This is a genomic window from Streptococcus henryi DSM 19005 (genome assembly GCF_000376985.1).
Lineage (GTDB): Bacteria > Bacillota > Bacilli > Lactobacillales > Streptococcaceae > Streptococcus > Streptococcus henryi.
The window spans coordinates 1-57,671 of sequence record NZ_AQYA01000034.1 but is presented as its reverse complement, the minus strand read 5'-3'; the positions used below and the strand labels follow the sequence as shown (position 1 = coordinate 57,671).

The 57,671-nt window shown below is 37.3% G+C and carries 49 protein-coding genes and 1 other annotated feature (1 of these 50 running past the window's edge); of the genes, 40 read left to right on the top strand and 9 right to left on the bottom strand.

The genetic code is table 11. From position 1 onward, the window contains the following. A protein-coding gene (locus F601_RS0107370) for an alpha-galactosidase (protein WP_018165028.1) crosses the window boundary here: on the top strand, positions 1–469 show its end. Its footprint begins 1,853 nt before the window's first position; the window shows 469 of its 2,322 coding nt (coding positions 1,854–2,322); the start codon falls outside the window, past its left edge; the stop codon is at positions 467–469. A gap of 18 nt (positions 470–487) precedes the next feature. Here F601_RS0107370 and F601_RS0107365 read toward each other — a convergent pair whose 3' ends face one another. Continuing rightward, positions 488–1,570 carry a DEAD/DEAH box helicase gene (locus F601_RS0107365; RefSeq protein ID WP_018165027.1) on the bottom strand — a complete coding sequence of 361 codons (1,083 nt, stop codon included), beginning with the start codon at positions 1,568–1,570 and terminating at the stop codon, positions 488–490. 136 nt (positions 1,571–1,706) lie between these two features. Here F601_RS0107365 and udk point away from each other — a divergent pair, with 136 nt between their 5' ends. The 12 genes from udk (at position 1,707) to leuD (ending at position 15,493) form a co-directional block, all read left to right on the top strand. After that, positions 1,707–2,330, top strand: coding sequence for a uridine kinase (gene udk, locus F601_RS0107360; protein WP_018165026.1), 624 nt, complete (start codon positions 1,707–1,709; stop codon positions 2,328–2,330). 153 nt (positions 2,331–2,483) lie between these two features. Further along, positions 2,484–3,473: a LacI family DNA-binding transcriptional regulator gene (locus F601_RS0107355; RefSeq protein ID WP_018165025.1), complete on the top strand. Its 990-nt coding sequence runs from the start codon at positions 2,484–2,486 to the stop codon at positions 3,471–3,473. A gap of 189 nt (positions 3,474–3,662) precedes the next feature. Next, on the top strand, positions 3,663–4,580 hold the full coding sequence (locus F601_RS0107350; RefSeq protein ID WP_018165024.1) for an ABC transporter permease: 918 nt from the start codon (positions 3,663–3,665) through the stop codon (positions 4,578–4,580). Between the two features lie 9 nt (positions 4,581–4,589). Continuing rightward, on the top strand, positions 4,590–5,477 hold the full coding sequence (locus F601_RS0107345) for a carbohydrate ABC transporter permease (RefSeq protein WP_018165023.1): 888 nt from the start codon (positions 4,590–4,592) through the stop codon (positions 5,475–5,477). 66 nt (positions 5,478–5,543) lie between these two features. Further along, on the top strand, positions 5,544–7,160 hold the full coding sequence (locus tag F601_RS0107340; protein WP_018165022.1) for an ABC transporter substrate-binding protein: 1,617 nt from the start codon (positions 5,544–5,546) through the stop codon (positions 7,158–7,160). 9 nt (positions 7,161–7,169) lie between these two features. Then, complete coding sequence (locus tag F601_RS0107335; protein WP_018165021.1) at positions 7,170–8,540, top strand: glycoside hydrolase family 32 protein; 1,371 nt, start codon at positions 7,170–7,172, stop codon at positions 8,538–8,540. Between the two features lie 54 nt (positions 8,541–8,594). Beyond that, positions 8,595–10,034 (top strand): sucrose-specific PTS transporter subunit IIBC, encoded by a 1,440-nt coding sequence (locus F601_RS0107330; protein ID WP_018165020.1) that lies wholly within the window; start codon positions 8,595–8,597, stop codon positions 10,032–10,034. A 587-nt stretch (positions 10,035–10,621) separates the two neighbouring features. After that, complete coding sequence (locus F601_RS0107320) at positions 10,622–12,184, top strand: 2-isopropylmalate synthase (protein ID WP_018165018.1); 1,563 nt, start codon at positions 10,622–10,624, stop codon at positions 12,182–12,184. A 12-nt stretch (positions 12,185–12,196) separates the two neighbouring features. Then, positions 12,197–13,231 (top strand): 3-isopropylmalate dehydrogenase, encoded by a 1,035-nt coding sequence (leuB, locus tag F601_RS0107315; protein ID WP_018165017.1) that lies wholly within the window; start codon positions 12,197–12,199, stop codon positions 13,229–13,231. Continuing rightward, positions 13,228–13,500, top strand: coding sequence for a DUF1294 domain-containing protein (locus F601_RS0107310; RefSeq protein WP_018165016.1), 273 nt, complete (start codon positions 13,228–13,230; stop codon positions 13,498–13,500). The genes leuB and F601_RS0107310 overlap by 4 nt, the downstream gene beginning before the upstream one ends. Position 13,501: 1 nt before the next feature. Then, complete coding sequence (gene leuC / locus F601_RS0107305) at positions 13,502–14,890, top strand: 3-isopropylmalate dehydratase large subunit (RefSeq protein ID WP_018165015.1); 1,389 nt, start codon at positions 13,502–13,504, stop codon at positions 14,888–14,890. Positions 14,891–14,902: 12 nt separating this feature from the next. After that, the gene (gene leuD / locus F601_RS0107300; RefSeq protein ID WP_018165014.1) at positions 14,903–15,493 is read left to right on the top strand and encodes a 3-isopropylmalate dehydratase small subunit; all 591 of its coding nucleotides are present in this window, start codon (positions 14,903–14,905) and stop codon (positions 15,491–15,493) included. A 104-nt stretch (positions 15,494–15,597) separates the two neighbouring features. Here the strand turns inward: leuD and F601_RS0107295 are convergent, their stop codons facing one another. After that, a complete protein-coding gene (locus F601_RS0107295; protein WP_018165013.1) occupies positions 15,598–17,358 on the bottom strand; it encodes a glycerophosphodiester phosphodiesterase in 1,761 nt (586 codons plus the stop codon). A gap of 124 nt (positions 17,359–17,482) precedes the next feature. On the opposite strand from F601_RS0107295, the gene F601_RS0107290 reads away from it, so the two are divergent. From F601_RS0107290 to F601_RS0107280, 3 genes are read left to right on the top strand one after another with little or no spacing between them, the layout of a single operon-like run. Next, the gene (locus F601_RS0107290) at positions 17,483–17,980 is read left to right on the top strand and encodes a GAF domain-containing protein (protein ID WP_018165012.1); all 498 of its coding nucleotides are present in this window, start codon (positions 17,483–17,485) and stop codon (positions 17,978–17,980) included. Then, positions 17,980–19,656, top strand: a complete 1,677-nt coding sequence (gene dnaX, locus F601_RS0107285; RefSeq protein ID WP_018165011.1) for a DNA polymerase III subunit gamma/tau — start codon at positions 17,980–17,982, stop codon at positions 19,654–19,656. Before F601_RS0107290 ends, dnaX begins: the two co-directional genes overlap by 1 nt. A 39-nt stretch (positions 19,657–19,695) precedes the next feature. Then, a complete protein-coding gene (locus F601_RS0107280; RefSeq protein ID WP_018165010.1) occupies positions 19,696–20,079 on the top strand; it encodes a hypothetical protein in 384 nt (127 codons plus the stop codon). A 102-nt stretch (positions 20,080–20,181) separates the two neighbouring features. Here the strand turns inward: F601_RS0107280 and F601_RS0107275 are convergent, their stop codons facing one another. After that, positions 20,182–21,171, bottom strand: coding sequence for an L-lactate dehydrogenase (locus tag F601_RS0107275; RefSeq protein ID WP_018165009.1), 990 nt, complete (start codon positions 21,169–21,171; stop codon positions 20,182–20,184). A gap of 182 nt (positions 21,172–21,353) precedes the next feature. Here F601_RS0107275 and gyrA point away from each other — a divergent pair, with 182 nt between their 5' ends. The 6 genes from gyrA to F601_RS0107245 all read left to right on the top strand — a co-directional run bounded on the left by gyrA (position 21,354) and on the right by F601_RS0107245 (position 28,028). Then, positions 21,354–23,819 carry a DNA gyrase subunit A gene (gene gyrA, locus F601_RS0107270; protein ID WP_018165008.1) on the top strand — a complete coding sequence of 822 codons (2,466 nt, stop codon included), beginning with the start codon at positions 21,354–21,356 and terminating at the stop codon, positions 23,817–23,819. Positions 23,820–23,832: 13 nt separating this feature from the next. Beyond that, positions 23,833–24,576 (top strand): class A sortase, encoded by a 744-nt coding sequence (locus tag F601_RS0107265; RefSeq protein ID WP_018165007.1) that lies wholly within the window; start codon positions 23,833–23,835, stop codon positions 24,574–24,576. Positions 24,577–24,652: 76 nt separating this feature from the next. Beyond that, complete coding sequence (gene gloA2, locus F601_RS0107260; RefSeq protein WP_018165006.1) at positions 24,653–25,066, top strand: SMU1112c/YaeR family gloxylase I-like metalloprotein; 414 nt, start codon at positions 24,653–24,655, stop codon at positions 25,064–25,066. Positions 25,067–25,081: 15 nt separating this feature from the next. Continuing rightward, on the top strand, positions 25,082–25,429 hold the full coding sequence (locus tag F601_RS0107255; protein WP_018165005.1) for a bacteriocin immunity protein: 348 nt from the start codon (positions 25,082–25,084) through the stop codon (positions 25,427–25,429). 74 nt (positions 25,430–25,503) lie between these two features. Continuing rightward, complete coding sequence (locus F601_RS0107250) at positions 25,504–26,472, top strand: DUF1002 domain-containing protein (RefSeq protein WP_018165004.1); 969 nt, start codon at positions 25,504–25,506, stop codon at positions 26,470–26,472. A gap of 296 nt (positions 26,473–26,768) precedes the next feature. Continuing rightward, positions 26,769–28,028: an NRAMP family divalent metal transporter gene (locus tag F601_RS0107245; RefSeq protein ID WP_018165003.1), complete on the top strand. Its 1,260-nt coding sequence runs from the start codon at positions 26,769–26,771 to the stop codon at positions 28,026–28,028. Positions 28,029–28,090: 62 nt separating this feature from the next. Here F601_RS0107245 and F601_RS0107240 read toward each other — a convergent pair whose 3' ends face one another. The 4 genes from F601_RS0107240 to nrdH all read right to left on the bottom strand — a co-directional run bounded on the left by F601_RS0107240 (position 28,091) and on the right by nrdH (position 32,990). Further along, positions 28,091–28,804, bottom strand: coding sequence for a DUF554 domain-containing protein (locus F601_RS0107240; protein ID WP_018165002.1), 714 nt, complete (start codon positions 28,802–28,804; stop codon positions 28,091–28,093). Positions 28,805–29,034: 230 nt separating this feature from the next. Then, complete coding sequence (gene nrdF / locus F601_RS0107235) at positions 29,035–29,997, bottom strand: class 1b ribonucleoside-diphosphate reductase subunit beta (RefSeq protein ID WP_026183149.1); 963 nt, start codon at positions 29,995–29,997, stop codon at positions 29,035–29,037. Between the two features lie 503 nt (positions 29,998–30,500). Next, on the bottom strand, positions 30,501–32,660 hold the full coding sequence (gene nrdE / locus F601_RS12450) for a class 1b ribonucleoside-diphosphate reductase subunit alpha (RefSeq protein ID WP_018165000.1): 2,160 nt from the start codon (positions 32,658–32,660) through the stop codon (positions 30,501–30,503). Between the two features lie 105 nt (positions 32,661–32,765). Further along, a complete protein-coding gene (gene nrdH, locus F601_RS0107220; RefSeq protein ID WP_018164999.1) occupies positions 32,766–32,990 on the bottom strand; it encodes a glutaredoxin-like protein NrdH in 225 nt (74 codons plus the stop codon). A 266-nt stretch (positions 32,991–33,256) separates the two neighbouring features. Here nrdH and acnA point away from each other — a divergent pair, with 266 nt between their 5' ends. The 5 genes from acnA to mmuM all read left to right on the top strand — a co-directional run bounded on the left by acnA (position 33,257) and on the right by mmuM (position 40,854). Beyond that, positions 33,257–35,911 (top strand): aconitate hydratase AcnA, encoded by a 2,655-nt coding sequence (gene acnA / locus F601_RS0107215; protein WP_018164998.1) that lies wholly within the window; start codon positions 33,257–33,259, stop codon positions 35,909–35,911. A gap of 123 nt (positions 35,912–36,034) precedes the next feature. Continuing rightward, on the top strand, positions 36,035–37,153 hold the full coding sequence (locus F601_RS0107210; RefSeq protein WP_018164997.1) for a citrate synthase: 1,119 nt from the start codon (positions 36,035–36,037) through the stop codon (positions 37,151–37,153). Positions 37,154–37,164: 11 nt separating this feature from the next. Continuing rightward, positions 37,165–38,340, top strand: a complete 1,176-nt coding sequence (gene icd / locus F601_RS0107205; protein ID WP_018164996.1) for an NADP-dependent isocitrate dehydrogenase — start codon at positions 37,165–37,167, stop codon at positions 38,338–38,340. Between the two features lie 177 nt (positions 38,341–38,517). Continuing rightward, positions 38,518–39,894, top strand: a complete 1,377-nt coding sequence (locus tag F601_RS0107200; protein WP_018164995.1) for an amino acid permease — start codon at positions 38,518–38,520, stop codon at positions 39,892–39,894. Positions 39,895–39,903: 9 nt separating this feature from the next. After that, the gene (gene mmuM, locus F601_RS0107195) at positions 39,904–40,854 is read left to right on the top strand and encodes a homocysteine S-methyltransferase (protein WP_018164994.1); all 951 of its coding nucleotides are present in this window, start codon (positions 39,904–39,906) and stop codon (positions 40,852–40,854) included. 243 nt (positions 40,855–41,097) lie between these two features. Here mmuM and F601_RS0107190 read toward each other — a convergent pair whose 3' ends face one another. Both F601_RS0107190 and F601_RS0107185 read right to left on the bottom strand, forming a co-directional pair. After that, positions 41,098–41,742, bottom strand: coding sequence for an endonuclease III domain-containing protein (locus tag F601_RS0107190; RefSeq protein WP_018164993.1), 645 nt, complete (start codon positions 41,740–41,742; stop codon positions 41,098–41,100). A gap of 66 nt (positions 41,743–41,808) precedes the next feature. Continuing rightward, positions 41,809–43,914 (bottom strand): AAA family ATPase, encoded by a 2,106-nt coding sequence (locus F601_RS0107185; protein ID WP_018164992.1) that lies wholly within the window; start codon positions 43,912–43,914, stop codon positions 41,809–41,811. A 345-nt stretch (positions 43,915–44,259) separates the two neighbouring features. Further along, positions 44,260–44,392: a sequence feature (ribosomal protein L10 leader region), on the top strand. 28 nt (positions 44,393–44,420) lie between these two features. On the opposite strand from F601_RS0107185, the gene rplJ reads away from it, so the two are divergent. The 13 genes from rplJ to F601_RS0107120 all read left to right on the top strand — a co-directional run. Beyond that, positions 44,421–44,921 (top strand): 50S ribosomal protein L10, encoded by a 501-nt coding sequence (gene rplJ / locus F601_RS0107180; protein WP_014334843.1) that lies wholly within the window; start codon positions 44,421–44,423, stop codon positions 44,919–44,921. Between the two features lie 69 nt (positions 44,922–44,990). Next, positions 44,991–45,359 carry a 50S ribosomal protein L7/L12 gene (gene rplL / locus F601_RS0107175; RefSeq protein WP_006531284.1) on the top strand — a complete coding sequence of 123 codons (369 nt, stop codon included), beginning with the start codon at positions 44,991–44,993 and terminating at the stop codon, positions 45,357–45,359. 355 nt (positions 45,360–45,714) lie between these two features. Beyond that, complete coding sequence (locus F601_RS0107170; protein ID WP_026183148.1) at positions 45,715–46,002, top strand: phasin family protein; 288 nt, start codon at positions 45,715–45,717, stop codon at positions 46,000–46,002. A gap of 12 nt (positions 46,003–46,014) precedes the next feature. Continuing rightward, positions 46,015–47,589: an ABC1 kinase family protein gene (locus F601_RS0107165; RefSeq protein WP_018164990.1), complete on the top strand. Its 1,575-nt coding sequence runs from the start codon at positions 46,015–46,017 to the stop codon at positions 47,587–47,589. Positions 47,590–48,038: 449 nt separating this feature from the next. Next, complete coding sequence (locus tag F601_RS0107160; protein WP_018164989.1) at positions 48,039–48,371, top strand: hypothetical protein; 333 nt, start codon at positions 48,039–48,041, stop codon at positions 48,369–48,371. Between the two features lie 378 nt (positions 48,372–48,749). After that, positions 48,750–50,189, top strand: coding sequence for a glycoside hydrolase family 1 protein (locus F601_RS0107155; RefSeq protein ID WP_018164988.1), 1,440 nt, complete (start codon positions 48,750–48,752; stop codon positions 50,187–50,189). 331 nt (positions 50,190–50,520) lie between these two features. Beyond that, on the top strand, positions 50,521–50,838 hold the full coding sequence (locus F601_RS0107150) for a PTS cellobiose transporter subunit IIB (protein ID WP_018164987.1): 318 nt from the start codon (positions 50,521–50,523) through the stop codon (positions 50,836–50,838). Between the two features lie 41 nt (positions 50,839–50,879). Continuing rightward, complete coding sequence (locus F601_RS0107145; RefSeq protein ID WP_018164986.1) at positions 50,880–52,865, top strand: BglG family transcription antiterminator; 1,986 nt, start codon at positions 50,880–50,882, stop codon at positions 52,863–52,865. 8 nt (positions 52,866–52,873) lie between these two features. Next, positions 52,874–53,188, top strand: a complete 315-nt coding sequence (locus tag F601_RS0107140; protein ID WP_018164985.1) for a PTS cellobiose transporter subunit IIA — start codon at positions 52,874–52,876, stop codon at positions 53,186–53,188. A 14-nt stretch (positions 53,189–53,202) separates the two neighbouring features. Next, positions 53,203–53,694 carry a hypothetical protein gene (locus F601_RS0107135; protein ID WP_018164984.1) on the top strand — a complete coding sequence of 164 codons (492 nt, stop codon included), beginning with the start codon at positions 53,203–53,205 and terminating at the stop codon, positions 53,692–53,694. Positions 53,695–53,729: 35 nt separating this feature from the next. After that, the gene (gene celB / locus F601_RS0107130) at positions 53,730–55,079 is read left to right on the top strand and encodes a PTS cellobiose transporter subunit IIC (RefSeq protein WP_018164983.1); all 1,350 of its coding nucleotides are present in this window, start codon (positions 53,730–53,732) and stop codon (positions 55,077–55,079) included. 85 nt (positions 55,080–55,164) lie between these two features. After that, on the top strand, positions 55,165–56,190 hold the full coding sequence (locus F601_RS0107125; protein WP_018164982.1) for a Gfo/Idh/MocA family oxidoreductase: 1,026 nt from the start codon (positions 55,165–55,167) through the stop codon (positions 56,188–56,190). Between the two features lie 129 nt (positions 56,191–56,319). Further along, positions 56,320–57,671: 6-phospho-beta-glucosidase (locus F601_RS0107120; protein WP_018163837.1), on the top strand; the 1,352-nt coding region annotated here is incomplete at its 3' end.

The following is a 57,671-nucleotide window of genomic DNA, read 5'->3' as shown; positions in this document are numbered from 1 at the left end:
CAGAAAACTCCTCCAATTTGGATCTTTCTATCGTCTCATTTCTCCTTTAAAAATGGCAGAGCAGACGAGGTGGCTTGTGGTGGCAGAAGATAAAAGTCAGGCTGTGCTCATGGATGCCATAGGGCGCAGTCAGCCAAATCAAGAAAGTTTGCCGGTACGCTTGCCCTATTTGGAAGCAGACTATCTTTATGACATTTGCAATCGCCAAGAACAGTTGGATATTCGCCAATTTGGCTCGCTAATGAATGCTGCGCTTCCGGTCAAGGTCAATCATCAGGGGTTGGCAGTGCACGTCATAGCAGATCATTACAGAATGACACTCGAAAAAGAGAACTACCAAGCTTATGGAGACCTCTTAGCTCATGCAGGAATTAAACTCAATCAAGCCTTCACGGCAACTGGTTTCAGCGACAAGACAAGACTGATGCCTGATTACGGAGCTAGATTATATCATATTGCAAAAAAATAAGCGTTGGATATCCAGCGCTTATTTGATATGTAATTTCTGATTTTTGAGGTAAATCTCAGAGACTTTGGCAAATTTTTTCAATTTCTTTAAGTCTTCTGGATGCGTGACAAAAGTGATAACAGCTCCAGTTTTTCCCATACGGCCAGTACGACCTGCACGGTGAGTATAGGTTTCACGGTCTCGAGCAACTTCAAAGTTGATGACATATTCAAGGTTTTCAATATCAATGCCACGGGCCACTAGGTCTGTAGCCAATAGCAGAGCGATGTCATGATTTTTGAATTTTTCTAAAATGACCTTACGGAATTTGACATTGACATCAGAAGCCAAGGAAACGGCTGACGCTTGGTTAAACTGCAAACGTTCCTCGCTAGCTCCTAAATCTGATAAAGAGTTGAAGAAAACCAACCCACGAAAATCTGGAATATTAGAAAACTTACGAAGAAGTTCAACACGTTCACGCTTGTCAACTGAGATATAATAGTGTGAGATTGTATCCAACTTTTGATCTGATAAATCAATGGTAATGGTATTTTCAGCCAAAACGGATTGATCAACTTTATTGGTTGCACTCATGTAAATCATCTGATGATCACGAGGAACGTGATTAGTGATTTTGCTGACAAAATGGTATTGAGAATCACCCAAAAGTTCATCAAATTCATCTAAGATGATCGTGTCCACATTCATCATCTTGATTTTTTTCAGTTTGATGAGTTCAAAAACACGACCTGGTGTACCAATCAAAGTTTCTGGACCTTTCTTCAAACGTTCAATCTGACGTTTTTGGCTGGAACCAGAAAGGAAAAGCTGAGCAGTTAAACCAAGAGGCTCTGCCCATTCTTTAGTAACTTCAAAAATTTGTCCAGCTAATTCTGTATTAGGTGAAAGAATGAGCAGTTGTTGTGATTTTTTAGGTTTAAGTTTAAGAAGTGCAGGTAGAAGATAAGCTAAGGTCTTACCAGTCCCTGTTGGACTAATACCAAGTACATTATCACCTTGTGAAATAGGTTCAAAAACTTTTTCCTGAATATCAGTGAGTTCTGTAAAGTTTAGCTGAGCTAATTTATCCTGCCAAGCTGTAGGAAATTGTGAAATCATAGTGTCTCTTTTCTTATCTTTAGCTATAGAGTAAGCATAATTTTGTGATTACGCATACAATAGATAGTCTTGTCTTTTATTATAGCATGATTTTTGGTAAAATAGGTAGAAAGTCTTTTTGAAAGTGGAGTAATAAATGCGTAAAAAACCAATTATTATCGGTGTTACTGGTGGATCTGGTGGAGGAAAAACCAGTGTTTCTCGTGCCATCTTGTCAAATTTCCAAGATGAAAAAATTGCTATGATTGAGCATGATTCATACTATAAGGACCAATCTCATTTAACTTTTGAAGAACGTGTCACAACTAACTATGATCATCCTTTAGCTTTTGACACAGACCTTATGATTGAACACATTAATGAACTAATCGCAGGTCGTCCAGTCGATATTCCAATTTATGACTACACTCAACATACACGTAGTGAAAAAACTTATCGCCAAGAACCACAAGATGTCTTCATCGTAGAAGGAATTTTGGTTCTAGAGGATAAACGCTTGCGTGACTTGATGGATATCAAATTATTTGTGGATACAGATGATGATATCCGTATCATTCGTCGTATTAAACGCGATATGGAAGAACGCGGTAGAAGCCTTGATAGCATTATCGAACAATACACTTCAGTCGTTAAACCAATGTATCACCAATTCATTGAACCAACAAAACGCTATGCAGACATCGTTATCCCAGAAGGTGTAAGCAATGTAGTAGCCATCGACCTAATCAACACCAAAGTCGCAAGCATTTTGGGGGAATAAGAGTCCTACAATCTTTGATGAGACTGAGAATTATTTTTGGTCTCATTTTTAATTAATTTGAAATTATATATGATAATTTTCATTTACTTACACAAAAAACTAGAAAACGATTTCAATAAATGCTAGAATAAAAACAACGAAGGAGGTGAAACTATGGGTGAAACGAAAAAATCTGTAACTATGAAAGATGTAGCAAGTTTAGCTGGAGTTAGTGTTGGTACTGTTTCACGTGTTATTAATAATGAAAAAGGTATCAAGGAAATAACACTTCAAAAAGTAACTCAAGCCATAGAAGAATTAAACTATATACCAGACGCTTATGCACGAGGTATGAAAAAGAGTAAGACTGAAACCGTCGCCTTAATTTTACCAAGTATATGGCATCCTTTCTTTTCGGAATTTGCATATTTTGTAGAAAAAGAACTGAGCAATTTAAATTATAAATTACTTTTATGTAACATTAGTAGTGGCAAGAGAGAAATAGATTACATCAAAATGTTGCAAGAAAATAAAGTTGATGGAATTATTGCAATTACTTACAGTGATATTGAAGATTATTTAGCAACAAACATTCCTTTTGTAAGTATTGACAGAACATATGCTAATAAAGAGATACCATGTGTAACTTCAGATAATAAAGCTGGTGGAAAGTTAGCAGCTCAAAAATTAATTGAAAAAGGGTGTCAAGAGTTCGCCTTTATCGGAGGGCACAATAGTACAACAAATACAACTAAGGATCGAAGGCAATATTTTGAAACATATTTGAAAGAGCAAAATAAAATATACCATATTCTTGACTTAGAAGAACCAATTCATGATTTAGAAGAAAATATCAAGCAATTGTTCACCTCACATCCTAATATTGACGGAATCTTTACGGTAAATGATTTTACAGCTCTAGATGTTATTAGAACACTAGAAAAAATGGGACGGAGTGTACCAGATGAAGTCCAAGTCATTGGATATGATGGTATTCGCTTAGCTTCAGGAAGAGACTATCCTGTAACAACAATGAAGCAACCTGTTGACGCTATGGCAAATGAGGCAGTTAGAATTCTAATGGGCATCATCAATCATACCCCTCATCAATTGCAAGTAACTCTACCAATTAGATACATAGAAGGGCCGACGACAAAAAAATAAAAATTTTCAAAAAAACGTTGACAGAAAACGCTATCAATGTTAAAATTTACTTGTAAATAAGTCGTCAGCTTTTTTATTATTAAAAATATGAAACGTTTCAATTTTGATTAAGACACTTTAAAATTATTATGGATTGAAGTGTCTATAAATTACGAAACAAAATGAAACGTTTCAAAAAAAGGAGTAGACATGAAAAAAACTGCAAATGGTTCAAGTTTATGGTCTAGGATTAATCAGCAAAAACTTCTTTTGTTAATGTTGGTTCCAGGATTATTGTTAACATTTATTTTTAAGTATATGCCTATGTATGGAGTCTTGATTGCATTTAAGGACTATAATCCACTACAAGGTATTCTAGCCAGTCCTTGGGTTGGTTTTGAAGAGTTTAGACAATTTTTGTCATCACCTAACTTTGGGATGCTTTTAGGAAACACACTGAAACTTAGTGTCTATGGTCTCTTACTAGGTTTCTTTCCGCCTATTATTTTAGCTATTATGCTTAATCAATTGATGAGTGATAAAGTCAAAAAAAGACTTCAACTCATTCTATATGCACCAAACTTTATTTCTGTAATTGTAATCGTTGGTATGATTTTCCTTTTTTTCTCAGCTGAGGGACCGGTCAACAGCATCCTTTCATTTTTTGGAATTAAGGCCAGTTTCATGACTGATCCGAATTACTTTAGACCTCTCTACATTATGAGTGGTATTTGGCAAGGTATGGGATGGGCATCAACACTATATACAGCAACACTTGTAAATGTTGATACATCTCTTGTTGAAGCAGCACAATTAGATGGAGCTAATATTTTCCAACGGATTAGACATATTGATTTACCAGCTCTAAAACCAATTATGGTTATTCAATTTATTTTAGCAGCTGGTAATATTATGAACGTTGGTTATGAAAAGGCATTCTTGATGCAGACATCGTTGAACTTAACTGCATCTGAAATTATCTCAACCTATGTTTATAAAGTAGGTTTGGTATCTGGCGATTACTCATACTCTACTGCAGTAGGTTTGTTTAACTCTATTATTAATATGATTCTATTGATTTCAGTTAATAAAATTGTTGAACGAATGAACGATGGACAAGGTCTTTAGGAGGCAAGCATGAACACAAAAATGTATACAGATTTTGATAGACGGGTTTTAATTGTCAATCGTATTCTAATAGGATTCCTTGTTCTTATCACTGTTGTTCCAATGGGTTATATTCTGATTGCATCTTTTATGGATCCTCAGGTATTGGCGACAAGAGGAATCAGTTTAAATCCAAGTGATTGGACAGTACAAGGATATCAAAGAGTTTTTAGTGACGATTCTATCCTTCGAGGTTTTATTAATTCACTTTTTTACTCAACGGCCTATGCAATATTGACGGTAGCCATCTCTGTTATGACAGCATATCCTCTTTCTAAAAAGGATTTAGTAGGGCGTAAATGGGTTAACTATTTCTTAATTATTACCATGTTCTTTGGTGGTGGTTTGGTTCCGACTTATCTTTTGATTAAGCAGTTAGGGATGTTAAACACAGTTTGGGCTATTATTGTTCCTGGAGCAGTTAATGTTTGGAATATTATTTTAGCAAGGACTTATTTCCAAGGTATTCCAGAGGAGTTAGTTGAAGCAGCAGTAATTGATGGAGCTAATGACTTCCAAATATTTCTAAAAATTATGCTTCCTCTTGCTAAACCAATTATGTTTGTCCTCTTCCTCTATGCATTTGTAGGTCAGTGGAATTCTTACTTCGATGCAATGATTTATATTAAAGATCCTGACTTAGCACCCCTACAGTTGGTTCTCCGTAATATCCTTATCCAAAATGAAGTTAGCTCAAATATGATTGGTGCACAAGCAGCAATGAATGAAATGAAAAAACTTGCTGAGATGATTAAATATGCAACTATTATTATTTCAAGTTTACCTCTGATTGTTATGTACCCATTCTTCCAAAAATATTTTGACAAGGGAATTATGGCTGGTTCACTCAAAGGCTAAAGGTTCTTTATAGCAGAATCCAATAATAATGTTAAAGATTAAATAATAAACAAAAAGGAGTTTATCATGAAAAAAAGTTCAATTACAAAAAGTATGCTAGTTTTAGCAAGTGCATTAATACTGACAGCTTGTGGATCTAAATCAAATGGAGCTGCGAGTCCTGATTATGAATTAAAAAATATAAGTTTTCCACTAGAAGAAAAAATCACATTGAAATTTATGACGGGAAGTTCTACATTAGCGCCAAAAGATCCGAATAATAAGTTGATTTTACAGCGTCTTGAGGAGCAAACTGGCGTACATATTGATTGGACAAACTATCAAAATGACTTTGCTGAAAAACGAAATCTTGATATTTCAAGTGGTGATTTACCTGATGCAATCCACAATGATGGTGCCTCAGACGTTGAATTGATGAACTGGGCTAAACAGGGAGTTATTGTACCAGTTGAAGATTTGATTGATGACTATATGCCTAATCTTAAGAAAATTTTAGATGAAAACCCAGAATATCGTTCACTAATTACAGCACCTGATGGTCATATTTACTCATTCCCTTGGATTGAAGAATTAGGTGAAGGTAAGGAGTCTATCCATAGTGTGAATGATATGGCATGGATAAATACAGAATGGCTTGATAAACTCGGTCTCACTATGCCTGAAACAACAGACGATCTTATTAAAGTGTTAGAAGCTTTTAAAACTCAAGATCCGAATGGTAATGGCAAAGCTGATGAAATTCCAATTTCATTTATTAATGATGGTGGAAATGAAGACTTTAAGGTACTTTTTGGATCATTCGGCGAAGGTGATAACGATGATCACATTGTTGTAAGTAATGATGGAATAGTTGATTTTACTGCTGACAATGAGTCATATAAAGAAGCAGTGAAATTTATGCGTAGCCTTTATGAAAAGGGATTAATCGATACCGAAGCCTTTGAACAAGATTGGAATTCATACGTCTCAAAAGGAGGAGATCAAGTGTTTGGTCTATACTTCACTTGGGATAAAAATAACGTAACTGGAGATAATGAAAATTATGACATTCTTCCAGTACTTGCTGGTCCTGATGGACAAAAAAATGTAACACGTACAAATAATATCGGTTTTTCTCGTGACCGAATGGTTATTACAAGTGCAAACCAAAATCTTGAGTTAACAGCAAAATGGATTGACGCTCAATATAACCCTCTTCAATCTGTTCAGAATAACTGGGGTACTTATGGAGATAGTGAACAACAAAATATTTTTGAATTCGATGAAGCTAATCAAATGTTGAAACACTTACCACTTGAGGGAACAGCTCCAACAGAAATTCGTCAAAAGACAGAGGTTGGAGGACCACTTGCTATTTTGGATTCTTATTATGGCTCAGTAACAACAATGCCAGATGATGCAAAATGGCGTTTAGATATTCTTAAAGAAAACTATGTTCCATATATGAACAATGACAATATTTATCCTAAAGTTTTCATGGAAGAAAAAGATTTGGATAGATTAGCTCAAATTGAAGCTGACATGAAAGACTATGTCACTCGTAAACGTTCTGAATGGATTACTAAAGGTGGAATTGATACTGAGTGGGATTCTTATAAAGCTGAACTTGAGAAATATGGACTAAGCGAATATCTATCCATTAAACAAACGTATTATGATGATTATTTAAAATCACAAAAATAGGGAGAGATTATGACAGAGGAAAAAATTACTGTTGATAGAGCCAATAAGTACATTGCTGAGAATGCTCAGCATGTGAACAATCAATTTAAACCTGAAAAGCATTTCTCTGCCCCTATTGGCTGGATTAATGACCCCAATGGTTTTGTTTACTTCCGTGGTGAATACCATCTCTTCTATCAATATTATCCTTATGGAAGTTTTTGGGGACCTATGCATTGGGGACATGCAAAAACAAGAGACTTTGTAAACTGGGAACATCTCCCAGTTGCATTGGCTCCAGATATGCCTTATGATAAAGATGGATGTTTTTCCGGAAGTGCAATAGTTAAAGATGATGTTTTATGGCTAATGTATACTGGGAATATTAACAATGAAGATGGTTCTGTTAGTCAAATTCAAAATATGGCTTATTCAAGAGATGGTATACATTTTGAAAAAATAAAACAAAATCCAGTAGCAGTAGGGTCTATCTTACCAGATGATTTTATCAACGCTGATTTTAGAGACCCAAAACTTTTTGAAAAAGATGGTCATTATTATGCAGTAGTAGCATCTAAACATAAGGAAAACGTTGGTACTGTAGTTCTATTGGGCTCAGAAGATTTGATTGACTGGAAATTTGAGTCAGTCTTCTTAAAAGGTACAAAAGAGCAAGGAGTCATGTGGGAATGTCCAGATTACTTTGAGATTGATGGGAAATCATATTTGATTTTTTCTCCAATGCGTTATCCAAAAGACGGAAATGATTTTCAGAATATAAACTCTTCCATTATTTTGAATGGTGCTGTAGACTGGGTGAATAAAGAATTTAAACCTGAAACAATAAAAGAAATTGATCATGGTCAAGACTTTTATGCACCACAGTCGACACAAGGACCAGATGGCAGACGAATCATTATTGCTTGGATGCACACATGGGGTCGTACTGTCATCCCACATGAGCTGGACCATAAATGGGCTTGTAATATGACATTACCTAGACTTCTTGTTCAAGGTAAGAATCAGAATCTTCTTCAAAAATTACCTGACGAGATGGTATCTCTTCTTCCAGTAATCTCCTTGGGAGAAGAGATTGTCTCTGGAAGGTTTGAAGTAGAAGTCGAAGGAAATCTTATCTATCAATTAGGATCAGAAAAAGATTATATACTCTTTGGATTTGACGCAACTAGCAAAGAAGTTTTTATTGATAGAAGTCACCAATTGTTAAAAATTATTGGCGAAGAAGATTGGTCAACTGAGAGATGTGCAGTATCTATTGAAGCTGAAAAGATTCAAGTTGTAATAGATAGAAATACCATAGAGATATTTGTCAATGATGGCCAAGAAGTACTGTCTTCAGTCTTTTACTTGCAGGAAAAGCATTTTTTGAATAAGTTATAAAAGTCAAAATATTGGATTGGAAATGAAATCACAAAACATTAAAGGGGAAGAGCTATGACCAAGTCTAAATACAAAGAAACTGCTTCAGCCATTATTACAGCAGTTGGAGGTGAGGACAATATTGTGTCAGCAGTCCACTGCGCAACTCGCTTAAGATTAGTAATAAAAGACGAGTCAAAAATTGATATTGTAAAAATTGAATCCTTGGAGTTAGTTAAGGGACATTTTAACAACGGAGGTCAGTTTCAAATAATTTTGGGAACCGGTATTGTTAATAATGTTTATCAAGAATTTACTAACTTGACTAACTTAGTAGAGGTTAGTAAAGAAGAATTTAAAGAAGTAGCAGCATCAAAGCTTAATCCTCTGCAAAAAATTCTTAAGACTTTAGCAGATGTTTTTGTTCCAATCCTGCCTGCTCTCGTTGCATCTGGTCTTTTATTGGGAATCAACAACGTTTTGACCGCCAAAGGCTTGTTTGTTGCTAGTAAGACCTTGGTGGATTTATATCCAGAATTTACTGATATAGCAAATATGATAAATTTATTTGCAAATGCAGCTTTTGTATTCTTACCCATACTTATTGGTTTTTCTGCAGCTAATATATTTGGTGCTACTCCAGTTCTAGGAGCAGTAATTGGTGCAATTATGATTCACCCAGATTTACTCAGTGGTTATAGCTATGGTGAAGCATTGGTAAATAATAGCATCCCGCATTGGAACTTATTTGGATTTAAAGTGGCTCAGGTAGGTTATCAAGGAACTGTCCTTCCAGTTATTGCAGCTTCCTATGTTCTTTCAATTATTGAAAAAACATGTCGCAAGTTTGTCCCAGTAATCTTAGATATGATAATAACACCTCTTATTTCAGTATTCTTTACTGCTCTGCTTATTTTTATAGTGATTGGACCAGTAATGCGTTTTGTTGGTGATAGTCTAACAAACATGGTACTTTGGTTGTTTTATGATTTGGGAGCTATCGGTGGAGCGATTTATGGTGTTCTGTACCCTATACTGGTTATTACTGGCATGCATCATAGTCTTGTCACTGCGGAAATGCAGATTCTTTCAAATATTGAAACCTTAGGGGGTTCTCCAACATTTGCAGTTGTTTCTGCTTCAAATGTAGCACAGGGAGCAGCAGCGCTAGCAGTTTTTTTCCAAATGAAAAACGATATAAAGTTAAAAAGCATTGCACCTGCAGCAGGGACATCAGCATTGTTGGGAATTACAGAGCCAGCTTTGTTCGGAATTAACTTGAAACTACGTTATCCCTTCCTTGCAGCCTTGATTGGGTCAGCAGTAGGATCAGGTTATGCAACAATGATGAAAGTCTTGTCAGTCTCACAAGGACCTGCAGGAATTCCTGGAGTAATTGTGATGCGACCACAGTCAATGGGACAGTTTCTAATAGCAATTACTATCTCTTTTGTAATATCATTCCTAATGACATTCATTCTTCAAAAACTATTTTCTAAGAAAGTTGATGAATAATTCGTTGAAATGGATACAGTTACAGTAGAATCATTTCTGAATTTTCTACAAATCAAATAAGTCTAGTTTTCTAGGCTTATTTGATTTTAAAGTTAGTTTTATTTTCTTATATTATCAAAATCAATTTTAATAAGCTAATTGATATTTTAGACTTTCTTATAAAAAATATATTCATTTTTCAGTAAATGCCTAAAAGGAATCCATTTTCGAATCAACGGTATTTTGAAAAGAATTTTAATAATATTTCCTCTATTAATAAGTAATTCATAATATGCTTTTATAGAATCCAATTGTAAATGATATTTTTGAAAAAAAATATTAAAGGTTGCTATTTTCAGAAAATTCATCATTTTCCGAGCTTTTTCTATTGACAAAATTATCAGAAAATTATATTATGTTTACAAGTAACATCGAAAGGAAGAAGTCAAATGACATTCGCAACTATGACAGTTTTACTATTGCGTAATGAGGGCTAGTGCAGCAGCATTAGTCCTGTTTGGCTTACCAAGCGGGAGAAAAACATCTCGCTTGGTGGTGAGATGTTTTTATTTTAATCTTTTTGATTTCAATCTTAGAAAGAGGTCCCTATGCGTAAAGTTGAATTTCTTGATACCACTCTTCGTGATGGCGAACAAACACCAGGTGTAAACTTTTCAATTAAAGAAAAAGTTGCCATTGCTAAACAATTGGAAAAATGGGGAATTTCCTCAATTGAAGCTGGATTCCCAGCTGCAAGTCCAGACTCTTTTGAAGCTGTAAAACAAATTGCAGCTGTTATGAAAACAACAGCAGTTTCCGGTTTGGCTCGTTCTGTTAAATCCGACATTGATGCCTGCTACGAGGCAATCAAGGATGCAAAATTTCCACAATGTCATGTTTTTATTGCAACAAGTCCTATTCACCGTGAATACAAATTGAAGAAATCTAAGGAAGAAATCCTAGACATCATTACTGAGCATGTTACTTATGCTCGTACAAAGTTCGATGTTGTTGAATTCTCACCTGAAGATGCAACTCGTACGGAACTAGATTATCTTCTCCAAGTTGTGCAAACAGCAGTTGATGCAGGTGCAACTTACATTAACATTCCAGATACAGTTGGTTTTACAACACCTGAAGAGTATGGATATATTTTCAAATATTTGATTGAAAACACAAAATCTGATCGTGAAATCATCTTCAGCCCTCACTGTCACAACGACCTTGGAATGGCTACAGCTAACACGCTAGCTGCTATTAAAAATGGAGCTGGTCGTGTTGAAGGAACTCTTAATGGCATCGGTGAGCGCGCTGGTAATGCTGCGCTTGAAGAGGTAGCGGTAGCACTTAACATTCGTGAAGACTACTATCAAGCCAGTTCAGATATCGTTCTTAATGAAACTGTAAACACTTCAGAAATGGTTTCTCGATTCTCAGGTATTCCAATTCCAAAAAATAAAGCAGTTGTTGGTGGAAATGCCTTCTCTCATGAATCAGGTATTCACCAAGATGGCGTTCTTAAAAATCCACTTACTTATGAAATCATTACACCAGAATTGGTTGGGGTTAAGAAAAACTCATTGCCTCTCGGTAAATTGTCAGGTCGTCATGCCTTCGTAGAAAAACTCAAGGAACTTGAGCTTGCCTTTGAAGAATCTGAAATCGCTCTGCTATTTAGCAAATTTAAAAAATTGGCAGATAAGAAACATGATATTACTGACGCCGATGTTCGCGCGCTTGTTGCTGGAAATGATATTGAAAATCCAGAAGGATTCCACTTTAAAGACTTGAAACTTACTTCAAACGCTGATGAAACAGTAACAGCTGAAGTCTTCATGATTAATAATGACGGTGAAGAAGTAAATATTATTGCAAATGGTAAGGGGTCTGTTGAGGCTGCCTACAATGCGATTGACAAATTCTTTAATCAAACGGTTAAATTGCTCAGCTACACTATGGATGCTGTAACGGATGGTATTGATGCCCAGGCGCGTGTTGCTGTTTCAGTTGAAAATGTTGATACAGGAACAATCTTTAATGCTGCCGGTATTGAATTTGATGTTATGAAGGCTAGTGCCATTGCATATGTCAACGCCAACGCTCTAGTACAAAAAGAAAATGCTGGAGAGATTGGTAAAGCAGTCTCATTCCGCGATATGCCTAATGCTTAGAAAGTAAATAAGATGAAAAAAATTGTAACTCTAGCTGGAGATGGAATCGGTCCAGAAATCATGTCTGCTGGTCTTCAAGTTCTCGAAGCTGTAGCTCCAAAAATTAACTTTGAATATGAACTAGATGCAAAGCCATTTGGTGGAGCTGGTATTGATGCTGAAGGTCATCCACTACCACAAGCTACACTTGAAGCAGCAAAGGAAGCAGATGCTATCTTACTCGCAGCAATTGGCGGTCCCAAATACGATAAGGCTTCAGTTCGTCCGGAACAAGGTTTGCTTGCTATCCGCAAGGAATTAAATCTTTTTGCCAATATCCGACCTGTTCGTATCTTTGATGCCCTTAAACATTTATCACCACTTAAGGCAGAAAGAATTGAAGGCGTTGATTTTGTTGTTGTTCGTGAATTAACAGGTGGTATCTACTTTGGTGAGCATATTCTCAACGAAGATTCAGCTCGAGATATTAATGACTATTCTGCTGAGGAAATCCGTCGTATCATGCGTCGTGCCTTCATTATTGCACAAGGACGAGGAAAAAAAGTCACAAGTATTGACAAACAAAATGTCCTTGCAACTTCAAAATTGTGGCGTAAAGTGGCAGATGAAGTGGCTACAGAATTCCCAGATGTCACTTTAGAACATCAATTGGTTGACAGCGCAGCTATGATTATGATTACTAATCCAGCTCGTTTTGACGTCGTAGTGACAGAAAACCTTTTCGGAGACATCTTATCTGATGAATCATCAGTTTTGCCTGGTACTCTTGGGGTTATGCCATCGGCTAGTCACTCGGAAGGTGGACCAAGCCTTTACGAACCAATTCATGGCTCTGCTCCAGATATTGCTGGTCAAGGCATTGCTAACCCAATTAGCATGATTTTATCAGTTGCTATGATGCTTCGTGAAAGCTTTGGTGAAAATGCTGGCGCTGAAATGATTGAGAATGCTGTTGATAAAACTCTTAATCAAGGTATCTTAACACGTGATTTGGGCGGTCAAGCTAGCACTGCTGAGATGACAGCAAGTATTATTGCAAATCTATGAGTTTAAAAAATAGCATTTTTCTAGTTCTAGCAGTCTGGAATTTTATTGTATTCTTTATCTACGGTTTAGATAAAAATAAGGCTGAGCGCGGTGCTTGGCGTATTCCAGAAAAAGCATTATTGCTAGAAAGTATTTGTTTGGGCGGACTTGGAGCATTTTGTGGTGGTAAAGTTTTTCACCATAAAACCAGAAAGTGGTATTTCCAAGTTTGCTGGTATCTAGGTATTATTATAGATGCCGTCTTTGTTTATTTAGTTTGGAGAATGTAGTATGAGCGGAAAATCAATTTTTGATAAACTTTGGGAACGCCACGTCGTGACAGGTAAAGAGGGTGAGCCACAATTGATGTATGTGGACCAACACCTTATCCATGAAGTAACAAGTCCTCAAGCCTTCCAAGGTCTTAGAGATGCTGGTCGTAAAGTCCGCAGACCTGATTTGACTTTTGGAACAACTGACCATAATGTGCCAACGGTTGATATTTTCAATATCCGTGATTTAATTTCAAAAAATCAAATTGATACTCTGGCTCGTAATGTTGAAGAGTTTGGTATTGATGCTGCAACCCACGGAACAGAACGTCAAGGGATTGTACACATGGTCGGTCCAGAAACTGGCCGCAGTCAGCCTGGTAAATTTGTTGTTTGTGGCGATAGCCACACTGCGACTCACGGTGCTTTTGGAGCTATTGCCTTTGGTATTGGGACATCTGAGGTTGAGCATGTCTTTGCAACTCAATGTCTCTGGCAAGTAAAACCTAAGAAGATGAAGGTTGAATTTGTTGGAACACCACAAAAAGGAGTTTATTCAAAAGACTTTATCCTTGCACTCATCGCTCGTTATGGGGTTGATGCTGGTGTTGGCTATGCCGTTGAATATTGTGGTGAGGCCATCGATGCTCTTTCCATGGATGAACGCATGACTATTGCTAATATGTCTATTGAGTTTGGTGCTAAAATGGGCTTGATGAACCCTGACCAAAAAACCTATGACTATGTTGAGGGCCGTGCATGCGCTCCTAAAGGTGAAAAATTCGCAGAAGCAGTTGCTGATTGGAAAACTTTGGTTTCTGATCCAGATGCAGAATACGACAAGGTTATCACGATCGATGTTTCTGAATTAGCACCTATGGTCACTTGGGGAACTAACCCAGAAATGGGTGTTGAGTTTGACCAACCATTCCCAGAAATTAAAGATATGAATGATGAGCGTGCTTATCAATACATGGATGTTAAACCTGGTGATAAGGCAGAAGATATTGATCTTGGTTATGTCTTTATCGGTTCATGTACTAATGCCCGTCTTTCTGACCTTGAGTTAGCAGCAAAATTTGTTAAGGGCAAACACATTGCACCAACTTTGACAGCCATTGTTGTCCCAGGTTCTCGTCCGGTTAAGAAAGAAGCAGAGCGTCTCGGTCTTGATAAGATTTTCATGGATGCTGGTTTTGAATGGCGTGATCCAGGATGTTCAATGTGTCTTGGTATGAACCCAGACCATGTTCCCGAAGGTGTACACTGTGCCTCAACAAGTAACCGTAACTTTGAAGGTCGTCAAGGTTACGGAGCTCGTACTCACCTCTGCAGCCCAGCCATGGCGGCAGCGGCAGCTATTGCCGGCAAATTCGTTGACGTTCGTCAGATGCCAGAAGTTCAGTAAAGGAGAGAGACAATGGAAAAATTTACCGTTTATACAGGGAAGTCTGTCCCTTTGATGAATGACAATATTGACACTGACCAGCTTATTCCTAAGCAGTTCTTGAAAGCTGTTGATAAAAAAGGCTTTGGTAAGAACTTGCTCTTTGAATGGCGCTATCTTAATGATAATTACGATGAAAATCCGGATTTCGTCTTCAACAAACCTGAATATCGCGATGCTACCATCTTGATTTCAGGAGACAACTTTGGCTCTGGTTCATCTCGTGAGCATGCGGCTTGGGCACTTGAAGATTATGGTTTCCGTTGTGTTATCGCTGGTTCTTTCTCAGATATTCATTACAATAATGAATTGAAAAATGGTATGTTGCCAATCGTTCAACCGCTTGAGGTTCGTCAAAAATTGGCTGCGCTACCTGCAGGTGAAGAAATTACGATTGACCTTCCAAATCAAGTCATCAAATCATCAGCAGGTGATTTTAACTTTGATATTGATGCTGAATGGAAACGTAAATTGGTAGAAGGTCTGGATGACATCGGCATCACCCTACAATATGAAGACTTGATTGCAGCCTATGAAAAACAACGTCCATCTTATTGGCAATAATTACTTTGCTTTTCTCTTAATCAGAATAATAAGAAATTAAAAAAGAACAGACTTTTTGTGAATGTTGAAAGTCTGTTCTTTTTGTAATTTCTAACATAGTCGAATTAGAAAATATCAAGTTGCTGTTGTACATAGAGGGATAGGATGTAAGAGTAATCCAAATTTTCTTTGACATCAGTCAGAAGGGAATTGAGTTCTGTTAAATTATCAGTAATCATGCCATCAACATTTAAGAGCATCATTTTCATCATGCTATCTTTATCATTGGTTGTCCAGGCATAAACTGATTTTTGATTAAACCAAGAACGAACGAGAAAGTTTTGGTCTAAAGATGAGTACTCCATAGTGTAGCCATCAGCCATAGTTGTCGGATAGATGGAATTGAAGGGGAGAATGAAGAAGGACACTAATTGTTTATCATATTGTTTGACTTCAACGATTGTCTTGTAATCAAGGGATTGGATTTGATGACCTTTTGCTAATAAGCGTTTGCCATATCTTTGCAGGAAGTTATGTGTTAAGCTTGCAGAGTCTTGCTCAGTCACTTTAATTTCCACAAGGAGTTTTTGGCCAAGTTCATCGGCCTTATCTAGATAATCTGAAAAGGAAACTACAGGGGCTGACATGCCATTTTCAGAAGCCGTCATTTGAGTTAATTCCTTTAGGTTATAATCATGGGTACCGCCTGGATTTCCTGTCAGATTAGCAATTTCAGTGTCATGCATGACTACAAAGTTACCGTCTTTAGTTTCTTGAATATCCATTTCGACATAATCTGGTTTCAGTTTTGCTGTTTCCTGCAGAGCCTCTAGGCTGTTTTGCACCCCGTTCTCATTATTCACACCCCGGTGGGAAATGGTCACAGGAACTGTTGTAAAGGGGCTGTAGAGATATAAGATGCCTTGAGTCATGAATACCAGCGCAGAAAGTGTCATAATGGTTAAGCGCAAGCCATGATGCAGACGCTGACGGTGATAACTTGGTAAGTGTTCACCCGTCAATAGACCGACAAACTTAATCATAAAAACAGCGATAGCAGAATAATAGGCTAATTGAATGAAAGTGAAGTTGATGATAGCTATTGGCAGAGCAAATACTTGCGGTAAATTATCAGCTAAAATTTGCAGGCCTAAGAAAAAACCAGATAAGACAGCATAGGTTAAAAAGGATTGTAGGAGCACCCACAAGAGCTGGAAAAAGTACTTCCATTGCTTTGCACCTTTGGTCTTTTCTAGGGAAAATCGCAGAGCTTGAGCGACCGATTTTTGTTCAAAAAAGATTTGCGGTAAAGCATACATGAGTCTTGAAGCTATCCAGAAAAAAATGATGACTGAAGAGGATATCAAAATTGCTAAAAGCATGGAATTTTGTGATAGATAGTCAAGAATAAACTGAGGAATTAGTAACTTATTGTAGTAATAGATATTTAAAATTCTCTTCAAGAAAGGGAAAAGGACAACTGAAAAGAAGAGTACAAAGACAATTTTACTTAGATTTGTCGATTTCATTACGACCGTCATACCTTCTTTAATATCAATAAGGTAATCCCTAAAACGCTTGACCTTCTTATCTAGGAGTTGCCTAATACTTACAAAAATGAGTGCCATCTGCAAATATGCGATTAGAATATTTGCAAGGAAAAGTAGGAGAAAAAGTACCGTCACCCACCACTTTTCCATAAAGACTTGTATGATATTGCTTGACGATAGATAAACATGGCCACTTAAAGCTAGGATTTCCTCAGATGCCCAAGAGTTAAATGGAATCCAGAGTATTTCCATAAAGATGAAAAGGCTGAAAAAAAGCGTTAAAATTTTATCTAGATTAAAGTATATTTTTTGAAACTCTTTATATAAATATTTCATAAATTAAGTGTGCCACAATTGCTTTATAAATGCAATTTCTTGCTGGGATTAACCAAACTAATCCACTGAATTAATTAATGTTATAAATTCCCTCAATATGTGTTTTTTTGATATAATAGGTAGTATGGAAAAACAAGAAAAAATCTCAAATTATGAATTAATGTTAGCGCAGGCAAATGCATTATTTGCTAATGAATCAAATGCACTAGCTAATTTATCTAATGCTAGCGCACTTTTGAAGACAACCTTGCCAAACTCTGTTTTTACAGGTTTCTATTTATTTGACGGGCAGGAATTGATTTTAGGGCCTTTCCAAGGTGGTGTGTCTTGTGTACATATTGCTTTGGGTAAAGGGGTTTGTGGTGAAGTTGCTGAAAAACGCGCAACTATGATTGTTGATGATGTGACAAAACACGCCAATTATATTGCCTGTGACTCAGCTGCCATGTCTGAAATTGTTGTACCCATGGTTAAAAACGGTAAGCTAGTGGGCGTCTTGGATTTAGATTCTCACTTGGTTGCAGATTACGATGCTATTGATCAAGAATACTTAGAACAATTTGTAGCTTTGCTATTAGATAAAACGTATTGGAATTTTGACAGGTTTGGAGTAGAAATTTAATGTATCAAGCTTTATATCGAAAATATCGTAGTCAGACCTTTGATGAGATGGTTGGACAGAATGTTATTTCTACGACCCTAAAACAAGCTGTAAGCTCAGGAAAGATTAGTCACGCCTATCTTTTTTCTGGTCCTCGAGGGACTGGTAAAACTAGTGCAGCTAAAATCTTTGCAAAAGCAATGAACTGCCCAAATCAGGTCAATGGCGAGCCGTGTAATCAATGTGATATCTGTCGTGATATTACAAATGGCAGTCTAGAAGATGTTATCGAAATTGATGCGGCCTCAAATAATGGTGTTGATGAAATCCGTGACATTCGTGATAAGTCAACCTATGCGCCTAGTCGTGCCAAATACAAGGTTTATATCATTGACGAAGTGCACATGCTGTCGACTGGTGCCTTTAATGCCCTCCTTAAAACTTTGGAAGAGCCCACTGAAAATGTTGTATTCATTTTGGCAACAACTGAATTACATAAAATTCCTGCGACGATTCTTTCGCGTGTTCAACGTTTTGAATTTAAATCCATTAAATTACTGGCTATTCAACAGCATTTAGTTTCCGTTCTTGAAAGTGAAGGCATTTCTTATGAAAGTGATGCGCTTGCTCTGATTGCTAGACGAGCAGAAGGTGGGATGCGTGATGCTCTGTCAATTTTGGACCAAGCACTAAGTTTGACAACTGATAATCAAGTTTCATTGGCAGTTGCTGAAGAAATCACAGGTTCTATTTCACTTTCTGCACTGGATGATTATGTGTCCAATGTTCGCAATCAGCAGACTAGTAATGCCTTGGCAAATCTGGATACAATCTACGAGAGTGGAAAGAGTATGGGACGATTTGCTACTGATTTGCTTACCTACTTGCGAGACATTTTAATTGTTCAAACTGGGGGTGAAAATACCCATAGCAGTCCAATTTTTGAAGAGAATTTAATTATTAGCCAAGAACTGATATTTAGAATGATTGATCAGGTAACAGAAAGTTTACCTGAGATTAAAAATGGTATTCAACCTAAAATCTATGCTGAAATGATGACTATTCAGTTATCAACACTGCAAGACTCACAGGCAAGCACCCAAGAAATACCAGAAGGGCTAGCAACTGAATTGGAAAGTCTCAAAAATGAAGTTAAGGCTCTTAAGACGCAATTGGCAAATATTGATAGCCTTCCAGCGACAAAAACTACAGTTGCACCCAAAAACAATGCTGGCTTTAAATTCAAAGTTGATCGAGTCAAAATTTTGAATATCATGGAAGAAACTGTAGTTGACAGTCAACGTTCAAGAGAATACCTTGATGCACTTAAAGCAGCCTGGAATGAAATATTAGACAGCATTTCTGCACAAGACAGGGCTCTCTTACTTGGTTCGGAGCCAGTGCTGGCAAATAGTGAGAATGCTATTTTAGCTTTTGATGCCGCCTTTAATGCCGAACAAGCTATGAAACGTGCTGATTTGAATGATATGTTTGGTAATATCATGAGCAAAGCAGCAGGTTTTTCTCCAAATATATTGGCTGTCCCAAGAAAAGATTTCAATGACATTCGTTCAGAGTTTGCTCAAAAAATAAGGAAGCAAAAGCAAGAAGTCGAGCCTGAGGAAGAGACCGCAGAGGTTGCGATTCCTGATGAGTTTGATTTTCTAGCAGAGAGAATCAAAGTACTTGAAGATTGATTGAGATGAATTTGAGAGAATACCAGAAAGAAAGGACAAATGATGAAAACACTTGGAAAAATCATTAAAAAGTATCCTGAACAAGCCTTATTATTTCTCTTTAATACGGGAGTGTTTGCTTGGTTGCAAACGACAGGTAGCTTTATAGCTGCTAAGTTGGGTTTTAAATCAATACAAACAGAGGTTTTATTAAGTTACATTCCGGCATGGTTGAGAGTATTAGCAGGCGATTCTTTGGAAAAATTGCAGAGCTTCTTTGGTAGTTATGCATTAGCTTGGTTGGCTATCTCAATGATTCTGGCTATTGTCATAAGATTTATAAAAGGAGTTGTTAAATTTGTTATCTTTGTTGCCATAATTCTAATTGGCGCACTGCTTATTTGGCAAAATCAATCGATATTGAAAAATTTGATGCAATTTTAGTAAAATAAAAACCTTCCAATTTCAGTAAGAGTTGGAAGGTATTTTTATAGGTTCAATGACAAGAAAAAATCCAATCATTTTGATTGGATTTTTCAGTAGCTATTATTGTTTAGAAGCTGCTTGGAAATCTGGATTTTTCCATGCTTCGTCGATGATAGCTTTCAATTCTTTAGCAGAAGCTTGCATTTTTTGAGTTTCAGCGTCGTTCAATGGGATATTGATTGGACGTACAATACCATGTGCACCGATAACAGCTGGTTGACCGATGAAGACATCGTTAACACCTTCGTATTGACCATCTTGGAATACAGAAAGTGGAAGTACTGCATTTTCGTCATCAAGGATTGCTTTAGTAATACGAGCAAGCGCAACTGCGATACCATAGTATGTAGCACCTTTTTTGTTGATGATTGTGTAAGCAGCATCACGTACACCTTCAAACAAGTCAATCAATTCTTCAGCGTTAAAGTTTTTAACATCTTTCAAGAAGTTTTCAAGGTTAACACCTGCAACGTTAGCGTGTGACCATACAGCAAATTCTGAGTCACCGTGTTCACCCATGATGTATGCGTGAACTGAACGAGCATCAAGATCAAGTTTTTCAGCAAGAGCTTGACGGAAACGAGCAGTATCAAGAGAAGTACCTGAACCGATAACGCGCTCTTTAGGGAAACCTGAGAATTTCCAAGTTGAGTAAGTCAAAACGTCAACTGGGTTAGCAGCAACCAAGAAGATACCTTTGAATCCTGATTCAACTACTTGAGTAACGATTGATTTGTTGATTGCAAGGTTTTTACCAACAAGATCAAGGCGAGTTTCACCTGGTTTTTGTGGAGCACCAGCAGTGATAACTACGACATCAGCGTCAGCACAGTCAGAATATTGTGCAGCGTAGATTTTTTTAGGTGAAGTGAAGGCAAGAGCGTGGCTAAGGTCAAGCGCATCACCTACAGCTTTTTCATGAAGTTGTGGAATTTCGATAATACCAAGTTCTTGAGCGATTCCTTGGTTAACCAATGCAAATGCATAAGAAGAACCTACGGCACCGTCACCAACAAGGATAACTTTTTTGTGTTGTTTAGTTGCAGTCATTTCTAAACATCTCCCTTTATTTTTTTGGGTTCGCACCCATACAACTTTATTTTAACACGATATGTTAAATATGTCACGAAATAAATTTGAAAATTTATGAAAACGGTGATGTTATTGAGAAAAAATTACTTATTTATGGTATAATATAATAGAGTTTTAGACTAGAAAAGGAGCATTGCTTCATGCAAGATAAGAATTTAGTAGACGTTAATCTGACTAGCGAAATGAAAACAAGTTTCATTGATTATGCTATGTCAGTTATCGTTGCTCGCGCTCTTCCAGATGTGCGAGATGGATTGAAGCCTGTTCACCGACGTATTTTGTACGGGATGAATGAGCTAGGTGTTACTCCAGACAAGCCCCATAAGAAATCAGCCCGTATTACCGGGGATGTCATGGGTAAATATCACCCTCATGGTGACTCTTCAATTTACGAAGCCATGGTTCGTATGGCACAGTGGTGGTCTTACCGTCATATGCTAGTTGACGGTCATGGTAACTTTGGTTCAATGGATGGAGATGGAGCAGCCGCTCAACGTTATACTGAGGCCCGAATGAGCAAAATTGCTTTGGAAATGCTTCGTGATATTAATAAAAATACGGTTGATTTCCAAGATAACTATGATGGTTCTGAACGCGAACCTTTGGTATTGCCAGCCCGCTTCCCTAACCTTCTAGTTAATGGTGCAACAGGTATCGCCGTTGGTATGGCGACGAATATTCCACCACACAACTTAGGTGAATCTATTGATGCAGTTAAGTTGGTTATGGATAATCCAGAGGTGACAACGCGTGACCTCATGGAAGTCTTACCTGGACCTGATTTCCCAACCGGTGCTTTGGTTATGGGGAAATCTGGAATTCACCGCGCATATGAAACTGGTAAAGGCTCAATTGTCTTGCGCTCACGTACTGAAATTGAAACAACTAAATCTGGTCGTGAACGTATTGTCGTAACCGAATTCCCATATGGTGTTAATAAAACTAAGGTCCATGAACATATTGTTCGCTTGGCGCAAGAAAAACGTGTAGAAGGTATTACAGCAGTTCGTGACGAATCAAGTCGTGAAGGTGTCCGTTTTGTTATCGAGGTAAGACGTGATGCCTCTGCCAATGTTATTTTGAATAACTTGTTTAAATTAACAAGTCTTCAAACAAACTTCAGCTTTAATATGCTAGCCATTGAAAATGGCGTTCCGAAGATTCTTTCTCTCAAACGTATTATTGAAAATTACATTGAACATCAGAAAGAAGTTATCGTCCGTCGTACGCGTTTTGATAAGGAAAAAGCTGAAGCTCGTGCTCATATTTTGGAAGGTTTGCTAATTGCACTTGATCATTTAGATGAAGTTATCGCAATTATTCGTGGCAGCCAAACAGATGCAGAAGCACAAGCTGAGTTGATGAGTCGATTTGAGCTTTCAGAGCGTCAAAGTCAAGCTATCTTGGATATGCGTCTTCGTCGTTTGACTGGATTAGAACGTGACAAGATTCAATCTGAATACAATGACTTGTTAGCACTTATTGCTGACTTAGCTGATATTTTAGCAAAACCTGAACGTGTCATTACAATCATCAAAGAAGAAATGGACGAGATTAAACGTAAATATGCGGATGATCGTCGTACAGAATTAATGGTTGGTGAAGTCCTCTCTCTTGAAGATGAAGATCTAATTGAAGAAGAAGATGTCCTCATTACTTTGTCTAACAAAGGTTATATTAAACGTCTTGCTCAAGATGAGTTTCGTGCTCAAAAACGTGGTGGGCGAGGTGTACAAGGAACCGGTGTTAACGATGATGACTTTGTCCGTGAATTAGTATCTACAAGTACACACGATACTTTGCTTTTTTTCACCAATATGGGACGTGTATATCGTCTTAAGGCATATGAAATTCCTGAATATGGTCGTACGGCTAAGGGGCTTCCGATTGTAAACCTTTTGAAACTTGATGAAGGTGAGACAATCCAAACTATTATAAATGCTCGTCGTGAAGACGTTAAAGATAAATTCTTCTTCTTCACAACAAAACAAGGTGTCGTTAAACGCACTAGCGTTTCTGAATTTAATAATATCCGTCAAAATGGTCTTAAAGCTTTAAATCTTAAAGAGGACGACGAACTTATCAATGTTCTTCTTACTGATGGCAACGATGATATTATTATCGGAACACAATCAGGCTACTCAGTGCGTTTCAATGAAGAAGTTGTTCGAAATATGGGACGAACAGCAACTGGTGTTCGAGGCGTTAACTTGCGCGACAATGACAAAGTTGTTGGTGCTTCACGTATCACTGATCAGCAAGAAGTTCTTGTTATCACTGAAAATGGGTATGGTAAACGCACTTCGGCAGCCGAGTATCCAACAAAAGGTCGCGGTGGTAAAGGTATTAAAACAGCCAATATTACTGAGAAAAATGGACCACTGGCTGGTTTAGTGACTGTAAATGGTGATGAAGATATCATGGTCATCACAGATACAGGTGTTATCATTCGTACTAATGTTGCTAATATTTCTCAAACAGGTCGTGCAACACTTGGTGTTAAAGTTATGAGACTGGATCAGAATGCTAAAATTGTTACTTTTGCACTTGTTCAACCTGAGGAAAGTGAAGAAGTAGGCCCTCAGTCTGATACTGAAACGGAATAGATTTTGAGTTAATATGGCTAAAATAAAAAAGAAAAGACATCGCATTCTTAATGCACTGCGAATTACAATTTTCAGTCTTTTGATTATTCTTGGACTTGCGCTCATCTTTAATAAGGCTATTCGAAATTTTATTATAGGATGGAATTCTAATAAATATCAAGTAACCAATGTCACTACAGATGATATCAAAGAAAATGAAAAAGCTGATACGACCTTTGATTTTGATGCTGTTGAATCTTTATCTACTGAGTCGATTTTAGAAGCCCAATGGAATGCGCAAAACCTTCCAGTTATTGGTGGAATTGCTATTCCAGATGTCGGTGTTAATCTACCAATTTTCAAGGGGCTTGGCAATGTAGAGCTCTCTTATGGTGCTGGTACCATGAAGGAAGATCAAGTAATGGGCGGAATGAATAACTACGCTCTTGCAAGTCATCATGTTTTTGGTTTAACAGGTTCATCTAATATGCTATTCTCGCCCTTAGAACGTGCTCGAGTTGGGATGAAGATTTACTTAACTAATAAGGAGACCGTCTATACATACGTTATTACTGGAGTTGAATCTGTAACACCTGATCGCTCCGATGTTATTAATGATGTATATAATCAGAGCACAGTCACACTGGTGACATGTACAGATGCGGATGCAACAGAGCGAATTATCGTTTATGGAAGCTTAGAGAGCTCTGTAGCTTATGATGACGCTCCAAAAGAAGTAGAACAAGCTTTTAACGTATCATACAATCAAATTAGATAAATCTAAGGCTGGGCTTCTGTCCAGTCTTAATTTTCTTATAAATACATTTATAAATTAAAATTCTGGGAGGACCCATATGAAAATAAATGCAGTTCATCACGTTGCGATTATCGTATCTGACTATGAAAAATCAAAAGATTTTTATGTTAATAAACTTGGATTTGACATTATTCGAGAAAATCATCGTCCTGAGCGACATGATTATAAACTTGACTTAAAGTGTGGACCTATTGAACTTGAGATTTTTGGAAATAAGCTGAGCGATCCAGAATACGTAGCACCGCCAAAACGAGTAGGACGACCAGAATTCGACAGAGAAGCCTGTGGGCTTCGCCATTTAGCATTTTACGTTGATGACGTTGATGCTTATAAGGCTGAATTAGAGGCTATGGGGATTTATGTTGAACCGATTCGCTTTGATGATTATACTGGTAAAAAGATGACATTTTTCTTCGATCCCGACGGTTTACCATTGGAATTACATGAATAAGATGAGGAAATGATTATGACAGAAGAAATTGAAACAATTAAAAAACATATTCATCAACTTTATAATAGTTTGATGAAGAAGGAAAATAAAAACTCTGCTTTACTTGACATCTGTGATGTATTATTGCGTTGTTACCAGATAGTTGATCAAGAAAAGTATCCTGAAAGACTAATTAATCGTTTAGTTAACTACATTTATGTCCTTGGTCATGATAATCATATTGGCTTTTATGATGATGATGCAGTTTCCTTGAGATATTTAGCCAATGTTGGAAAAAGAGCCGGTATCAATGGAGTTTATCGTGCAAATATAACGGATAAAAGTCAGTTTTACGGACTTTTTGATGACATTCCAAAACATTAATTGCAGTTTTTTTCAGACTCTCAAGTATTGAAATGTTATAATAGTATCTCTCAAAGAAAGGAATATATTAAAACATGAAATTACGTCATTTATTTTTATCAGGACTTGTTGTAATAACTACTGTACTTTCAGCTAGCACAGCTTTTGCTGCGACAAATACTGTCCAAGAGGTTATTGATGAAACCTATGTTCAACCTGAATATGTGCTCGGCTATTCTTTAACGGAAGAACAAAAATCTCAAACTTTGGGTATTTTGGGATATGATAGTGATAAGGATACAAAAGTTAAGACTTTGACGACAACTTCTTATGCAAATATCATGAATGTAGCTGATGACTCGAGTTTACAACTGTATTCATCTGTAAAAATCCAAAAATTAGGTTCAAAAGAAACCCTAACGGTTGATATCTTAACGCCTGAAAACATCACTAAAGTAACTCAAGACATGTATAGAAATGCTGCAGTTACGTTGGGGATTGAACACGCAGCAATTACTGTCGCGGCACCAATTCCTGTTACGGGGGAGAGCGCATTAGCTGGGATTTACTATTCTTTAGAAGAAAATGGTGCTCAGGTCTCTGATGAAAGCAAATCTTTGGCTCAAGAAGAGTTAACTACTCTGGCTACTATTAATGCTGATAACGAAGCGACTGAAGGCTATGATGCTGATAAGCTTAATGTAGCCTTAACAGATATTAAAACTGCAGTAGCAGAGGCTGGTTCTGGGGTGACTGAAGAAGAAGTTCGTCAGATTGTTGAGGACACTTTGAGTAATTATCAACTCAAAAATGTACTGTCTGCTGAACACATTAATTTAATTATTAATTTTGCTATTAATTTATCTAAATCAAGCATAATTGATAGTAGCAGCTTTAAATCAAGTCTTGCATCTTTAAAAGATAGTATCGTTTCAAATGCAAGTTCAACATTTGAAGGGATTAACTTGAATTTCGACGCAAGTAGTGCTATTGAATCTGGTAAGGGATTCTTTGCTAATATTTGGCAACAAATCGTAGATTTCTTTAAACAATTCTTCTCATAACATGATTAGGAGACTCAGGTTACTGGGTCTTCTTTTATGGTTGTTTGAATGACCTTTGATGCGTCGTCGCTATCGAATTGTCCTACTCTAGTTGGGTGAAAGATATCTCTTCGAGGCCAAGTTCCAAGAGTCTGTAGATAGACTCCTGGAACTATCTACGCTACTATATTACCAAGAATGACCTTTCATGATTTTTTCTGAAAATTCTATTGACAATTTTTAGGGTAGAGTGTAAAATAATCGTTATAAATTCAAAAAAGTCAGAAAATTTGTTGTTTTCATAGAAAGAGGTTCTTATGAACGAGAGTATGACATCTGCGTCAACTTGGCGTACTAAATTAAAAGCTATGGGTCCAGGTATCCTAATGGCTTCAGCAGCAGTTGGGGGTTCCCACATTGTTTCTTCTACACAGGCAGGAGCTCTGTATGGATGGCAACTTGCGGTTCTTATTCTTTTGATTAATCTCTTCAAATATCCATTTTTCCGTTTTGGGTCTCAATATACTGCTGAAAATGGTAAAAATCTTATTGAAGGTTATGCTGAGCGTGGGAAAATCTCTCTTATTATTTACTTCTTGCTGAATATCTTCTCAGCTGTTGTTAATACAGCAGGGGTTGGTATGATTTGTGCGGCAATCGTTTCAAACTTCTTCCCTAACGCACTTGGTTTGAATGCCTCTCAATGGACAGCTATTATTATTGTTATCATCTGGGGAATGCTTTTGATTGGTGGATATCGCTTCTTAGATAGCCTTTCTAAATGGATCATGATTTCTTTGACTTTAACGACAGTTGCAGCGGTTATCATCGCACTCTTCAAAAATCATGAATATGCACCAGATTTTGTTATTACATCACCTTGGCAAATGGCTGCGCTACCTTTCCTTGTTTCTCTTATGGGATGGATGCCAGCGCCAATTGAAATTTCGACTATTAATTCACTTTGGTCAGTTGAAAAACGTAAGTTAGTAGAGTTCAATGAAGAAGACGCCCTATTTGACTTTAACACAGGATATATTGGAACAGCTATTCTTGCTTTCATTTTCTTGGCCCTTGGTGCTCTCATCCAATATGGTAACGGTGAAGAAGTTCAAGGTGCATCAGCAGCCTACATTGCTCAATTTGTTCAAATGTATGGATCAGCTTTAGGAAACTGGGCTAAGCCATTGATTACTTTTATTGCTTTTATGTGTATGTTTGGTACAGTTATTACTGTTATTGATGGTTATTCACGTGCCAATAACGAAGCACTTCGTTTGCTTTTAGGTCGTAAACAAAGTTCACAAAAAGCTCTTACGATTTGGATGACAATTACTTCACTTCTAGGTATTATTATTGCTTTTGCTTTTGCAGGCTCAGTTGCAACAATGCTTCGTTTTGCAATGATTGGTTCATTTATCACAACACCATTCTTTGCCTATCTAAATTACACCTTGGTAAATAACGAAAACCATAAGGTTGAAGGATGGCTTAAATGGCTATCAATCGCAGGTCTTATTTATCTCTTTGGTTTTGCAGCTTTCTTCATCTATGCATTTGTAACAGGAGCAGTTTAATTCTTTAGTCAAATGACTGGAAAAATATTAAAAAACGTTCGCCACTTAAGGCTGAACGTTTTTTAGATATAAGCAAGTAGAACGGCTATAATAATGGCTGGTAGTAGGTTAGCTACTCGTATTTTCTTGCCCCATACTAAATTGACACCAACACAGAAGATAAGGATTGAACCAATGAGCGAAATGTTTGCCAGAGCAATCTCTGTCATCAGTGGCTGCAAAAGCTTTGCAAGTAGCGTTATGCTCCCTTCGAAAAAGAAAACTGGAATAGCTGAAAAGGCGCAGCCTTTGCCCAAAGTACAAGTCATAACAAGGATGATAATAAGGTCGAGAACTGATTTGATTGCGAGTATAGAGTAATCTCCAAGAATTCCATCTTGAATAGAGCCGACAATAGCCATAGCACCTATGCAAACTGTTAGAGAAGCTGTTACAAAGGCGTTTACGAAAGTTGGGTCTTTCGAATTTCCAGTCTTTATTTTTAACCATTGACCGAAATTTTCAAATCTACTCTCGACATCAACGATTTCTCCGATTAGAGCTCCTAGAGCCAAGCAAGCGACTAATAACATACTTTTTCCACTAGAAATTACTCCCTTATCTATGGTCAGCATACATTCCATAGCACCAGCAATCCCAATAAAAAGAACGCTGATTCCTGAAGCAAGCATGAGGCCATCTTGGTGTCGTTCTTGTAAACGATGACCGAAGAAATTACCCAGAAAGCCACCAATAATAATGGCGGCAGTATTAATAAGTGTACCTGTTGCAAACATAATTTATCCTTTAAAATATGATATTTTCCATTATACGTTAAAGCAAAATATAGTCAAGTCTATTAAAATATAAAAAATATAAATAGGTGGAAAAAATTGATTGTTGCATAATTTATTTTCGTTTATAGTAGTTTTGTTCAGATGAAATTTTGATGAAAAAATCTTGCTGATATTAAAAAAGAGGTAGAAAACTCGTTTAGGGAGCTATTCTTCCTCTTTTTATCATTTAATTATAATCCAAAATTGTAGTCATCATCTTGCATGGCTTCAACAGTACCAAGAAGATAACCATTACCAACTTGAGAGAAGAAGTCGTGGTTAGAAGTACCAGTTGAAATACCATTCATAACAATTGGGTTAACGTCGTTAGCTGTATCTGGGAACAGTGGGTCTTGACCAAGATTCATGAGAGCTTTATTGGCATTGTAGCGCAAGAAAGTCATAACTTCTTCAGTCCAACCAACACCATCGTAAAGTGACTTGGTGTAGTTTTCCTCATTTTCGTATAATTGATAAAGAAGATCATACATCCAGTCACGGAATTCGTCTTGCTCCTCTTCAGGCAATTCATTGAAACCTAGTTGGAACTTGTAACCAATGTAGGTTCCATGAACAGACTCATCACGAATAATCAATTTGATAATCTCAGCCACATTAGCAAGTTTGTTGTTGCCAAGGTAGTAGAGTGGTGTGAAGAAACCTGAGTAGAAGAGGAAAGTTTCAAGATAAGTTGAGGCAACTTTCTTTTGCAAAGCTGTGCCATTTTCATAAATATCATTAATGATTTTAGCTTTGTTTTGCAAATATTCATTGCTATTAGTCCATTCAAAGGTATCTTCGATTTCTTTTTTAGTGTTTAAGGTTGAAAAGATTGAAGAGTATGATTTTGCGTGAACTGATTCCATAAATTGGATGTTGTTGAGGACAGCTTCCTCATGAGGTGTGCGCACATCAGCACGGATAGCTTCAACACCGGATTGAGATTGCATAGTATCAAGAAGAGTGAGTCCGCCAAATACTTTTCCAACCAAATCTTTTTCTTCAGCAGTAAGTTTGCGCCAGTCATCTAAGTCATTTGACAAAGGGATACGGGTATCAAGCCAGAATTGCTCAGTCAATTTTTCCCAAGTTGATTTGTCAATGACATCTTCAATTTCATTCCAGTTGATGGCTTTGTAATAAGTTTGTGACATGTTAATAGTGCTCCTAAGAGTTTTAATAATACTCAAGAAAAATCAAAAATCTAAATCTCCAGGATTGATTCTCTTTAAGTATAAGCTTATCTAATTATAACATAAAAGAAAGCTAGCCCAGCTGACAAGGCTAGCTTTGGAAAGTTGTAGCAGTGTGTTTGTAATCGTGCTCGAGCTAAGGACAGTGTGAAAAAGATAAGTCTCCTAGAAAATCAGGATTTTCTGTTGACTTCCTATTTTCACTATGTCCTCATCTTACGACGTGAGCAAACAAAATCGACATTATTTTGTTTGCGAGCTAGTAAGGTGGCTAGGAAAAGTTCAATAGAATTTTCCGTCTAGTCGCTAGCTACTTTGTTTCAGTGACTAGTGTCAGGTTACGACACGTAGAAAATGAAGTCGATATTACTTCATTTTCGGAGTTAGTGAGCCCCTTAGTCACTGACAATATAGTCAGTGACGTTCATTCATTAGGTGCTTTAGCACCAATGAATGATAGGGTCTTATATTACACAAGATTCACATTGGTTTGATCCGACTTCTTCACCATCATCAGTGTAGGTACGAACGTAGTAGATTGATTTGATGCCTTTGTTGAAGGCGTAGTTACGTAGGATTGAAAGATCGCGGGTAGTTTGTTTACTTTCTGTTTTCCATTCGTAAAGTTCCATAGGCAATTCACTACGAAGGAAGAGTGTCATTGAAAGACCTTGATCCACGTGTTCAGTTGCCGCAGCATAAACATCAATCATCTTACGCATATCCATATCATAAGCAGAAGTATAGAAAGGAATGGTGTCAGTAGAAAGTCCATTTGCAGGGTAATAAATCTTACCAATTTTCTTTTCTTGACGTTCTTCGATACGTTGCGTGATTGGATGAATAGAAGCAGAGCAGTCATTGATGTATGAGATAGAACCATTTGGTGCAACTGCTAAGCGGTTTTGGTGGTAAAGACCATCTTTCATAACAGCCTGACGGAGAGCTTCCCAGTCTTGAGCCTGAGGAATGAAATGACCTTCAAAGAGTTCTTTCACACGATCAGACTTAGGTACAAACTTGCCAGTGACATATTTATCGAAATAAGTCCCATCAGCATATTTTGAATTTTCAAAACCAACAAATGTCGTTTGACGTTCACGTGCAATATTATTTGATTCTACCAAAGTCCAGTAGTTCATGAGCATGAAGTAGATGTCAGTAAACTCAATTGATTCAGGACTTCCGTACTCGATATGATGTTTAGCCAAGTAAGAGTGAAGTCCCATAGCACCGAGACCAAATGTATGAGCCTGGCTATTACCATTTTTAACAGTTGGAACAGCGTCGATACTTGATGAATCTGTTACAAAAGTAAGAGCGCGTGTCATTGCTTTAATAGAACGACCAAAGTCAGGTGACGTCATCATGTTAAGGATATTAGTAGATCCAAGGTTACATGAGATATCTGTCCCCATCTTGATGAATTCTTGAGCGTCATTGATTTCGCTTGGTGTTTGAACCTGAAGGATCTCAGAACAAAGGTTAGACATGATAATCTTTCCATCGATTGGATTATGGCGGTTAGCAATATCGACGTTGACAATGTATGGGTAGCCAGATTCTTGCTGAAGTTTTGAGATTTCAGTTTCTAAATCACGAGCATTAATTTTAGTTTTTGTAATCTTTGGATTAGCAACCAACTCATCGTATTTTTCAGTGATATCAATATAACTGAAAGGTACGCCGTATTCTTTTTCAACGGAATAAGGACTGAAGAGGTACATATCTTCGTTGTTGCGAGCTAATTCGTAGAATTTATCTGGAACAGTAATACCAAGTGACAAAGTCTTAACACGTACTTTTTCATCAGCATTTTCTTTTTTAGTTGAAAGGAAGGCGATGATATCTGGGTGGAAGACATTTAGGTAAACAACCCCAGCACCTTGACGTTGACCAAGTTGATTAGAATAAGAGAAGCTATCTTCAAAAAGCTTCATAACTGGAACGACTCCAGATGCAGCTCCAGCATAACCCTTGATAGGAGCACCAGCTTCACGCAAGTTGTTGAGACTGATACCAACTCCCCCACCGATACGGGACAATTGCAGAGCTGAATTGATTGAACGCCCAATTGCATTCATATCATCAGTAACCTGGATAAGGAAACATGACACCAACTCCCCGCGACGGCTACGACCTGCATTAAGGAAAGATGGAGTTGCTGGTTGATAACGTTGATGAATCATCTCCATAGCCAAATCTTCAGCTAGGGATTCATTTCCATCAGCAAAATAAAGGGCGTTAAAAAGAACTCGGTCTTCAATGCTTTCAAGGTAGTATTCGCCATCATTTGTTTTAAGGGCATATTGTTGATAGAACTTGTAGGCAGCCATGAAAGACTTGAAGCGGAAGTCTTGAGAGTGTAACTGACGAGAAACTTTCTCGATAAATTCAGGTTTATATTTCTCGATAAATTCGCTTTCGATATAGTCATTCTCAATCAAATACTTAATTTTGTCTGTGATGCTATCAAAGGCCATAGTATTTGGTTTGACATTTTCAAGGAAGAAAGCACGAAGAGCTTCTTTATCCTTGTGTAAGGGAATCTGTCCATTAACTGGACGGTTAATTTCATTATTTAGGCGAAAGTAAGATACATCGCCGAGATTTTTAAGACTCATGAGATAATAATTCCTTTAAAAATAAGAAGTATTCCTATAGATAAATCTAAGAAATACAGGTTATTTGAAGATTAAGAGAGGTCAAAAGTTATTAATAAAGATAACTTAGACGATTTCTTTCAATTTTGCAGGTTGAAAACCAGAGAAGACAATTTCACCAGCTTCGATGACTGGAGCAGAAGTGAAACCAAGACTTTTAACGTAATCAATTTTTTCTGGGTGTTCATCAATATTGATTTCTTCGAAATCAGCTCCTTCTTTTTCCAAGAATTTTTTTGTCATTTTGCATTGCATGCAGTTGTTTTTTGAAAAGACAGTAATTTTAGCCATTTCCTTCTCCTTATTAAAAATTTTTTTCTTAATGAAAAATAATCATGTAACTAGCATAAACAAAAAGAGAAGAAAAAGCAAGCTATTGATACCAAGAAAACACAATATCTAGTATGAAAAAATAATCACAAATACGAAATATAGTAGTTAAGCCGTCTTTACAAGCTATGTTATAAAATATGACATCGTTTACAAAAATATCTTGACTAAATATTCGTATAGGAGTATAATTTATACAAATATTTAGAAAATTCCGGAGGTTCTGTATGGCAGACTATAAATCAACACTTTCGTACAATAATGATGATTATTTCTTTTATGATATTGAAAAAGCCGTTCTTCAAAATGGTGGTGATTTAGAGAAATTGCCCTATACTATCCGAATTTTACTTGAATCTTTAGTCAGAAAATACGATGGAATAGATGTTACAAAAAATCACATAAAAGCATTGTCGAATTTTCAAGCTAAGTCTCCTCAAGGTGAGGTCCCTTTTAAACCAAGTCGTGTTATCCTACAAGATTTCACTGGTGTCCCAGTTGTAGTTGATTTGGCTTCTATGCGCGATGCTATTGTAAAAAATGGTGGAAATCCAGATCTCATCAATCCAGAAATTCCAGTTGACCTTGTCATTGACCACTCAGTTCAAGTTGACTACTATGGCTGTGATACTGCATTAGAAGATAACATCAATCTAGAATTTAGTCGAAACAATGAACGTTATGAATTTTTAAAATGGGCAGAGAAGTCATTTAAAAACTATCGTGCAGTACCACCTGCAACAGGTATTATCCATCAAGTTAATATTGAATTCCTAAGTGATGTGGTTATTGAGAATGATAAGGTTCTTTATCCAGACTCAATGTTCGGAACTGACAGTCACACAACAATGATTAATGGTATTGGGGTTCTTGGTTGGGGTGTCGGAGGAATTGAAGCAGAAGCTGCTATGTTAGGTGAAGCTTCATATTTCCCAGTTCCAGAGGTTATTGGTGTTCGCTTAACTGGAAAATTGCCAAAAATCGCTACAGCGACTGATTTAGCATTAAAAGTGACGCAGTTACTTCGACAAGAAAATGTTGTCGGAAAATTTGTGGAGTATTTTGGAGATGGGCTATCTAGTCTAAGTTTGGCAGATCGTGCCACAGTCGCAAATATGGCTCCTGAATATGGTGCGACATGCGGTTATTTCCCTATTGATGACGAGACTCTAAATTATATGCGTTTGACAAATCGTGAGGAAGGACATATTTCCTTAACAGAAGCATATGCGAAGAAAAATCATCTTTTCTATAATCCAGATACTCAAGCAGACTATACTAAAGTTATTGAGTTGGATCTTTCGACAATTACTCCGTCCATCTCTGGACCAAAACGTCCTCAGGACTTAATTGACTTGACTGAAGCTAAAAAAAGTTTCCAAGATGCAATTGTACGTGAAGCTGGCGTTAGAGGATTTGGTTTAAGAGCTGATGAATTAGATAAAACTGCAACTGTACATTTTGAGGACGGGGATGAAGTTATCAGTACAGGTCATGTAGCAATTGCAGCAATTACTTCATGTACAAATACATCAAATCCATATGTACTGATGTCAGCAGGTTTGCTTGCACGAAATGCTGTTAAAAAAGGCCTACGTGTTTCACCAACAGTAAAAACTTCATTAGCACCTGGCTCAAAAGTAGTAACAGGATATCTTCAAGCCTCAGGATTGCAAGATTACCTTGATCAACTTGGTTTCAATCTAGTGGGATATGGCTGTACGACATGTATTGGTAATTCAGGTGATCTTAGACCTGAAGTTGCCGATGCAATCACAAACTCAGATTTATTAGTATCAGCTGTCCTCTCAGGTAATCGAAACTTTGAGGGACGTGTTAATCCATTGGTTAAAGCGAATTTCCTTGCAAGCCCACCTTTAGTTGTTGCCTATGCATTAGCAGGTACTACCAATATTGATTTAACGACAGAGCCGCTTGGTTTTGATGAAAATGGCAAAGCAGTTTATCTTGATGATATCTTACCTGATAGCGAAGAAGTAACTTCTTACGTGGATAAATTTGTGACAAGAAGTCTCTTTGAAAAAGAATATGAGCATGTTTTTTCTGATAGTGAAAAATGGAATGCAATTCCAACAGAAGACAGTGAAATTTTCAAATGGGATTCAGCCTCTACCTATATTCAAAACCCTCCGTACTTTGATAACCTAGGTGATGATTTATCTATTAAACCTTTGCTTGGATTGAAACCATTAGCAAAATTTGGTGACACTGTTACAACAGACCATATCTCACCAGCTGGCAACATTGCTAGAAACAGTCCAGCCGCTGCATATCTAGAAAAACATGGTGTATCATATGGAGATTTCAACTCTTATGGTAGTCGTCGTGGAAATCATGAGGTTATGATGCGTGGAACTTTTGCAAATATTCGAATAAAAAATGAACTCGCAGATGGAAAAATTGGTGGTTATACCAAATACGATGGTGAGCTGATGTCTATCTACGATGCTGCAATGAAATATAAAGAAGACCAAGTCTCAACCTTGGTCATTGCGGGCAAAGATTACGGAATGGGTTCAAGTCGTGACTGGGCTGCTAAAGGTGCTAATCTTTTAGGAGTTAAAGCAGTTTTAGCTGAATCATTTGAACGTATCCATCGCTCTAATTTGGTAATGATGGGGATGCTTCCTCTTCAATTCTTGGATGGTGAAAATGCAGAAAGTCTTGGTTTAACAGGCTATGAAACGTATGATATTCACTTATCTGAAAATCCAGGAATTCACGATATTGTAGAAATTGTTGCTAGTGATGAAAATGGCCAAAAGAAATTTAAGGCATTAGTTCGTTTTGATGCGGATGCTGATATTCGATACTATAAAAATGGAGGAATTCTTCCGATGGTTGTCAGAAAAAAACTCTAACATTAAACTGTGGATTTGATGTCAACCATATTGATAATTATGATATTTTGAATAGCAAGCTAGTTTTTAAATTAAAAGGCTAGCTCTGCTATTGATAGAAAAATTGAAAATGAGGAAAATGTGATGACAGAAGAGAACGGACTGAAAAATCAAATAGCTTGTAATACGCGCATTAGCTCGATTGTGGATGATGATTTATCTTACGCAGGCTATAATATCTCAGAATTAATGGATAATAATGCGACTTTCGAAGAGGTTATTTACCTTCTTTGGAACTTGCATTTACCAACAGTAATGGAATTAAAGAATTTTGTCAAAGAGTTGAGATCCAACTACGCTATTAGTGATGCAGTTGAACAATGTATTCTTATCCAATCGCGTAAACACCTTCACCCGATGAGTGTTTTACGTTCAACAGTCAGTCTTTTGGGTGTTTATAATATCAATGCAGAAGATAACTCTATTGAAGCGACATATGAGCAATCTATCCAATTAATGGCAAAAATTCCTACAATCATTGCTGCATTTGCGAGATTGAGAACAGGACATTCTCCGATTGCACCTCGTGAGGACTTGGGATTTGCAGCTAATTTCTTATATATGTTGAATGGTGAAGAAGCGACACCTTTGCAGGTAAAAGCATTAAATCGTGCATTGGTTTTACATGCTGATCATGAATTGAATGCCTCTACCTTTGCAGCGCGTGTTTGTGCGTCGACTTTGACAGATATCTACTCTTGTGTAACGACGGCTATTGGAACGCTTAAGGGTCCGCTACATGGCGGAGCTAATGAGCGAGTTTTCGATATGCTTAAAGAAATTCGTGAACTTGGTGATACGAAAGCATACTTACAAGAAAAACTTGCATCACATGAGAAAATCATGGGATTCGGTCACCGCGTTTATAAAACACAGGATCCAAGGGAAAAATATCTACGAGAAATGGCTAAAGAGTTGACTGTTGGCACAGAGAATGAGATTTGGTATAAACTTTCTCGAGAAATCGAAGATTACATGAAACATACTAAAGGTCTTATTCCAAATGTTGACTTTTATTCCGCAACTGTTTATCACGTTTTAGGGATTGATAGCTCAATCTTTACCTTGATTTTTGCAATGAGTCGCGTTTCTGGTTGGATTGCTCATATTCAAGAGCAACAAAAGAATAACAAACTCATTCGACCAAGATCACAGTATGTAGGTCAAGAACGTTTGGTTTATATACCAATTGGGAAACGCTAAGGAGATAACTAATGGCAGATAAAATTAAAATTGAAAATGGTTGTTTAGTCGTTACAGACAATCCGATTATTACTTATATTGAGGGCGATGGTGTTGGTCAAGATATATGGAAAAATGCCAAACTAGTCTTTGATGCAGCAGTTGAAAAGGTCTTCAATGGTAGAAAAAGAGTATCTTGGGAGGAGGCTCTTGCTGGCAAGAAATCATTTGATAGTATGGGGAGCTGGTTGCCAGAGGATACATTAACTTCAATCGCAGATAACTTGGTTGCTATTAAAGGCCCTTTGGAAACACCTGTTGGAGGTGGGATTCGTTCTCTAAATGTAGCACTCCGTCAAGAATTAGATTTATATGCCTGTGTTCGTCCGGTACGCTATTTTAATGGAATTGAAAGTCCACTAAAACATCCTGAACAAACTGATATTACCATTTTTCGTGAAAATACTGAAGATATATACGCTGGTATCGAATGGGAAGCTGGAAGTGATGATGTCCAAAAAGTTATCCGTTTCCTTCAAGATGAAATGGGAGTAAGTAAAATTCGCTTCCCGGAAACAAGTAGTATCGGTATAAAACCTATATCTCAAGAAGGAAGTCAACGATTGATTCGTTCAGCTATTGAATACGCCTTGGAGAATAATCTTACAAAGGTTACTCTAGTTCATAAAGGAAATATTCAAAAATTTACTGAAGGTGGCTTCAGAAAGTGGGGTTATGAACTAGCTAAAGCTGAGTATGCTAATGAATTAGAGTCTGGGAAATTAGTTATTAACGATATCATTGCTGATAATTTCCTCCAACAAATTTTATTAAATCCAGATAAATTTGATGTTGTAGCTCTAACTAACCTTAATGGTGACTATGCCAGTGATGCTTTGGCGGCTCAAGTTGGAGGGATTGGAATTTCACCCGGAGCAAACATCAACTACATAACAGGCCATGCTATTTTTGAAGCTACTCATGGTACTGCGCCTGATATTGCTGGTCAAGATAAGGCAAATCCATGTTCATTCCTATTATCTGGATGTATGATGTTTGATTATATAGGTTGGGGAGAAGTGGCAGATTTGATTCGCTCTGCTATTGGAAAAACTTTTTCTCAGGGCTGTTTTACTGCTGATCTTGCGAAAACAACACCTTATTTCACGACAAGTGAATTTAGTAAAAAACTTATTGAAAATCTTTAGAATATTTAAAGCCATTGAGAATTCTTTGGCTTTTTCTTCTATTATATGAGCATGTTTTCATTTCTGTAGATATTTTGACCGTAGTGATAGGTCTAGCTAAAAGTGTGATAGAAAATGCCTATTACCAATTGTCAGAATATTATGTTATTATAGATATACTACAATTTTGGAGGTTTTATGGATAATCATAATTTTGAAAATGAAGGTCAATTCAATCGTGAGATGAATTCGCGCCACCTACAGATGTTGTCTATTGGTGGGGTTATCGGAACGGGACTATTCTTGAGTTCGGGTTACACAATTGCTCAGGCTGGACCTTTTGGTGCGGTAGCTTCTTACCTCTTTGGTGGTACCATGGTTTACCTGGTTATGTTTTCACTAGGTGAGTTATCTGTTGCCATGCCAGTTACAGGTTCTTTCCATACATATGCTACACGCTTCATCAGCCCAGGGACTGGTTTCATGGTTGCTTGGATGTATTGGCTTTGTTGGGTGGTCGCCCTAGCTTCGCAATTTGTTGGAGCAGCACAGCTCATGCAACGTTGGTTCCCTGATGTCCCAATTTGGGTATTTGCTACGATTTTTGCAGCTATTGTCTTCGGACTTAATACTTTGACTATTGGCCTTTTCTCAAAAACAGAGAATTATCTCTCTAGTATCAAGGTTTATGCCATCTTAGTCTTCATTGTTCTTGGTCTCTTGGCTATGTTTGGTATCTTACCTTTTGAAGGCACTCACTCAGCTCCGCTATTTTCAAACCTAACAGCCAATGGTCTTTTGCCGAATGGTATGGTTGGTCTGGTTTCGGTTATGTTAGCTGTTAACTATGCCTTCTCAGGGGTGGAGATGATTGGGATTGCCGCTGGGGAAACGGATAATCCGAAAAAAGCAGTACCCCATGCCATTAAATCAACAATCGGCCTCCTAGTGGTTTTCTTCTCACTGACTATGTTGGTGCTAGCTTCGCTATTACCAATGTCAGAAGCAGGAGTAACAGAAGCGCCTTTCGTTACAGTCTTCGATAAGATTGGTATTCCTTACTCAGCTGACATCATGAACTTTATCATCTTGACAGCTATTCTATCAGCTTCCAACTCAGGCCTATATGCGGCTAGCCGTATGCTTTGGTCTCTGTCAAATGAAGGGATGATTTCACCAAAACTGGTAAAAATCAATAAACACGGCGTGCCAATGCGTGCCATGTTACTGTCAATGATTGGTATCATCATTGCCCTCATCGCTAGTGTCTATGCAGAAGATACCATCTTCCTAGCCCTCGTTTCTATCGCAGGTTTTGCAGTTGTTATAGTTTGGTTGGCTATTCCGCTAGCTCAGATTAACTTCCGCAAGCACTGGCTCAAGGATCACACTGTTGAAGAATTGGATTACAAGACACCGTTTAGCCCAATTCTTCCATGGATTACAACTATTCTTCTAGCAGTCTCAATTGTGGGTATCGCTTGGGATCCATCTCAACGTGCAGGACTCTACTTCGGTATTCCATTCATGATTTTCTGCTATATCTATCACTATCTTCGTTTCAAAAAATGGTAGGGGGCCACTATGGGCAAATTCAAAGAATTATTATCAAGTCAAAATCAGCTCATTTTACACGGTGCCTTGGGGACAGAGCTTGAAAGTCGTGGCTACGATGTTTCGGGTAACCTCTGGTCAGCTAAGTACCTGATTGAAAACCCGCAGGCTATCAAGGACATCCACAAAGATTACCTTTTGGCTGGATCAGACATTTTGACAACCTCCTCTTATCAAGCGACCATCCCTGGTTTGGCTCAGGTTGGTATTGATGAAAATGAAGCAGAGCGTTTAATCAAACTAACAGTTCAATTGGCACTTGAAGCGCGTGATGACGTTTGGGAGACTCTAACTGACGACGAAAAGAATGCACGTCCGTATCCGCTGATTTCAGGAGATGTCGGACCTTATGCAGCCTTTTTAGCAGATGGATCTGAATACACAGGTGACTACAAAGGCATCAGCAAGAAAGAACTAAGAGACTTTCATCGTCCTCGCATCCAGTGGCTCCTAGAAGCAGGTGCAGAGATGTTGGCACTTGAAACTATTCCAAATGCTGTTGAAACACAAGCTCTCTTGGAATTACTAGAAGAAGAATTTCCAGCGGTTGAAGCTTATATCTCATTTACGTCGCAAGACGGTTCAACTATCTCAGATGGCACAGCTGTCGAAGAAGTGGCCAAATGGGTTGATGGCAGCAGACAGGTCTTGGCAATAGGAATAAACTGTTCAAAACCACAGTTTATTGCCAGCTTCTTAGAGAAAATCTCTGGACAAACGGACAAACCACTAGTTACCTACCCTAACTCAGGTGAAGTCTATGATGGAGCAACCCAAACCTGGACATCAAGCCCAGATCACAGCCACACACTTTTAGAAAATACCAAAGAATGGCAAAAACAAGGTGCTAAAGTTGTTGGCGGATGCTGCCGCACAAGACCAGCAGACATCGCAACACTAGCAGAGGCCTTCCGTTCTTAATCCTATAAAGCAAAAACCGAATGAGGAGAATTCCCCATTCGGTTTTGCATTATACTGTCATTATCACAATGCCACATCTTATACTCAAAGAATACCAAAACAAGACAACCAGCCAGGGCAAGCCGACAAAGGTATACCTGGAGGTAGATGAGGAGGCTTAACGATGTAACATTTTGATCTTCGAGGAGTCTGATTTTACTTTTTTCGACTATTAGTATATAGCATTTGTCTTCCAAACTCTTCTTATAAGATTAGTTTATCTCCTGCTAAAAAGCTTTGGTCAAATGTTGGATTTCTTTGGAAGTATGCTTTGCCAAATTCATCAATGAGGCCATGAAATTCCTGGGCGTCTTGGTAGCTGAAGGGTTCTGGTAATGTATTTAGCTCCTTGGCAAGGCTCTTGTAGTCAGCAAATCCTGGCTGTCCTAGATGACTAAAGAGGGTTCTAGCATACTTGTCTGAAACAAAGTGCGCTTGATCAAAGACATAAACTAAAAGAACATCGGCTGTTTCTGGGCCAACACCGTGCAAGCTAAGAAGCCTTTTTCTCAAATCTTTACCATATTTTCTATGAATAGCTTGTGAATTTTGATTGTGAGATAAGTACCAATCGGCTAAGGTTTGGATGGCCTTGCTTTTATTCTTCATAAAACCTGCTGGTCTGACCAGTTCTTCTAACATTTCTGTTGGAAGCTCTGCTATTTTCCCAAAATCATAAGCCGTTTCTTCAAAGATTAACTTAGAAGCTCTAGTAGCATTGGCTTCGGTTGTGTTTTGAATCAGGATAGCTTCGATAATAATTTGTTGTTTGCTGTCGGCCGGCCACCAGTGAGTAGGTCCCATTTGCGCCAGCATTTTTTGATATAAATCATACAATGAAAGTTCCATAAATCCATTATAGCATAAGTTAAAAGCCTAACTCTCGCTTGAGAATTAGGCCTTAGCTGTTTGTGGTTATTTAGCAGAGATGACCATTTGACCATCTTTGAGGTCTGCCACAAGATGTTTGACATCAATGTTGTCGAGATAGAAGTCTGTGATTTTATCACGGATTTCTTGTTCAATGACACGACGGAGTGGGCGAACTCCCATAGCTTCATCGTAGCCAAGTTCAATCAAGTGCGCTTTAGCAGCACCAGTAACTTCTAAATCAATACCTTTCTTAGCGATTGTCTTGCTAACTTCATCTAGCATCAAGTCCACAATTTCATTCAAATCTTCTTTAGTAAGATGTGAGAATTGAATAACGCCATTAAAGCGATTGAGGAATTCTGGTCTGAAGTATGGAGCAATGCGGTCCATAATCTTCATGTCCTTATCAACTTGACCAGTGATTGCTTCGTTACCAAAACCAGCGTTTGAAGTAGCGATGATAACGGTATTCTTGAAGTTAATGGTATTACCTTGTCCATCAGTCAAACGACCATCGTCAAGAACTTGAAGAAGGAGGGTAATAACTTGTGGATCAGCCTTTTCAATTTCGTCTAGGAGAACAATTGAGTAAGGGTTACGGCGTACTCTTTCAGTAAGTGTATTATTGTTGTCATCATAGCCCACATAACCAGCAGTCGTACCAATCAATTTAGATACAGCTGTACGGTCGCTGTATTCAGACATGTCAAGACGAATAATAGAATCTTTAGAGCCGAACATATCAAGGGCGAGTTGTTTTGCCAACTCAGTTTTACCGACACCAGTAGGACCTACAAAGAGGAAGCTACCGATTGGACGATTGCCTTCATCAAAACCAGCACGGTTACGGCGGATAGCGCGTGATACGGCTTCAACAGCCTCGTTCTGACCGATGACCTTACCTTTTAGACGGCTAGCCATTTCTTTTAAGCGTTCAATGTCGCTAGCGCCCATATTAGAAACGGGCACCCCAGTCAAACGTTCAACGGATTCTGCCACGTCATTGACTGTAGCAGTCACTTTTTGTCCTTCTGTGTGATTGTCAATTTGTTTTTGGAGTTCTTCAATCCGAACCTTAGCATTGAGTGCAGCTTCATAATCTTCACGAGCGGCAGCCTCTTCTTGTTTGCTCTTTTGATTAGTAATTTCTTGCTCTAATGACTTGATATCAGTAACTTTATTCTGCGCAGCCAAGTGAGCAGCAGTCATGTCGATCAAGTCAATGGCCTTATCAGGAAGGCTGCGTTGTGGAATATATTGGATTGAAAAATCAACCGCAGCTCTCAAAACATCATCTGGCAAGATAACATTGTGGTGCTTTTCATATAAATCGCGGATGCCCATAAGAATGTTAAAGCTGTCATGAGCAGAAGGAGCATTGACCTTAACCTCGTTGAAACGACGTGCCAGCGCAGCATTTTTCAAAATGGTATTGCGATACTCATCCTGTGTAGTCGCGCCGATAACAGTTAATTCACCGCGCGAGAGGGCAGGTTTGAGAATATCGGCCAAACCTTTAGAGCCAGAGTCACCACCGGTAGAGCCAGCACCAAGAATTTGATGGATTTCATCGAAGAAGAGAATAATATTTCCTGCATCCTTAACTTCCTTAACCAAGTTTTGAATGTTTTCTTCGAAGGAACCGCGGTACTGAGTCCCAGCCTCAAGGCCTGAGATATCAATGGAAATAATTTCTTTGTTTTGAATGCTTGCAGGAACATCTCCGTTAACAATAGCTTGCGCTAGTCCTTCAACAACAGCTGTTTTACCAACACCGGCATCACCAACAAGGACGGGATTATTCTTGGTACGACGAGACAAGATCTCAGCTGTTTCTTGAATTTCTTTATTGCGTCCGATAACTGGATCGAGCTCATTATTTCGAGCCTGCTCTGTCATATTGGTACCAAGTTTGGCTAGAATACCGTCTTCCTTAGGAGCAGAAGCAGCTGAAGCTTGTTGTGCTTCAGGGTTTCCAGGAAGCTTACCAGTTTGACGGTACTGTGCAAATTCTTCAGGACTCACTTCACGTCCATTAATTAAGTAACGTTTGTTTTCTGTGTTATAACCACCCATGTTGCCCATGAGTTGGTCAAAAATATCATCCATATTTCCGAATGGATCTCTTCCGTAATAGTTGTTTGCCATAATTTTTCACCTCGTTTTTACTTTTAAGTAATACTATTATATGTAATAATGATTTTTGAAGGTTTTACTTCTTTATCTCTTTCATTACAATTATAGAGAGGTCTTATTTAAAGAAGCAGGAGTCGTTTCCGTCGACCACCTTCTGATACTATATTAACACTTTAGTCAGGAAAGGTCAATCAAAAAGATGTTAAAATAATACTTTGTTTTGAAAATATATATAAAATATATTAAATTCCATCCCAAAATAATACTATCCTATGAAATATAAATATTTTTTTAAAAAATGTAGTTTTTTGAGTAAAAAGACTTGCCAAATATCTATGATGTGATATAATGATTAAGGTTTTGAAATAAAACTGACCTAAGACAGCAGGGGAGCGTGCTCATAATATTCCTGCCGAGGCACAAAACGTAATTCTTAAAAACGTATTTGTACTTTCGTGTCTAGGTTTAGGTGCGATTTTTTTGTGCCTAGCCCAAAAATAAAAACGGAGGTAAAACTAATGAGTGAAGCAATTATTGCTAAAAAAGCTGAACAGGTTAATCTTGTTGCTGAAAAAATGAAGGCAGCTGCATCTATCGTTGTTGTAGATTCACGTGGTCTTACAGTTGAACAAGATACAGTTCTTCGTCGTTCACTTCGTGAGAGCGGAGTTGAGTTTAAAGTTATCAAAAACTCAATCTTGTCTCGTGCAGCTGAACAAGCAGGTCTTGATGATCTTAAAGAACTTTTTGTTGGACCATCTGCAGTAGCATTCTCTAACGAAGATGTTATCGCGCCAGCTAAAGTTATTAGCGAATTCGCTAAAACTGCGGAAGCTCTTGAAATCAAAGGTGGTGTTGTTGACGGTAAATTCACATCAGTTGAAGAAGTTAACGCCCTTGCATCTCTTCCAAACAAAGAAGGTATGCTTTCTATGCTCCTTTCTGTACTTCAAGCGCCAGTTCGCAACGTTGCATACGCTGTCAAAGCTGTTGCAGAAAAAGAAGAAGACGTGGCTTAATCTCACGTCAGATGGTAGCTGCTTAGTGCTACAAACTACATTTTAAAACAATTATTGGAGGAAATCACAATGGCATTGAACATTGAAAACATTATTGCTGAAATTAAAGAAGCTACAATCCTTGAGCTTAACGATCTTGTAAAAGCTATCGAAGAAGAATTTGGTGTAACTGCGGCTGCTCCTGTAGCTGTAGCTGCTGCTGGTGCTGGCGATGCTGGTGCTGCTAAAGATTCATTCGACGTTGAATTGACTGCTGCTGGCGACAAAAAAGTTGGCGTTATCAAAGTTGTTCGCGAAATCACTGGCGAAGGTCTTAAAGAAGCTAAAGCTATCGTTGATGGTGCACCATCAGTTATCAAAGAAGGTGTTGCTGCAGCTGAAGCTGAAGAAATCAAAGCTAAACTTGAAGAAGCTGGAGCTTCAGTTACTCTTAAATAATAAGGTAACTACACAAGTAGCCTAAAAACATGATTAAACCGCTATTCTTCGGAGTAGCGGTTTTATTTTTGTCTTTCGAAAGCTGATATTAGATTATTGAAAAATATTGCAAATAAAACCATTAAATCTAGGAAATGATTTGTAAATGGTTAAATTTATTGCAAAAAATGGCATTTTTTTATGAAAGTGGTAAAATGGAGGTGTTAAATGGTATACATTGATAGGATTATTAATTTACGTTTCTTGTCCATGTTTATCATTACTTGTTGAATTTTTTTTAGCTTTCATCTCTTAATTAAGATTAAAGTTAATTTGACAATCATAATGACTTAATTAAAAGGAGGAAAATATTATGATGGACGAATTGAAAAAAGTGCTTTTAGCTGGTATTGGTCTTACTTCAATGACTATTGATAAGGCAGATGACTTTGTAAAAGAACTTGTTGAAAAAGGACGTTTGACTATTGATGAGGGCAAGGAATTGCAGCAAGAATTAAAACGTAAAAGTGAGGGTGAAGCGCAGGCTATTTTAAATAAAGTCAATGAAAAAACTCAAAATGTACAATATGCTACTAAAGATGACATGGCGCGTTTAGAGGACAAGCTAGATAAATTGACGCAGTTTCTAAATAAATCAGAATAAGTTGGTTGATTTATGGGAAATAAAAGGTTAAGACAAATTGTTAGAGTTTTCACCTCGGTTGGCCTCACAAACTTTAAGGAAAAAAATACGCCGCTTGAGTCGCAGCTTGCACCGGCAAAATTGCGAGTGGCATTTGAAACATTGGGACCAAGTTTTGTGAAAATTGGTCAAGTCCTTTCTACTCGCAGTGATATTTTACCGAAAGTTTATATTGATGAACTTTCAAAACTGCAAAGCGATGTTCCTCCTATGCCAAAAGATCTGGTTATGGAAGCGATTAGTTCTGAACTTAGTAAGCCAGTTTCCGAGGTATTCTCTTGGCTTTCTGAAGATCCGTTGGCATCCGGGTCAGTTGCACAGACTCATAGAGCTAGGCTTTTAACTGGAGAAGAAGTTGTAGTTAAGATTCAGCGTCCACATTTAGCTGAAATAATTGAAGAAGACTTGGCAGTTTTGATGAAATTATCAAGATATTTCCCGAATCGTCTTTTGCCCATGGTTGATATACCTGAGGTATTAAGAAATCTAAAGGAAACACTTGAAAGAGAGATTGATTTTCGAAATGAAGCGCAAGCTATGCAGGAATTTTCCAGATTAAATCAATCTGTCAAGTGCGTAGCAGTTCCGATAGTTTATGAGGAATACACAACAGAACATTTCATTGTTGAGGAATATATTGATGGCATTCCTATTAATCGATATGATCAGATTATACAAGATGGGTATGAGCTTGACGATATTGGAAAAAAATTGATGTTAAGCTTTATTAAGCAAGTCTTTAAAGATGGTTATTTCCACGGTGATCCTCACCCCGGTAATCTTCTTATCTATGATAACAAAATTTACTTTATTGATTTTGGGATTATGGGGATATTAGAAGATGGGATGAGGGCTTGTCTAAATGATATTTTATACGGATTCACTGCTCAAGACGTTGACGGGATGACGAGGTCAATTTTAGCTCTTACGAATATGGGTGATGCGACTAATAAAGCAGCCCTAGCACAAGATGTTGAGCATATATTGACTAAATATGCTAGTTTAGATCTTGGTGGTCTATCAATAACGAACTTATTAGAAGATCTTGTTAAAGTTTTTCACAAAAACCATCTCCGTGCCCCTGCTCAATTTACTATTTTAGAGAAAGCTGCGCTACAGATTGAAGGTATATTTAGAGAATTAGCTCCTGAAATCGATCTGATGACTCTTGCGAAAGATTATTTTCTTCAAAACATGGGTCCAGAAATGCTGAAGCAAGCACTTAATAAAGAGACTTTACTAATTGAGTTATTCTACTTATTGAAAAATGGGAAAAACATTCCACGTGAGTTACATCAGTTTTTAGAACAACTTTTAAATGGAAGACTTTTACTAACACACGAATTTTATGACTTTACAAATCGATTTAACCAGGTTCAAAAACTTGGAAATCGTATGATTCTGTCAATTACTTTCTTAGGTCTAATCTTATCTGCAAGTATTCTCTCAAATAATTCTCAAATGGTGTTTTTATCGCACTTGCTATTCTTGCTGTCAGCTACAGTTTTACTTTGGTTAATCATATCAATTATCAAAAATTCTAAATAAGAGATAGAGGGAATTTCCTAAATCATTAGGAAATTTTCTCTATTTTTATTTTTATAAAGGCTTGTTATAATGACATTAAATATCATAGGACGACTTGATTTGACCATTTTATGATGTTTTTATAGGTGGAGAATTTGTGGCAACCCACTTGAGGGGGTGGCAAAACGAAACATTTCATTGCTCCCCAAAAATCTCTTTTAATTGGTATAAAAATGTAATTACAACTAATAGTGATTGCTTATTATAGATCTTTACCTTTGCAAGATTAAAATCTCCTATCTTGTGAAGGTTATCTCTTTTAAATGGTTAGGTGTTAAAATATCTGTTTAAAAAAATCCGAATCTATAAGAATAATCAGATAAAGACTTGTTCAATGTTTGACATCGTTTACAAAAAAGACTATAATATCTCAAAATATAAGTCTTACAATCCAGAAAGAAGGTATACCTATGTTGAATTGGATATTAGCAGCTTTATTTAGTGTTACTGTTATGTATGCTTTGCTAAAAGTAACATTGTATTTCGCCAAAAAGAAGACACCGTCTTACAAAATTAATAAGAAGGATCACAACAATTACTTTATCGGTTTTTCAGATGTTGAAGTACCTGATATACGCCAAAACGAAATCTTGATGAATAATGTTATGGTAAAATATAATACTAAAAATGGTTTTGCTGTCTCTTCAAAAATTAACGATGATAAACTGAAAGAACTCTTAATGAATCAATATCATTTGACTCCAAAACAAGTACAGGTAACTCAAGGAAACCTTTTTATTTAAACTGGATCAATGATGTGAAGTCAAAAAATTCTATTAGTGAATGCTTAAAAGATATAATAGAAACATATTGCCAAATTGTAGCATAATAGTGTATATGAAGATTGAGTTATCATGCTCAGTCTTTTTTGATCAGTAGTATTTTTTATCCTTTAATATTCTTATTCTATCGGTGTGTTGTCAATTACTGCTTGACAGATTTCTAAGTAAAAATGCTTATGAGATAGGTCTTTGAAAAAATTCAAATCATATTATTGTATTACTTTTCCATATGAAAGTAGAAGTAATCATTTCTTAGATAGACTAAAATATAATCATAAATGAAATCAATCTTTGCTGTATAAGGCAGAAAGTAGTTATTGCTAAGAGAAAGGAATACAAATGACAAATTTTATTTTTCCAAAAGATTTTTTATGGGGTGGTGCGACTGCGGCCAACCAATTTGAAGGGGCTTATAATGTTGATGGTAAAGGATTAACTGTTCAAGATGTGACTCCAAAAGGAGGAGTACCTCGCAAGATAGGAGATTTTAATCCACTCATTACAGATGAGCCAACGGCTGACAATCTTAAACTTGAGGGGATTGATTTTTACCATCGTTACAAAGAAGATATTGCTCTTTTTGCTGAGATGGGCTTCAAAGTTTTCCGTATGTCTATTGCTTGGTCTCGTATTTTCCCTAATGGGGATGAAACAGAACCAAATGAAGCTGGTCTCGCCTTCTATGATAATGTTTTTGATGAGTTAGCCAAATATGGCATTGAGCCACTCGTGACACTATCACACTACGAAACGCCACTCAATTTGGCTCGTAAGTACAATGGATGGGCAAATCGAGATTTGATTGGATTTTATGAAAATTATGTCCGTACAGTCTTCACGCGTTATAAGGATAAAGTCAAATACTGGTTGACATTCAATGAAGTTAACTCTGTCCTCCATGCTCCCTTCATGTCAGGAGGGATTGCTACACCAGTGGAAGAATTGTCTAAACAGGATCTTTATCAGGCAGTTCACCATGAGTTGGTTGCTTCGGCATCGGCAACAAAAATTGGACACGAAATCAACCCAGATTTTAAAATTGGCTGTATGGTCCTGGCTATGCCTGCCTATGGTATGACCTCTCATCCTTTGGATCAATTAGCTGCGCATGAATTTGAGAATCAAAACTACCTCTTCACAGATATTCATGTACGTGGGAAATATCCAAACTATATTAAACGTTATTTCAAAGATAATAATATTGAGATTCAGTTTGCTGAAGGCGATGAGGAAATGCTTAAGAATACAGTCGACTTCATTTCTTTCTCATATTATATGTCAGTAGTGCAAGCTCACAATCCTCAAGACTATCAGACTGGTCGCGGAAATATAATGGGAGGAGTTGCAAATCCGTATCTTGAGTCATCTGAATGGGGCTGGCAAGTTGACCCAGTTGGTCTTCGTTTGGTCCTCAATGATTTTTATGACCGTTACCAATTGCCACTCTTTATTGTTGAAAATGGTTTAGGAGCAAAAGACGTTTTGGTTGATGGACCTGATGGACCAACTGTAAATGATAACTATCGTATTGACTATCTTCAAAAACACTTGGTTCAAGTTGGAGAAGCTCTTCAAGATGGTGTTGAACTTTTGGGTTACACGACTTGGGGACCAATCGATTTGGTTTCAGCATCTACAGCAGAACTCAGTAAACGTTATGGCTTCATCTATGTTGATCGAAACGATGATGGCACTGGTTCACTAGCTCGTTATAAGAAGAAATCATTTGCTTGGTACCAAGAAGTTATTAAGACAAATGGACAATCACTTTATCTATAATTATCTAGAAATAGAGATTTAGAACTTATATCTAAACTCCACAGAACAATATAATCTCCTTAGTTCCGTGGAGTTTTTTTATGATGCTCTGCTATTTAAAAGAGTGTTGAAAAATTGATATGCCTAGGATTTTAGGTTTATACATAGATTTATTAGCATTAACAAAGTTACTTCAGCTTATGATGTAATCGACTACGGAAATTGTTAAAATGAAATAATTTTTCCTTATCCATAGTTATTATTTCCGTTTCAATGCGGAAAAAAACTAGTTTTACATAATGTAAGCGCTTGTATATAATGATGTTGTAAATAAAACAAAGGAGAAAATATTATGTCAAAACAAGCTTTAATCATTTGCGCAGGTGGCATGTCCTCATCATTAATCGCTAAAAAGACTATGACACTTTTACAAGAACAAGGCGAAGATATCGAAATGGATGCAGTCGGTGTACCAGAAGGTCAAAAACGTATTGAAGCTGACAAATATGATTTATATCTTGTTAGTCCTCAAACTAAGATGAATTTTAAACAGCTGGCAGATGCAGCCGCTAAGAAAAATAAACCTATCGTGCAGATTCCACCGCAAGCATATATCCCAATTCCAATGGGCATTGAAAAAATGGCAGCATTGGTTAAAGAAAACATCTAAAAATGGTATAATATGTCCTGATTAATTTTGGAGGTCATCGTGTGTTAAGTAAAAAAGAAATACGGATAGTCCAAATTCTTATTGAGGATAGAGAACGCTTTGTAACAAGTCGAGAACTTGCTAAATTATTAAATTGTTCCGATAGGACAATCAGGACATATTATAAATCTTTAGAAGAAAAACTAAACTCATATAGTGGTGTTGATATTATTTCTAAACAAGGACATGGGTATAAGTTTGACATTTCAGATGAAAAAAGTTTTACTGTTTTTCTTAAAGAAAATAAGATAAAAGAAACTGCAACTCTATCACCAATAGTCAATGATATTGATGATAGATATAATTATTTAGTAAATAAGCTTTTATTTGAACAAAATGAAATATACTTTGATGATTTAGCGGAGGAGTTGTTTGTTAGTCGTTCAACTTTGTCTACAGATTTTAAAAAAATACGTCGAAAATTTGCGCCATATCAATTAAAAATTGAAAGCAAAGCTAATAGAGGTGTCTACGTAACTGGCTCTGAAAGAGATAAACGTCGTTTTATTATGGACCATTTTATTGATTCAGGCTTTATCAACACACTTCATTCATATGTTGAAAATGAGTTGCTAAATCTCAGTATTTCATTTGAAGAACTGACAATCATTGTATTGGATGAATGTCGAGAGGGGAATTTAAAACTATCTGATTTTGTTATTCAAAATTTAGTTATCCATATCGCCCTATCCATTAGACGTATCAAAGAAGGATTTCAGATTGCTAAGTTATCAGAGAGTATTGTACTGGAAGAATTTCCTGAAAGGGAGATTGCTAAAAGAATACTTAGACGAGTTTCAGCAATAACTCATTTAGATTTTCCGTGCGAAGAAATTGATTACATCACATTACATTTGATTGCAAAGTCTTATGGTTCTGTTAGTCATGTATCTGATAAATTAATTAAAAAAATACGTCTGGAATTATTACAGACCATATCGCAATTATCTCCAGAGTTTGAGAAAGATTTTCAACTTGTTGAAGGTTTGATCAATCATCTTTCAACTACATTAATCCGGTTAGAAAACAAGGTGGTTCTCGATAATCCGATGACAGCTGAGATAATGGAAATGTATTTGGATATGTATCAATTGGCTGAGCAGGTCATTTCCCTAATGCCTACTTTTAGTCATTTTAATTTATCTAAAGATGAAATCGCATACATAGCTTTGCATTTTATGGCTGCAAAAGAACGCTATAAAGAGCAGAATAAGTATAATATATTGGTGATTTGTGCGACGGGTTATGGCAGTGCCCAAATGTTAAAAAGTCGTATTGAAAATGAATTAGGTAGTTTAGTACATATTGAAGATGTTATTGGTTATTATGATATTACTGATGAAAAGCTTCAAAATATTGATTTTATCATTTCTTCGATAGATTTATCAAATCTCATTTTTTCGATTCCAGTTTTTACAGTATCTGTTTTTTTAACTGAAGCAGAAATTGGAGAGATTAAGCGGAGCATTACTCACCTTCATAAGTCGAACAATGTATGCAGAGTTGAATATGAAGAACACAAAGTTGATGAACCTATGTTTTTTGATGATTATTTCAATGAAGACTCATTCTTTGTTCTTTCTACCACAACCAAAGAAGAGGTTATCAAACAACTTGTTTTAAGTATTGCAAAAAATGAGAATGAGAACTTCCCTCAAAAAATGAAAGATTTGATTGAACAGCGTGAGTCCATGAGCTCTATTGTTTTTAGTGATTCAATAGCAGTGCCTCATCCTATAAAAGCACTGGGAACAGAACATCACATTGCTGTTGCGATTATTCCAGATGGTATATGTTGGGATGCAGTTCATCAAGAGATTAAATTCGTCTTTTTAACTTCAATGTCAATATATGAGAATGATGGTTTGCCTCAATTGGCATCAAGTATTGTTGAATTGGTAGATGATACGGAGATGCAGAACCAGTTACTACACTGTCATTCATTTAAAGAATTCAGAGAACTATTTTTAAAAATTAAGGAAAGGTAAGACTGATTATGAATCAAGAGGAACTACAAGTTGCTGCATTTGAAATCATCCTAAATTCAGGGAATTCACGTTCAATTGTTCATGAAGCATTTGATGCGATGCGTGAAGGTGATTTTGAACTTGCAGAAGCAAAACTTCAAGAATCTAACGAAGAGCTTTTGAAAGCACACCAAGCTCAAACAAAGCTCTTGCAAGAATACGCAGGTGGAACAGAGATTAAGATTGAAATTATTATGGTTCATGCTCAGGATCATCTGATGACGACAATGACTCTCAGAGAAGTTGCATTAGAAATGCTCGAATTATATAAAAAAATCAATTAGAAGGAGAAGCCAAGATGCCTAAAGAAAAATCTGATTTGAAACAAGAGCAGTCATGGAAAAATAATCTATTTTCTCGTTACATGCTTTTTAGGTATTCACTGGCTCTCTTTTTCTTTGCAAATCTCTATTGGATTATGATTTTACTCTATAAACAAGCCATATATTTGTTGCTTCCAATTATTATGATTATTCTAATAGTGATTGCCTGTGCTGAACAATTTAAATTGTACGGCCAAAAGGAAGTAAATATACCCTGGACAAAAAGAGCCTTTAAATCTCAAATATTGATTAATGGCTTAGCCATATTAATTGCTATGCTACCAAATCAAATGTCAATAGCCTTCCCAGTTTTTGCAGATAATTTGTATGGGATTCTTTTCGTTGCAATTATGCAACTCTTAGGAGCGCTAATTTCTTTCTATAATCTAAAACGTGCCAATAGAGTTGAAAAGAATACTGATAAATTCTACTATCGTTTTCAACAAAGCTTTGGAGACATTCTTTAGATTCCAAAGTAAATTTAAGAAAGGAGTTCATTGTTATGGATGAACAAAAAGGATTTTTTGGTTTATTAGACAAGTATCTAATGGGACCAATGGGAACAATTGCACAGTACAAGGTTGTACGTGCGATTACTGCAGCAGGTATGGCGGCCGTACCATTTACAATTGTTGGATCAATGTTCTTGGTATTTAGTATTCTGCCTCAAGCCTTTTCTTTTTGGCCTATTGTGGCTGATATTTTCTCAGCTTCATTTGATAAATTTACTCCACTATACATGGTTGCAAACTATGCGACTATGGGATCTCTATCACTCTATTTTGTGCTATCAATGGCATATGAATTGACTAAAATCTATGCTGATGAAGAGGAATTGAACCTAAATCCATTGAATGGTGCACTTCTTGCAATGTTTGCCTTCATTATGACTGTTCCACAAATTGTTTTTAAAGGTGGTGCAATGTCAGCGGTGACTTCTCTTCAAGAAGGTTCTGTTGTTGCTGATGGTTGGGCGATGGCAAATGGTGTTACTCGTTTTGGTACAACCGGTATCTTTACAGCAATTATTATGGCCGTTGTAACAGTGCTTCTTTACCGCATGTGTGTTAAAAAGAACTGGGTTATTAAGATGCCTGAATCTGTTCCAGAAGGAGTTTCTCGAGGATTTACAGCTCTTATTCCTGGATTCGTCGTAGCATTCACAGTCATCATTATTAACGGTGTGCTTGTAGCACTTGGAACTGATATTTTCAATGTTATTGCAATTCCATTCTCATTTGTAGGTGGCCTTACAAATACTTGGATTGGTTTGGTTATCATTTATCTTTTGACTCAAGCTCTTTGGGTTGTTGGTATTCATGGTGCTAATATTGTCTTTGCGTTTGTAAGCCCAATTGCACTCTCAAATATGGCTTTGAATGCTGATGGTGCACGTTTCATTGTTGCGGGTGAGTTTTCAAACATGTTTGTTATCGCAGGTGGTTCTGGTGCGACTCTTGGTCTATGTATCTGGTGTGCTTTCCGCGCCCGTTCAAGTCAATTGAGCGCTATTGGTAAAGCTGCAATTGTACCAGCAATCTTTAACATCAATGAACCGCTTATCTTTGGTCTTCCAATTATTTATAACCCAGCTCTCGCAATTCCATTCTTGACAGCACCAATTGTTTCTATGACAATTTACTACTTTGCAATGAAATTGAACTTAATTGGAGCAGTTATTGCACAAGTTCCATGGCCAACACCAGTTGGTATTGGAGCATTCCTTGGAACAGCCGATGTTAAAGCTATTCCTTTAGCTTTTGTATGTGCGATTGCAGCATTTCTTGTTTACTGGCCATTTATTCGTCGTTATGACAAACAATTACTAGCTGAAGAAGGTGTTGAAGCTTAAGCTTGGTAGCTCTTTACCTATAAAATGAGTTTGGAAAAGTACCCAAGCTCATTTTTATTTAATGAAATAATGAGGAGAAATATGTATGTTAACTGTTGCATTCATTGGTAATGGTAAGAGTACCAATCGTTATCATTTACCCTTTCTTTTAAAAACTGGTAAGTTCCAGGTCAAAACCATTTACTCACCTTCTGAAGAAAAGGTTTGGGCGGTCTTACCTGACACTCACTATACGACTAGATTGGAAGATGTTCTAGAGGATTCTGATTTAGATTTGGTTATCATCACAACACCAAGTCAATGGCATTACCATTATGCTAAGCTTGCTCTTGAACACGATAAGAATGTCCTTTTGGAAAAGCCTTTCGTTGAAAATCCTGATGAGGCAAAAGAGCTCTTCCAATTGGCTAAAGATAAGGGCTTGATGCTTCAAGGTTATCAAAATCGTCGTTTCGATTCAGATTTTCTGACCACTCAGAAAGTCATTGAGAGTGGTCGCTTGGGGGATATCTTGGAAGTGGAAATGCATTATGACTACTTCAGACCTGAAATTCCTGAAACGGTGGAAAGTTATTCTCGAGCAACGAGCTATCTTTTTGGACATGCTTGTCACACAATCGACCAAGTTCTGTCCTATTGGGGTAATCCAGAGCGTATTCATTACGACATTAGGCAACTGCTGGGGCCTAACCGCATGAACGATTATTTTGATATTGATTTTTACTATCCAAATAGTCTAAAAGTATCGATAAAGTCTAGCTATTTCCGCCTCAAAGAGCGACCTAGCTTTGTCGTTTACGGCAAGAAAGGTGTCTTTGTCAAAGAAAAGAAGGACAGGCAGGAATATGACCTCAAGCACTTTTATATGCCTGACAATGCTGATTTTGGTTTGGATGGACCTGAAGATTATGGCACCTTAACCTATATGGACAATCAACGGGTTTATCATGAAGAAAAAGTGGTGTCAGAAGTTGGTGATTACAGTCTCTTCTACCAAGCGCTCTATGAAACCTTGGCCAATGGCAAGGAAAAATTGGTCAAGGATGAACAGACCATACGTCTCATTGAGATTTTGGATGAGGGTATCTCGACCATTGAGAACAAAAACTAACCCATGTCGATGCTGCGCTAGCAATAGGTTAGACTAGCGTCATTTTCATTAATTAAGTTATGTCAATTGGCTAGAAAGTTTATCGTTAAACTTTACCATAGCCCATTATAATAAAAAGGAGTTTACATTATGGCTTTTCCAGATAATTTTCTATGGGGTGGCGCATTAGCTGCGCACCAATTCGAAGGTGGTGTTCTTGAAACATCAAAAGGACTTTCTGTAGCAGACGTCATGACAGCTGGCGCCCACGGTGTGCCTCGCGTCATTACTGATGGCGTGGTAGAGGGTAATTATTATCCAAACCATGTCGGCATTGATTTCTATCATCGTTATAAAGAAGATATTGCTATGTTTGCTGACCTTGGTTTCAAGTGTTTCCGTACTTCAATTGCCTGGTCACGCATTTTCCCAAATGGTGACGAAGACCAGCCGAATGAAGAAGGATTGCAATTCTATGATGATGTTTTTGATGAATTGCTCAAATATGGCATCGAGCCAGTCATCACTTTGTCTCACTTCGAAATGCCTTACCATATCGCCAAAGAATACGGCGGTTTCATGAATCGTAAGACCATTGATTTCTTCGTCAAATTTGCAGAGGTTGTCTTCAAACGTTATAAAGACAAGGTCAAGTATTGGATGACCTTCAATGAAATCAACAACCAAATGAACTATCACAATGATATTTTCGGTTGGACCAACTCAGGTGCTCACTTTGGTGATTATGACAATCCTGAAGAAGCGATGTATATCTGTGGTCACCATACCTTGCTTGCTTCAGCTAAAGCAGTTAAAATTGGTAAAGAAATCAATCCTGAATTCCAAATCGGTAACATGATTGCCATGGTGCCAATCTACCCATTCTCAGCTCGTCCTGCTGACCAAGTGTTAGCGCAGCAAATGATGCATGACCGTTGGTCCTTCTGTGATGTGCAAGTTCGCGGTCACTATCCGCGCTATACCCTTAAGATGTTTGAACGCAAAGGTTACGACATTAACATCACTGAAGAAGATAAAGCAGTATTGGCTCAAGGGAAAGTGGATTATATCGGCTTCTCTTACTACATGTCTAACACAGTTGACTCGACAGCTCACAAAGATGTGTCTGAAGATACCAGCGGTGGAAATGAGCACTCAGTGACCAATCCATTCATCAAGGAATCTGATTGGGGTTGGGCTATCGACCCAGAAGGCCTCCGTTACTCACTCAATGCCTTTTATGAACGCTACGAATTGCCCCTCTTCATCGTGGAAAATGGTTTTGGTGCCATTGATGTCAAAGAAGAAGATGGTTCTGTCCATGACCCATACCGCATTGACTACTTGCGCAGCCATATTCAAGAAATGGAAAAAGCCATCGAAGAAGACGGCGTTGAGCTTTGGGGTTACACACCTTGGGGCTGTATCGACTGTGTATCCTTCACAACTGGTGAAATGAAGAAACGCTATGGCTTCATCTATGTTGACCGCAACAATGACGG

Coding starts and splice junctions, on each gene's coding strand:
- F601_RS0107365 (WP_018165027.1), bottom strand. CDS start 1,570: ATGATTTCACAATTTCCTACAGCTTGGCAGGATAAATTAGCTCAGCTA.
- udk (WP_018165026.1), top strand. CDS start 1,707: ATGCGTAAAAAACCAATTATTATCGGTGTTACTGGTGGATCTGGTGGA.
- F601_RS0107355 (WP_018165025.1), top strand. CDS start 2,484: ATGGGTGAAACGAAAAAATCTGTAACTATGAAAGATGTAGCAAGTTTA.
- F601_RS0107350 (WP_018165024.1), top strand. CDS start 3,663: ATGAAAAAAACTGCAAATGGTTCAAGTTTATGGTCTAGGATTAATCAG.
- F601_RS0107345 (WP_018165023.1), top strand. CDS start 4,590: ATGAACACAAAAATGTATACAGATTTTGATAGACGGGTTTTAATTGTC.
- F601_RS0107340 (WP_018165022.1), top strand. CDS start 5,544: ATGAAAAAAAGTTCAATTACAAAAAGTATGCTAGTTTTAGCAAGTGCA.
- F601_RS0107335 (WP_018165021.1), top strand. CDS start 7,170: ATGACAGAGGAAAAAATTACTGTTGATAGAGCCAATAAGTACATTGCT.
- F601_RS0107330 (WP_018165020.1), top strand. CDS start 8,595: ATGACCAAGTCTAAATACAAAGAAACTGCTTCAGCCATTATTACAGCA.
- F601_RS0107320 (WP_018165018.1), top strand. CDS start 10,622: ATGCGTAAAGTTGAATTTCTTGATACCACTCTTCGTGATGGCGAACAA.
- leuB (WP_018165017.1), top strand. CDS start 12,197: ATGAAAAAAATTGTAACTCTAGCTGGAGATGGAATCGGTCCAGAAATC.
- F601_RS0107310 (WP_018165016.1), top strand. CDS start 13,228: ATGAGTTTAAAAAATAGCATTTTTCTAGTTCTAGCAGTCTGGAATTTT.
- leuC (WP_018165015.1), top strand. CDS start 13,502: ATGAGCGGAAAATCAATTTTTGATAAACTTTGGGAACGCCACGTCGTG.
- leuD (WP_018165014.1), top strand. CDS start 14,903: ATGGAAAAATTTACCGTTTATACAGGGAAGTCTGTCCCTTTGATGAAT.
- F601_RS0107295 (WP_018165013.1), bottom strand. CDS start 17,358: ATGAAATATTTATATAAAGAGTTTCAAAAAATATACTTTAATCTAGAT.
- F601_RS0107290 (WP_018165012.1), top strand. CDS start 17,483: ATGGAAAAACAAGAAAAAATCTCAAATTATGAATTAATGTTAGCGCAG.
- dnaX (WP_018165011.1), top strand. CDS start 17,980: ATGTATCAAGCTTTATATCGAAAATATCGTAGTCAGACCTTTGATGAG.
- F601_RS0107280 (WP_018165010.1), top strand. CDS start 19,696: ATGATGAAAACACTTGGAAAAATCATTAAAAAGTATCCTGAACAAGCC.
- F601_RS0107275 (WP_018165009.1), bottom strand. CDS start 21,171: ATGACTGCAACTAAACAACACAAAAAAGTTATCCTTGTTGGTGACGGT.
- gyrA (WP_018165008.1), top strand. CDS start 21,354: ATGCAAGATAAGAATTTAGTAGACGTTAATCTGACTAGCGAAATGAAA.
- F601_RS0107265 (WP_018165007.1), top strand. CDS start 23,833: ATGGCTAAAATAAAAAAGAAAAGACATCGCATTCTTAATGCACTGCGA.
- gloA2 (WP_018165006.1), top strand. CDS start 24,653: ATGAAAATAAATGCAGTTCATCACGTTGCGATTATCGTATCTGACTAT.
- F601_RS0107255 (WP_018165005.1), top strand. CDS start 25,082: ATGACAGAAGAAATTGAAACAATTAAAAAACATATTCATCAACTTTAT.
- F601_RS0107250 (WP_018165004.1), top strand. CDS start 25,504: ATGAAATTACGTCATTTATTTTTATCAGGACTTGTTGTAATAACTACT.
- F601_RS0107245 (WP_018165003.1), top strand. CDS start 26,769: ATGAACGAGAGTATGACATCTGCGTCAACTTGGCGTACTAAATTAAAA.
- F601_RS0107240 (WP_018165002.1), bottom strand. CDS start 28,804: ATGTTTGCAACAGGTACACTTATTAATACTGCCGCCATTATTATTGGT.
- nrdF (WP_026183149.1), bottom strand. CDS start 29,997: ATGTCACAAACTTATTACAAAGCCATCAACTGGAATGAAATTGAAGAT.
- nrdE (WP_018165000.1), bottom strand. CDS start 32,660: ATGAGTCTTAAAAATCTCGGCGATGTATCTTACTTTCGCCTAAATAAT.
- nrdH (WP_018164999.1), bottom strand. CDS start 32,990: ATGGCTAAAATTACTGTCTTTTCAAAAAACAACTGCATGCAATGCAAA.
- acnA (WP_018164998.1), top strand. CDS start 33,257: ATGGCAGACTATAAATCAACACTTTCGTACAATAATGATGATTATTTC.
- F601_RS0107210 (WP_018164997.1), top strand. CDS start 36,035: ATGACAGAAGAGAACGGACTGAAAAATCAAATAGCTTGTAATACGCGC.
- icd (WP_018164996.1), top strand. CDS start 37,165: ATGGCAGATAAAATTAAAATTGAAAATGGTTGTTTAGTCGTTACAGAC.
- F601_RS0107200 (WP_018164995.1), top strand. CDS start 38,518: ATGGATAATCATAATTTTGAAAATGAAGGTCAATTCAATCGTGAGATG.
- mmuM (WP_018164994.1), top strand. CDS start 39,904: ATGGGCAAATTCAAAGAATTATTATCAAGTCAAAATCAGCTCATTTTA.
- F601_RS0107190 (WP_018164993.1), bottom strand. CDS start 41,742: ATGGAACTTTCATTGTATGATTTATATCAAAAAATGCTGGCGCAAATG.
- F601_RS0107185 (WP_018164992.1), bottom strand. CDS start 43,914: ATGGCAAACAACTATTACGGAAGAGATCCATTCGGAAATATGGATGAT.
- rplJ (WP_014334843.1), top strand. CDS start 44,421: ATGAGTGAAGCAATTATTGCTAAAAAAGCTGAACAGGTTAATCTTGTT.
- rplL (WP_006531284.1), top strand. CDS start 44,991: ATGGCATTGAACATTGAAAACATTATTGCTGAAATTAAAGAAGCTACA.
- F601_RS0107170 (WP_026183148.1), top strand. CDS start 45,715: ATGGACGAATTGAAAAAAGTGCTTTTAGCTGGTATTGGTCTTACTTCA.
- F601_RS0107165 (WP_018164990.1), top strand. CDS start 46,015: ATGGGAAATAAAAGGTTAAGACAAATTGTTAGAGTTTTCACCTCGGTT.
- F601_RS0107160 (WP_018164989.1), top strand. CDS start 48,039: ATGTTGAATTGGATATTAGCAGCTTTATTTAGTGTTACTGTTATGTAT.
- F601_RS0107155 (WP_018164988.1), top strand. CDS start 48,750: ATGACAAATTTTATTTTTCCAAAAGATTTTTTATGGGGTGGTGCGACT.
- F601_RS0107150 (WP_018164987.1), top strand. CDS start 50,521: ATGTCAAAACAAGCTTTAATCATTTGCGCAGGTGGCATGTCCTCATCA.
- F601_RS0107140 (WP_018164985.1), top strand. CDS start 52,874: ATGAATCAAGAGGAACTACAAGTTGCTGCATTTGAAATCATCCTAAAT.
- F601_RS0107135 (WP_018164984.1), top strand. CDS start 53,203: ATGCCTAAAGAAAAATCTGATTTGAAACAAGAGCAGTCATGGAAAAAT.
- celB (WP_018164983.1), top strand. CDS start 53,730: ATGGATGAACAAAAAGGATTTTTTGGTTTATTAGACAAGTATCTAATG.
- F601_RS0107125 (WP_018164982.1), top strand. CDS start 55,165: ATGTTAACTGTTGCATTCATTGGTAATGGTAAGAGTACCAATCGTTAT.